55 protein-coding genes and 1 tRNA gene (2 of these 56 cut by a window edge) are annotated in these 55,599 nt (G+C 71.6%); 23 read left to right on the plus strand and 33 right to left on the minus strand.

The window, feature by feature from the left end:
* The 5 genes from prcA to AB4Z14_RS00810 all read right to left on the minus strand — a co-directional run.
* Positions 1-469, minus strand: partial view of a proteasome subunit alpha gene (gene prcA / locus AB4Z14_RS00790; protein ID WP_442273490.1) — the 5' portion only. The gene continues 344 nt to the left of window position 1, outside the view; 469 of the gene's 813 nt are visible here — the first part of the coding sequence; the start codon lies at positions 467-469; its stop codon lies beyond the left edge, outside the window.
* Complete coding sequence (gene prcB, locus AB4Z14_RS00795; protein ID WP_442273491.1) at positions 466-1,299, minus strand: proteasome subunit beta; 834 nt, start codon at positions 1,297-1,299, stop codon at positions 466-468. The genes prcA and prcB overlap by 4 nt, the downstream gene beginning before the upstream one ends.
* Positions 1,296-1,502, minus strand: coding sequence for a ubiquitin-like protein Pup (locus tag AB4Z14_RS00800; RefSeq protein WP_056756869.1), 207 nt, complete (start codon positions 1,500-1,502; stop codon positions 1,296-1,298). The genes prcB and AB4Z14_RS00800 overlap by 4 nt, the downstream gene beginning before the upstream one ends.
* A gap of 609 nt (positions 1,503-2,111) precedes the next feature.
* Complete coding sequence (gene dop / locus AB4Z14_RS00805; protein ID WP_442273492.1) at positions 2,112-3,632, minus strand: depupylase/deamidase Dop; 1,521 nt, start codon at positions 3,630-3,632, stop codon at positions 2,112-2,114.
* Between the two features lie 78 nt (positions 3,633-3,710).
* Positions 3,711-6,293, minus strand: a complete 2,583-nt coding sequence (locus tag AB4Z14_RS00810; RefSeq protein ID WP_442273493.1) for a lysylphosphatidylglycerol synthase domain-containing protein — start codon at positions 6,291-6,293, stop codon at positions 3,711-3,713.
* A 105-nt stretch (positions 6,294-6,398) separates the two neighbouring features.
* On the opposite strand from AB4Z14_RS00810, the gene AB4Z14_RS00815 reads away from it, so the two are divergent.
* Genes AB4Z14_RS00815 through AB4Z14_RS00825 form a run of 3 tightly spaced genes read left to right on the plus strand, consistent with a single transcriptional unit; the run spans position 6,399 to position 8,822 of the window.
* Positions 6,399-7,397, plus strand: a complete 999-nt coding sequence (locus AB4Z14_RS00815) for an alpha/beta hydrolase (RefSeq protein WP_442273494.1) — start codon at positions 6,399-6,401, stop codon at positions 7,395-7,397.
* A gap of 40 nt (positions 7,398-7,437) precedes the next feature.
* Complete coding sequence (locus tag AB4Z14_RS00820) at positions 7,438-8,427, plus strand: ribose-phosphate diphosphokinase (protein ID WP_442273495.1); 990 nt, start codon at positions 7,438-7,440, stop codon at positions 8,425-8,427.
* Positions 8,424-8,822 carry a DUF3054 domain-containing protein gene (locus AB4Z14_RS00825; protein WP_442273496.1) on the plus strand — a complete coding sequence of 133 codons (399 nt, stop codon included), beginning with the start codon at positions 8,424-8,426 and terminating at the stop codon, positions 8,820-8,822. Before AB4Z14_RS00820 ends, AB4Z14_RS00825 begins: the two co-directional genes overlap by 4 nt.
* A 74-nt stretch (positions 8,823-8,896) precedes the next feature.
* Here AB4Z14_RS00825 and arc read toward each other — a convergent pair whose 3' ends face one another.
* The 4 genes from arc to AB4Z14_RS00845 form a co-directional block, all read right to left on the minus strand.
* Complete coding sequence (gene arc / locus AB4Z14_RS00830) at positions 8,897-10,660, minus strand: proteasome ATPase (RefSeq protein ID WP_442273497.1); 1,764 nt, start codon at positions 10,658-10,660, stop codon at positions 8,897-8,899.
* A 56-nt stretch (positions 10,661-10,716) separates the two neighbouring features.
* Positions 10,717-11,889, minus strand: a complete 1,173-nt coding sequence (locus tag AB4Z14_RS00835; protein ID WP_442273498.1) for a tRNA (adenine-N1)-methyltransferase — start codon at positions 11,887-11,889, stop codon at positions 10,717-10,719.
* Between the two features lie 11 nt (positions 11,890-11,900).
* Positions 11,901-12,386, minus strand: coding sequence for a single-stranded DNA-binding protein (locus AB4Z14_RS00840; RefSeq protein WP_442273499.1), 486 nt, complete (start codon positions 12,384-12,386; stop codon positions 11,901-11,903).
* Positions 12,387-12,625: 239 nt separating this feature from the next.
* Complete coding sequence (locus AB4Z14_RS00845; RefSeq protein WP_442273500.1) at positions 12,626-13,771, minus strand: site-2 protease family protein; 1,146 nt, start codon at positions 13,769-13,771, stop codon at positions 12,626-12,628.
* A gap of 105 nt (positions 13,772-13,876) precedes the next feature.
* Between AB4Z14_RS00845 and AB4Z14_RS00850 the strand changes: the two genes are divergently transcribed.
* Positions 13,877-14,716, plus strand: coding sequence for a RecB family exonuclease (locus AB4Z14_RS00850; RefSeq protein WP_056776992.1), 840 nt, complete (start codon positions 13,877-13,879; stop codon positions 14,714-14,716).
* 82 nt (positions 14,717-14,798) lie between these two features.
* Here the strand turns inward: AB4Z14_RS00850 and AB4Z14_RS00855 are convergent, their stop codons facing one another.
* Together AB4Z14_RS00855 and AB4Z14_RS00860 are read right to left on the minus strand one after the other, a co-directional pair.
* A complete protein-coding gene (locus AB4Z14_RS00855; RefSeq protein ID WP_442273501.1) occupies positions 14,799-16,181 on the minus strand; it encodes an aspartate aminotransferase family protein in 1,383 nt (460 codons plus the stop codon).
* A 17-nt stretch (positions 16,182-16,198) separates the two neighbouring features.
* The gene (locus AB4Z14_RS00860) at positions 16,199-17,701 is read right to left on the minus strand and encodes a CoA-acylating methylmalonate-semialdehyde dehydrogenase (protein WP_442273502.1); all 1,503 of its coding nucleotides are present in this window, start codon (positions 17,699-17,701) and stop codon (positions 16,199-16,201) included.
* Between the two features lie 60 nt (positions 17,702-17,761).
* Here AB4Z14_RS00860 and AB4Z14_RS00865 point away from each other — a divergent pair, with 60 nt between their 5' ends.
* From AB4Z14_RS00865 to AB4Z14_RS00875, 3 genes are all read left to right on the plus strand, one after another.
* A complete protein-coding gene (locus AB4Z14_RS00865; protein WP_442273503.1) occupies positions 17,762-19,114 on the plus strand; it encodes an aminotransferase-like domain-containing protein in 1,353 nt (450 codons plus the stop codon).
* Positions 19,115-19,247: 133 nt separating this feature from the next.
* Positions 19,248-19,571, plus strand: a complete 324-nt coding sequence (locus tag AB4Z14_RS00870) for a YciI family protein (RefSeq protein WP_442273504.1) — start codon at positions 19,248-19,250, stop codon at positions 19,569-19,571.
* A complete protein-coding gene (locus AB4Z14_RS00875) occupies positions 19,568-20,800 on the plus strand; it encodes an RNA polymerase sigma factor (RefSeq protein WP_442273505.1) in 1,233 nt (410 codons plus the stop codon). Before AB4Z14_RS00870 ends, AB4Z14_RS00875 begins: the two co-directional genes overlap by 4 nt.
* Here the strand turns inward: AB4Z14_RS00875 and AB4Z14_RS00880 are convergent.
* A complete protein-coding gene (locus AB4Z14_RS00880) occupies positions 20,797-21,264 on the minus strand; it encodes a DUF1905 domain-containing protein (protein WP_442273506.1) in 468 nt (155 codons plus the stop codon). The two genes, AB4Z14_RS00875 and AB4Z14_RS00880, sit on opposite strands and share 4 nt — an antisense overlap.
* Before the next feature lie 4 nt (positions 21,265-21,268).
* Positions 21,269-21,646 carry a DUF5997 family protein gene (locus tag AB4Z14_RS00885; RefSeq protein ID WP_442273507.1) on the minus strand — a complete coding sequence of 126 codons (378 nt, stop codon included), beginning with the start codon at positions 21,644-21,646 and terminating at the stop codon, positions 21,269-21,271.
* 176 nt (positions 21,647-21,822) lie between these two features.
* On the opposite strand from AB4Z14_RS00885, the gene AB4Z14_RS00890 reads away from it, so the two are divergent.
* Both AB4Z14_RS00890 and AB4Z14_RS00895 read left to right on the plus strand, forming a co-directional pair.
* Positions 21,823-22,626 (plus strand): LysR substrate-binding domain-containing protein, encoded by an 804-nt coding sequence (locus tag AB4Z14_RS00890; RefSeq protein ID WP_442273508.1) that lies wholly within the window; start codon positions 21,823-21,825, stop codon positions 22,624-22,626.
* A 96-nt stretch (positions 22,627-22,722) separates the two neighbouring features.
* Complete coding sequence (locus AB4Z14_RS00895; RefSeq protein ID WP_442273509.1) at positions 22,723-22,971, plus strand: hypothetical protein; 249 nt, start codon at positions 22,723-22,725, stop codon at positions 22,969-22,971.
* Here AB4Z14_RS00895 and AB4Z14_RS00900 read toward each other — a convergent pair.
* Positions 22,934-23,641 (minus strand): HAD family hydrolase, encoded by a 708-nt coding sequence (locus AB4Z14_RS00900; protein ID WP_442273510.1) that lies wholly within the window; start codon positions 23,639-23,641, stop codon positions 22,934-22,936. The genes AB4Z14_RS00895 and AB4Z14_RS00900 overlap by 38 nt on opposite strands.
* Positions 23,642-23,645: 4 nt before the next feature.
* The gene (gene metH / locus AB4Z14_RS00905; RefSeq protein WP_442273511.1) at positions 23,646-27,428 is read right to left on the minus strand and encodes a methionine synthase; all 3,783 of its coding nucleotides are present in this window, start codon (positions 27,426-27,428) and stop codon (positions 23,646-23,648) included.
* Between the two features lie 237 nt (positions 27,429-27,665).
* Between metH and AB4Z14_RS00910 the strand changes: the two genes are divergently transcribed.
* Entirely contained in the window at positions 27,666-28,520 is an 855-nt protein-coding gene (locus tag AB4Z14_RS00910; RefSeq protein WP_056777770.1) for a PAC2 family protein, read from the plus strand.
* Between the two features lie 42 nt (positions 28,521-28,562).
* Here the strand turns inward: AB4Z14_RS00910 and mshC are convergent, their stop codons facing one another.
* The 4 genes from mshC to AB4Z14_RS00930 all read right to left on the minus strand — a co-directional run bounded on the left by mshC (position 28,563) and on the right by AB4Z14_RS00930 (position 31,985).
* Positions 28,563-29,819, minus strand: a complete 1,257-nt coding sequence (gene mshC, locus AB4Z14_RS00915) for a cysteine--1-D-myo-inosityl 2-amino-2-deoxy-alpha-D-glucopyranoside ligase (protein ID WP_442273512.1) — start codon at positions 29,817-29,819, stop codon at positions 28,563-28,565.
* An 85-nt stretch (positions 29,820-29,904) separates the two neighbouring features.
* Complete coding sequence (locus AB4Z14_RS00920) at positions 29,905-30,714, minus strand: SCO1664 family protein (protein WP_442273513.1); 810 nt, start codon at positions 30,712-30,714, stop codon at positions 29,905-29,907.
* Entirely contained in the window at positions 30,698-31,243 is a 546-nt protein-coding gene (locus AB4Z14_RS00925) for a DUF3090 domain-containing protein (RefSeq protein WP_442273514.1), read from the minus strand. Before AB4Z14_RS00925 ends, AB4Z14_RS00920 begins: the two co-directional genes overlap by 17 nt.
* 10 nt (positions 31,244-31,253) lie before the next feature.
* Complete coding sequence (locus AB4Z14_RS00930; RefSeq protein ID WP_442273515.1) at positions 31,254-31,985, minus strand: MSMEG_4193 family putative phosphomutase; 732 nt, start codon at positions 31,983-31,985, stop codon at positions 31,254-31,256.
* A gap of 91 nt (positions 31,986-32,076) precedes the next feature.
* Here AB4Z14_RS00930 and corA point away from each other — a divergent pair, with 91 nt between their 5' ends.
* Positions 32,077-33,078, plus strand: coding sequence for a magnesium/cobalt transporter CorA (corA, locus tag AB4Z14_RS00935; protein WP_442273516.1), 1,002 nt, complete (start codon positions 32,077-32,079; stop codon positions 33,076-33,078).
* 59 nt (positions 33,079-33,137) lie between these two features.
* Here the strand turns inward: corA and AB4Z14_RS00940 are convergent, their stop codons facing one another.
* Entirely contained in the window at positions 33,138-33,998 is an 861-nt protein-coding gene (locus AB4Z14_RS00940) for an undecaprenyl-diphosphate phosphatase (protein ID WP_442273517.1), read from the minus strand.
* Positions 33,999-34,138: 140 nt separating this feature from the next.
* Positions 34,139-35,236, minus strand: coding sequence for an LLM class F420-dependent oxidoreductase (locus AB4Z14_RS00945; protein WP_442273518.1), 1,098 nt, complete (start codon positions 35,234-35,236; stop codon positions 34,139-34,141).
* Between the two features lie 75 nt (positions 35,237-35,311).
* Between AB4Z14_RS00945 and AB4Z14_RS00950 the strand changes: the two genes are divergently transcribed.
* Complete coding sequence (locus AB4Z14_RS00950; RefSeq protein WP_442273519.1) at positions 35,312-36,247, plus strand: aldo/keto reductase; 936 nt, start codon at positions 35,312-35,314, stop codon at positions 36,245-36,247.
* A gap of 60 nt (positions 36,248-36,307) precedes the next feature.
* Here AB4Z14_RS00950 and AB4Z14_RS00955 read toward each other — a convergent pair whose 3' ends face one another.
* Together AB4Z14_RS00955 and AB4Z14_RS00960 are read right to left on the minus strand one after the other, a co-directional pair.
* Positions 36,308-36,706: a hypothetical protein gene (locus AB4Z14_RS00955; protein ID WP_442273520.1), complete on the minus strand. Its 399-nt coding sequence runs from the start codon at positions 36,704-36,706 to the stop codon at positions 36,308-36,310.
* Between the two features lie 164 nt (positions 36,707-36,870).
* On the minus strand, positions 36,871-37,665 hold the full coding sequence (locus tag AB4Z14_RS00960; RefSeq protein WP_442273521.1) for an LppX_LprAFG lipoprotein: 795 nt from the start codon (positions 37,663-37,665) through the stop codon (positions 36,871-36,873).
* A 180-nt stretch (positions 37,666-37,845) separates the two neighbouring features.
* Here AB4Z14_RS00960 and AB4Z14_RS00965 point away from each other — a divergent pair, with 180 nt between their 5' ends.
* Positions 37,846-38,031, plus strand: a complete 186-nt coding sequence (locus AB4Z14_RS00965) for a DUF5703 family protein (protein ID WP_034770947.1) — start codon at positions 37,846-37,848, stop codon at positions 38,029-38,031.
* Positions 38,032-38,051: 20 nt separating this feature from the next.
* Here AB4Z14_RS00965 and AB4Z14_RS00970 read toward each other — a convergent pair whose 3' ends face one another.
* Positions 38,052-39,410, minus strand: a complete 1,359-nt coding sequence (locus AB4Z14_RS00970) for a M20/M25/M40 family metallo-hydrolase (RefSeq protein ID WP_442273522.1) — start codon at positions 39,408-39,410, stop codon at positions 38,052-38,054.
* Between the two features lie 121 nt (positions 39,411-39,531).
* On the opposite strand from AB4Z14_RS00970, the gene AB4Z14_RS00975 reads away from it, so the two are divergent.
* The 7 genes from AB4Z14_RS00975 to AB4Z14_RS01005 all read left to right on the plus strand — a co-directional run bounded on the left by AB4Z14_RS00975 (position 39,532) and on the right by AB4Z14_RS01005 (position 44,337).
* Positions 39,532-39,618 (plus strand) — tRNA-Leu (locus tag AB4Z14_RS00975).
* A gap of 121 nt (positions 39,619-39,739) precedes the next feature.
* Positions 39,740-40,285, plus strand: a complete 546-nt coding sequence (locus AB4Z14_RS00980; protein WP_442273523.1) for a MarR family winged helix-turn-helix transcriptional regulator — start codon at positions 39,740-39,742, stop codon at positions 40,283-40,285.
* On the plus strand, positions 40,282-41,091 hold the full coding sequence (locus tag AB4Z14_RS00985) for an ABC transporter ATP-binding protein (protein WP_056776929.1): 810 nt from the start codon (positions 40,282-40,284) through the stop codon (positions 41,089-41,091). Before AB4Z14_RS00980 ends, AB4Z14_RS00985 begins: the two co-directional genes overlap by 4 nt.
* Entirely contained in the window at positions 41,051-41,872 is an 822-nt protein-coding gene (locus tag AB4Z14_RS00990; protein WP_442273524.1) for an ABC transporter permease, read from the plus strand. The genes AB4Z14_RS00985 and AB4Z14_RS00990 overlap by 41 nt, the downstream gene beginning before the upstream one ends.
* Positions 41,873-41,919: 47 nt before the next feature.
* On the plus strand, positions 41,920-43,188 hold the full coding sequence (locus tag AB4Z14_RS00995) for an MFS transporter (RefSeq protein ID WP_442273525.1): 1,269 nt from the start codon (positions 41,920-41,922) through the stop codon (positions 43,186-43,188).
* 4 nt (positions 43,189-43,192) lie between these two features.
* Positions 43,193-43,963 carry a HipA family kinase gene (locus AB4Z14_RS01000; RefSeq protein WP_442273526.1) on the plus strand — a complete coding sequence of 257 codons (771 nt, stop codon included), beginning with the start codon at positions 43,193-43,195 and terminating at the stop codon, positions 43,961-43,963.
* Positions 43,960-44,337 (plus strand): DUF3037 domain-containing protein, encoded by a 378-nt coding sequence (locus AB4Z14_RS01005; RefSeq protein WP_020144179.1) that lies wholly within the window; start codon positions 43,960-43,962, stop codon positions 44,335-44,337. Before AB4Z14_RS01000 ends, AB4Z14_RS01005 begins: the two co-directional genes overlap by 4 nt.
* A 27-nt stretch (positions 44,338-44,364) precedes the next feature.
* Here the strand turns inward: AB4Z14_RS01005 and AB4Z14_RS01010 are convergent, their stop codons facing one another.
* The 5 genes from AB4Z14_RS01010 to AB4Z14_RS01030 all read right to left on the minus strand — a co-directional run bounded on the left by AB4Z14_RS01010 (position 44,365) and on the right by AB4Z14_RS01030 (position 48,771).
* Positions 44,365-45,183 (minus strand): TrmH family RNA methyltransferase, encoded by an 819-nt coding sequence (locus AB4Z14_RS01010; RefSeq protein WP_442273527.1) that lies wholly within the window; start codon positions 45,181-45,183, stop codon positions 44,365-44,367.
* 87 nt (positions 45,184-45,270) lie between these two features.
* The gene (locus tag AB4Z14_RS01015) at positions 45,271-46,041 is read right to left on the minus strand and encodes a sulfite exporter TauE/SafE family protein (protein ID WP_442273528.1); all 771 of its coding nucleotides are present in this window, start codon (positions 46,039-46,041) and stop codon (positions 45,271-45,273) included.
* Between the two features lie 58 nt (positions 46,042-46,099).
* Complete coding sequence (locus tag AB4Z14_RS01020) at positions 46,100-47,281, minus strand: SPFH domain-containing protein (RefSeq protein WP_442273529.1); 1,182 nt, start codon at positions 47,279-47,281, stop codon at positions 46,100-46,102.
* Between the two features lie 124 nt (positions 47,282-47,405).
* Positions 47,406-47,834: an NfeD family protein gene (locus tag AB4Z14_RS01025; protein WP_056776910.1), complete on the minus strand. Its 429-nt coding sequence runs from the start codon at positions 47,832-47,834 to the stop codon at positions 47,406-47,408.
* A 151-nt stretch (positions 47,835-47,985) separates the two neighbouring features.
* Positions 47,986-48,771 (minus strand): ABC transporter ATP-binding protein, encoded by a 786-nt coding sequence (locus tag AB4Z14_RS01030; RefSeq protein ID WP_442273530.1) that lies wholly within the window; start codon positions 48,769-48,771, stop codon positions 47,986-47,988.
* 60 nt (positions 48,772-48,831) lie between these two features.
* On the opposite strand from AB4Z14_RS01030, the gene AB4Z14_RS01035 reads away from it, so the two are divergent.
* Positions 48,832-49,596 (plus strand): hypothetical protein, encoded by a 765-nt coding sequence (locus tag AB4Z14_RS01035; RefSeq protein ID WP_442273531.1) that lies wholly within the window; start codon positions 48,832-48,834, stop codon positions 49,594-49,596.
* A gap of 24 nt (positions 49,597-49,620) precedes the next feature.
* On the opposite strand, the gene AB4Z14_RS01040 is transcribed toward AB4Z14_RS01035, so the two are convergent.
* Complete coding sequence (locus AB4Z14_RS01040) at positions 49,621-50,037, minus strand: pilus assembly protein CpaE (RefSeq protein WP_442273532.1); 417 nt, start codon at positions 50,035-50,037, stop codon at positions 49,621-49,623.
* Positions 50,038-50,092: 55 nt separating this feature from the next.
* Here AB4Z14_RS01040 and AB4Z14_RS01045 point away from each other — a divergent pair, with 55 nt between their 5' ends.
* Positions 50,093-50,827, plus strand: a complete 735-nt coding sequence (locus AB4Z14_RS01045) for a PIG-L deacetylase family protein (protein WP_442273533.1) — start codon at positions 50,093-50,095, stop codon at positions 50,825-50,827.
* A gap of 22 nt (positions 50,828-50,849) precedes the next feature.
* Here AB4Z14_RS01045 and AB4Z14_RS01050 read toward each other — a convergent pair whose 3' ends face one another.
* From AB4Z14_RS01050 to glgA, 3 genes are all read right to left on the minus strand, one after another.
* Entirely contained in the window at positions 50,850-52,571 is a 1,722-nt protein-coding gene (locus tag AB4Z14_RS01050) for an alpha/beta hydrolase (protein WP_442273534.1), read from the minus strand.
* 112 nt (positions 52,572-52,683) lie between these two features.
* Positions 52,684-53,259: a 1-acyl-sn-glycerol-3-phosphate acyltransferase gene (locus tag AB4Z14_RS01055; protein ID WP_442273535.1), complete on the minus strand. Its 576-nt coding sequence runs from the start codon at positions 53,257-53,259 to the stop codon at positions 52,684-52,686.
* Between the two features lie 62 nt (positions 53,260-53,321).
* The gene (glgA, locus tag AB4Z14_RS01060) at positions 53,322-54,524 is read right to left on the minus strand and encodes a glycogen synthase (protein WP_442273536.1); all 1,203 of its coding nucleotides are present in this window, start codon (positions 54,522-54,524) and stop codon (positions 53,322-53,324) included.
* Between the two features lie 102 nt (positions 54,525-54,626).
* On the opposite strand from glgA, the gene glgC reads away from it, so the two are divergent.
* A protein-coding gene (glgC, locus tag AB4Z14_RS01065; protein WP_442273537.1) for a glucose-1-phosphate adenylyltransferase crosses the window boundary here: on the plus strand, positions 54,627-55,599 show its 5' portion. Its footprint extends 287 nt past the window's final position; the window shows 973 of its 1,260 coding nt (coding positions 1-973); it begins with the start codon at positions 54,627-54,629; the stop codon falls past the right edge of the window.

A 55,599-nucleotide genomic window follows, 5' to 3' on the forward strand; every position in this document is an offset into this window, starting at 1 on the left:
CGCCACCCATCGCCACGAAGCCCTGCTCGTCGGCGACCGACCCGTCGTAGGTGAGCCGGAAGATCTGGTCGGTGTCGCTGTCGACCCCGACCTCGGCCACGACGATCTCGATCTCGAACGGCTTGGACTCCTGGGTGAACACCGCCCCGAGCGTCTGGGCGTACGTGTTCGCGAGGGCCCGAGCCGTGACGTCGGTGCGGTCGTAGGAGTAGCCGCGCAGGTCGGCATACCGGATGCCGGCGACCCGCAGGCTCTCGAACTCGTTGTAGCGACCGACCGCGGCGAAGGCGATGCGGTCGTAGATCTCCGACACCTTGTGCAGGGCTCGCGAGGGGTTCTCGGCGACGAACGCGATGCCGCGGTCGTAGCCGACGACGATGACCGAGCGTCCACGCGCGATCCCCTTGCGCGCGAAGTCGGCCCGGTCCTTCATGACCTGCTCGGGCGGGACGTAGAACGGCATGCTCATCGGGCGCCTCCCGGGTTGTCACGACGGGCGGCCACGACGCGCTGCACGTGTCCCTCGAGGACGTCGGACGCGACGAACCGAGCGCCGGAGTGGTCCACCACGGCGACGGTCGGCCAGATCTGGCGGCCGAGGTCAGGGCCACCGGTGGCGGAGTCGTCGTCGGCGGCGTCGTAGAGCGACTCGATGGCGACCGACACCGCCTGCTGCTCCTCGAGACCCGGCCGCCACAGCTTCTTCAGGGCGCCGCGGGCGAAGACGGACCCCGAGCCGGTCGAGTGGTGACCACCCTCGATGTAGCAGCCACCCGTGACGTCGTAGGAGTAGATCCGCCCGGTGGCCGACTCGAGGTCGAAGCCGGCATACGTCGGGACCACGGTGAGGCCCTGCATGGCGAGGGAGAGGTTGCCCCGGATCATCGAGGCGAGGCGGTTGGCCTTGCCCTCGAGCGACATGATGGCGCCCTCGATCTTCTCGTAGTGCTCGAGCTCGACCTGGTAGAGCCGGACGAGCTCGATCGCGATCCCGGCCGTGCCCGCGATCCCGACGACGCTGTAGTCGTCGGCGGCGAAGACCTTCTCCATGTCCCGGTTGGCGATGACGTTGCCCATCGTGGCGCGGCGGTCGCCCGCCATGACGACTCCCCCGTCGAAGAGCAGCGAGACGATGGTCGTGCCGTGCGGCGCCTCGATGCTCGCACCTGAGGGCAGGCGCCGACCCGAAGGCAGCAGCTCAGGACGGTAGGCGGAGACGAACTCGCTGAAGGACGAGGATCCCGCGCTGAGGAAGGCGTCGTCGAGCCGGCGAGGCCGCCCCGTGGACCACTGGGTCACTGGCCGCCCTTCTGCACGAAACCGCGGACGAACTCCTCGGCGTTCGACTCGAGGACACCGTCGATCTCGTCGAGGACGCTGTCGATGTCGTCGGACAGGCCCTCCTTGACGGCAGCGCCGGCGGGCGCGGTCGGCGGTGCCTCCGGTGTCTCCGGCGGCTCCTCGTCACGACGCTGCGGCTTGACGTGCTCCTGACCCGGCATGGCTACCTCCCAGACGTGAACGACCTCGTCCCCCGACCCTAACCCGTGTGCGCCCCGCGGTCCGAGCACCCACCGCCGACGGTGGACACGCCTCTCCCCCGGCGCTGCTCACGACGGCGCCCGGGAACCGACGGCCGCCGGCGGGTGGCGCCGACCGACACGGTCGGCCGCGGCTCGGCGAGATGGCTCCAGGACACCCCGGGTGGGGCCCGGACGAGCTCGGACTCGCACCGTGCCTTGCGGGGCTGGGACTGCGGGCGGTCGTGCTGCTCGGCCGCGACGCCGCGCACACGGCCGCTCCACCACGCGTTGCTCGAGGCGGCCGCCGAGCCCGCTCCGGGGCTCCGGGGCTCCGGACGTGCGCACGGGCTCCGGAGCAGGTATGCCGCCCACGGCACCCGGGCGGTCACGCGGGGGCTACGTGCGCGCCGCGGTGGCCGGACGGCATCCGCACGCATGACGGCGCAGTCGTGCTCGTCGGGACCGACCCGGTCCGGCTGGGCCCTCTCGGGCTCACGCTGTGGGACGATGCTGCCGGTATCGAGGACCGCGCCGTGGAGGCACTCGTGCACGCTGGGGTGCTCAGGCCCGAGTAGGCCGTGGCGTTGCCTACTCGGGCGTGGCCAGGCCGCGGAGCAGCTCGCCCACGTCGGCGCTCTGCTCGAGCAGCGTGCCGACCTGCGCCCGGGTGCCGCGCTCCGGCTCGAGGATGGGGACCCGCTGCAGACTGGCCCGACCCGGCACGTCGAAGACGACCGAGTCCCAGCTGGCCGAGAAGACCTGGCCGGTGAAGCGGCGGACGCACTCTCCGCGGAACCACGCGCGGGTGTCGTCCGGTGGCGTCGTCTGGGCCGCCTTGACCTCCTCGGGCGTCACGAGGTCACGGAGCAGCCCGCGGTCACGCAGCCGGTGCACGAGCCCCTTCTCGGGGCGCACGTCAGCCCACTGGATGTCGATGGCCGCGAGCCGGTGGTCGTCCCAGGCGAGGCCGTCACGGGCCCGGTAGCCCTCGAGGAGCTGCAGCTTGGCGACCCAGTCGAGCAGGGGCGCACACGACATGACGTCGCGCCCGAGACCGGTGAGGACCTCCTCCCACAGGCCCATGACCTCTGCGGTCGCCTCGGCCTCGGGGTCGTCGCCGCCCCGGTCCAGCCAGACGCGGGCGGCCTCGAGGTACATCCACTGGAGGTCGAGCGCCGTGACGCTGCGTCCGTCGACGAGCTCGACGGTGGCGGTGAGCGTCGGGTCGTGCGAGACGGTCTGCAGGGCGGCGACCGGTCGGCGGACCGACCAGTCCGCGGTGAGGTGGCCGTCCTCGATCATCCCGAGCACGAGCGACGTCGTGCCGGTCTTGAGCAGGGTCGCGACGTCGAGGTGGTTCGCGTCGCCGATGATGACGTGGAGGCGCCGGTAGCGGTCGGCCACGGCGTGGGGCTCGTCGCGGGTGTTGATGATCGGGCGCTTGAGGGTCGTCTCGAGGCCGACCTCGGTCTCGAAGAAGTCGGCGCGCTGGGAGATCTGGTAGCCCGCTCCCCTGCTGTCGACGCCGATCCCGACCCGGCCGGCACCGCAGACCACCTGACGCGTCACGAAGAACGGGATGAGGTGCCGCACGATGTCGGGGAACGCGGTGCGCCGTGGCATGAGGTAGTTCTCGTGCGTGCCGTAGGACTGGCCCTTGCCGTCGGCGTTGTTCTTGTAGAGGTTGACCGGCGGCTGCCCTGGACGCGCGGCGAGCAGGCGCACCGACTCGAGCGCGATCGCGTCGCCCGCCCGGTCCCAGGTCACGGCGTCGCGCGGCAGGGTGACCTCTGGAGAGCTGTACTCGGGGTGGGCGTGGTCGACGTAGTAGCGGGCGCCGTTGGTCAGCACGACGTTGGCGAGCGTCGGGTCCTCGATGTCGGTCAGCTGGCTCGGGTCGGCGGTCTGCCGGTCGAGCTGCCAGCCGCGCGCGTCGCGCAGCGGGTCCTCGAAGGCGTAGTCCCAGCTCGACTGGTTGGACCGGATCCCCTGCGCGGCGGCGTAGACGCTGATGACCTGGCCCGACAGAAACATCGGGTTGGCCATCGGGTCGCCGGGCACGGAGATGCCGTACTCGGTCTCGAGCCCCATGATCCGCCGCACCGTCATGGCCCGACGATAACCGTCCCGACCGCGCGCGCCGCGTCCGGTCTCGTCCGGACCGAGGGCGTATGCCGTCCGACCCGGCTAGATGGCCCCGACCTTCTGCAGCCGGTTGAGCGAGAACCACCCGAACGGGATCGGCAGCCAGTAGGTCGCGAGCCGGTAGAGCAGGACGGACGAGACGGCGGTGCCGCTGTCGACGCCGATGGAGATGAGCCCGAACGACATCGCGGCCTCGATGCCGCCGAGGCCACCGGGCGTCGGGACGGCCGAGCCGACGATGGCGCCGGCGAAGTAGACGACAGCGATGGATGCGACGGGCGCATCGGCACCGAAGGCCCTCGTGGCGCACACGAGCGCGGCGACGAACGACATGTCGAGCAGGAGCGCCCCGGCGAGCAGCTGGGTGAGCTTGGCCGGGTGCTGGAGGACGGCGAGGACCTGCGGGACGGCCGACTTGACCTGCGGGAGCACGCGGTCGGTGAGCAGGGCCCGGACCTTCGGCAGCGCGAGCAGCCCGAGGGCGAGGATGACGACGACGAGGATCGCCGCGACGAGCACCGGGGACGGGCTGAACGAGACCGCCGGGCCGGTGCCGGCCAGGACACCGGAGATGACGAGCAGGACGAAGTACGAGCAGAACTGGGCCACCTGCGCGACGCCGACGCTGGCACCGGCGATCGTCGGGGACAGGCCGGAGGTCTGCAGGTAGCGGGTGTTGAGCGCGATGTTGCCGACGGCGGCCGGGGCGACGAGGCCGCTGAACGCCACGGCGAGCTGCGTCATGTAGGTCCGGATGAAGCTGAGGTGGATCTGGACGGCGCCGGCGAGCGCGATGGAGGCACCGGCGAAGGTGGCGGCCGCGAAGAGCAGCAGCAGGGCGGCCCAGCGCCAGTCGGCCGTGCTGACGACCTGGCCGATGTCGACCTGGGCCAGCTGCGTCAGGAGCAGGTAGCCGGCGATGCCCCCACCGAGCAGCGTGACGACGCCGCGCGCCGAGATGCGACGCAGCTGGACGGGCTCGACGGCCTCTGCCTTGGGGCGCAGGGCGACCAGCCGCTCGCGCAGCTCCCCCATGACCGACTTGGACTCCTTGAGCGCCACGCGCGCGTCGGGACTCAGCGCGACCGGCTGGAGCACGGGAACGGCCCGTAGGACGGCGTCCTCGCCGAGGGCTGCGACGGCCGAGTCCACGGTCCGCTCGGGGCCGACGGCCAGGGCCACGGTCGTGAGCAGCTGGGCGAGGTCGATGCGCAGGCTGATGTCGTCGGCCGCGACGTCCCCGCTGCCGAGCCGGGACAGGGCGACCCGCCCGTGGTCGTCGACGAGGATCGTCGACGGTCCGAGCTGCCGGTGCACGAGGCGACGTCGGTGCAAGGTGGCGGCCAGCCGCCAGATCGCGGCGAGCCGGGCGTCGTCGAGGTCCCCGTCGACCTCGGTGAGCGGGGTGCCCTGCGGCTCGTCGTAGGCGATGACGGCCGAGAAGGGACCGACCTCGGACACGGCGACGGGCCGTGGGGCGCGGATGCCGGCGTCGTGCAGGGCCAGACCCATCAGGGTCCGGTGCTCGATCTCGGAGCGCAGCGTCAGCGCGGGGGGTCGGGTGAAGCCGCTCCGCAGCCGCAGCACGCGCAGCAGGCGCCGACCCGAGGCGAGCCCGAAGGTGTCGCGGTCGATGACGTGGACGTCGAGCGTCCCGTCGTGGGTGGTCCCGATGTAACGGCGGTCACCGGCGTCGTTGGCGTCGATGAGCTCGAGGCGGGTCAGGGGCACACCGCCCGCGACGAGCACCGCGGCGACCTCCACCCCCGGTGGACGGGTGGAGTTCACGCCGAACACCAGGCGGAAGGTGAGGCCGACGATCCAGCCGAGCAGGAGCGAGCTGACGAGGGCCGCGAGGGTCATGGCCCCCGAGAGCAGGGTCGTGACGAGCGTCGCGATGACGACCACCGTCGCGATCGGCGAGATCCACTTGCGGCCGGAGATGTCGGCGACGGTGAGCAGCGCGACCATCGAGACGATGACGATGTCGAGCGGACCGGTGCGGCCCGTCGCGGTGGGTCGGGTCAGCACGTCGGTGACGAAACCGCCGTTGCCCGAGTGGACGAGCACGGCGAGGACGATGACGAGGACACCGCCGACGACGGCGGCACCGAGCGCCTGGATGAGCTGCATGGGGCGACGGCGCACGAGCAGGTCCGCGCCCACGCCGATCGGCAGGAGCAGGACGCCGATGCCGCTCATCCAGCCGAGCAGCGTGAGCAAGAGCCGGGGAAGCCCGCTCGTCGCGTCGGTGAGGTCCTGCTCGACCGCACCGCGCGTGCCCGAGGCGACATCGGCCGCGACGAGACCGAGCACGAGCAGGACGACGGCAGCGGCCAGGCGGACGCCGTCGACGGGACGGCGCACCCGTTCGGGGATGGGTGGCTCGATGACCTCGACGCCGGGCAGGCCGTCGTCTCCGGTCGTGGCTCCGGCCTCGGCTGCCGCCTCGACGACCGGCTCCGCCGCCGTCGCGTCTGCGCGCTCCTCACGCTCCCCGGCCTGCTCCTGCACGTGCTCCGCCGTCCGGCGCATGGTCTCCCCCGTGGTGTCGTCCGATGCCTCGGTGGGTCGGGAGACGGCCCCGTCCGTGGGGGGCTGCGTCCTCTCCGAGTCGCCGGGCATGGGCCAATCCTGCCCGAGGCGCGGCCCGAATGGCCGCAGCGTCGCCGTGCGGGCGTGCGTGCGCCCGGTGCGCCGACCATCAGGAAGCGGTGCGAGACTGACGCCGTGACGGTCACCGACTCGTGGGACATGCCCCTGCGCACCAAGCTGCTCGCTCGCGTGCTGAGCCGCACCCGCGACGGTTCCCGGATGCTCTCCGGTGACGAGATCGCCCGCAGCAGAGCGTGGTTCGCCCCTGCGCGGCTGCCCTTCACGTGGGTCACGGGTCCGGTACCGGCGGGGGTCGAGATCGCGGAGACGAGCTTCGCCGCCCGGGACGGCCACCCCGTCGCCGTACGCACCTACCGTCCGAAGGACGCCGCGGGTGAGGCCCTTCCCGCGATGCTGTGGTTCCACGGAGGTGGCTGGGTGCTCGGCAACACGCGGGGATACGACCCGATCTGCGCCTGGATCGCCGACCGCGCCCGGGTGGCCGTGCTCAACGTCGACTACCGCCTCGCCCCGGAGCACCGGGCACCCCAGGCCGCCCACGACTGCATCGACGCCGCCCGCTGGGCCGCGTCCGACGCCGCCGGTGACGGCGTCCGGCACACCGGTCTCGGTCTCGCGGGCGACTCGGCCGGCGGTAACCTCGCGGCCGTGGCCGCCCAGGTGCTCCGCTCCGAGGGTGGTGCCGACGTCGCCTACGAGGCCCTTGTCTACCCGGCCGTCGACGCGACGATGAGCTCGCCGTCCGTGGCCCAGCACTCGGCCGCACCGATCCTCACCCGCAGCGACATGGACGCGTTCCTCGCGCACTACCTCGGCGACGGCGACGATGCCCTCGACCCGCTCGACCCCCTCGTCTCCCCGCTGCACGCCCACGACCTCACCGGACTGCCCGCCACGCTCGTCCAGACGGCCGACCTCGACCCGCTCCGCGACGAGGGGACGGCCTACGCCGAGGCCCTCCGCGCAGCTGGCGTCGAGGTGCAGCACACCAACTACCCTCGCGTCCCGCACGGCTTCATGAGCTTTCCCGGGGCCACCCGGGTCGGCGGCGCCGCTCGCGCGGAGCTCGCCCAGTGGGTCGCCCGGCACGCGCGACCGGGAACGGTCGGATAGTCTGCGAACGCACGCGAGTCTCGTGAGGGATGGTCTCGAAGTGAACGATGTCGTCGTGTTCAGCGGCTCGGCGCACCCCACCCTGGCCGACCGGATCTGCTCCCATCTCGGGGTGACCCGGTCCCCCGTCGACATCAAACGGTTCAGCAACGACTGCCTGCAGGCACAGCTGCTCGCCAACTGCCGCCAGCGCGACGTCTACATCGTCCAGCCGCTCGTGCCGCCGACGCAGGAGCACCTCATGGAGCTGCTCCTCATGATCGACGCGGCGCGTGGCGCCTCGGCGGCTCAGATCACCGCGGTCATGCCGCACTACGCCTACGCCCGCTCGGACAAGAAGGACGCCTCGCGCATCTCCCTCGGCGGACGGCTCGTGGCCGACATGATCTCGACGGCCGGCTGCCACCGGGTCCTGACCATGGCCCTCCACGCTCCCCAGGTGCACGGCTTCTTCTCGACGCCCGTCGATCACCTGACCGCGATCGGGGTCCTCGCGGACCACTTCCGTGACAACGACCTCGACAACTCGATCGTCGTCAGCCCCGACCTCGGCAACGCCAAGGTCGCGACCCAGTTCGCCCGCCTGCTCGGGCTGCCCGTCGCGGCCGGCTCGAAGCAGCGGGTGGCCGACGACCGCGTCGTCATCGACTCGATCGTCGGCGACGTCTCGGGTCGCCGGGCGATCATCCTCGACGACGAGATCGCGACGGGCGGCTCGATGCTCGAGCTGATGGACCGCCTCAAGGACGCCGGCGCGACCGAGGCCGCGATCGTCTGCACCCACGGCCTCTTCGCCGGCAAGGCCGTCGAGCGGCTGCGTGACCACCCCTTCGTCACCGAGGTCGTCACGACCGACACCGTCCCGGCGCCCGACGGCTGGCCCGAGCTCAAGGTGCGGTCGGTGTCGGCCCTCTTCGCCGAGGCCATCAGCCGCATCCACCACGGACGCTCGGTCAGCTCGCTCTTCGAGGGCGTCGACCCCACCCACGCGCCGCCGCAGGCCAAGCTCCCCTTCGACACGCCCTCATGAGCCGACCCGTCTGGTGGCGCCGCCCTGCGGTCGCTCTGCTCCTCGACGTCGCGCTCGTCCTCGTCTTCGCGGCGGTCGGTCGGGCGAGCCACGACGAGTCGAGCCCGGTGCTCGGTGTCCTGTCGACAGCCTGGCCCTTCCTCGTCGGGACCGGCCTCGGCTGGCTCGTCGTGCGGGTGGTGCGCCGGTCATGGCCGCTCGACGTCGCCCCCGGCGTGACCGTGTGGTTCGCGACCGTCCTCGTCGGCATGCTGCTGCGGCACGCGGTCGGGTCGGGCACGGCCGTCAGCTTCGTCGTGGTCGCCTCGGTCGTGCTGGCGCTCTTCCTGCTCGGCTGGCGTGCCCTCGGGGCGTATGCCGTCCGCCGCGCCCGCTCGTCGCTGCGCCGCGCCTGACCCCACCCGTCCCAGACCGTCGAGAGGCCACGTGTGGCCGGGACGCGTCCCGGCCACACGGCATACGACTCGGGTCAGAGGTACTGGCCGGTGTTGGCCGTCGCGATGGACCGGCCCGGCTCGGTGCCGTCCTTGCCCTTGAGCAGCGTGCGGATGTAGACGATGCGCTCGCCCTTCTTGCCGCTGATCCGCGCCCAGTCGTCGGGGTTGGTCGTGTTGGGCAGGTCCTCGTTCTCCTTGAACTCGTCGACGCAGCTGTTGAGCAGGTGCTCGACGCGGATGCCCTTCTGGCCGGTCGTCAGGAAGTCCTTGATCGCGAGCTTCTTGGCCCGGTCGACGATGTTCTGGATCATCGCGCCCGAGTTGAAGTCCTTGAAGTAGAGGATCTCCTTGTCGCCGCCCTGGTAGGTCACCTCGAGGAAGCGGTTCTCCTCCATCTCGGAGTACATCCGCTCGACGGCGGCCGTGATCATCGCCTCGACGGTCGCGTCGCGGTCACCGCCGTTGACGGCGAGGTCGTGCTCGTGGAGCGGCAGCGACTCGGTGAGGTACTTGCTGAAGATGTCGCGCGCGCTCTCGGCGTCGGGGCGCTCGATCTTGATCTTGGCGTCGAGACGGCCCGGTCGCAGGATGGCGGGGTCGATCATGTCCTCGCGGTTGGAGGCGCCGATGACGATGACGTTGTCGAGGCGCTCGACGCCGTCGATCTCGGCGAGCAGCTGCGGCACGATCGTCGTCTCGACGTCGCTGGAGACGCCCGATCCGCGGGTGCGGAAGAGCGAGTCCATCTCGTCGAAGAAGACGACGACGGGCGTGCCGTCGGAGGCCTTCTCACGGGCCCGCTGGAAGATGAGCCGGATGTGCCGCTCGGTCTCGCCGACGTACTTGTTGAGCAGCTCGGGGCCCTTGATGTTGAGGAAGTAGCTCTTCTCGGTCTGCTTGCCCGTGCGAGCGGCGACCTGACGGGCGAGGGACGCGGCGACCGCCTTGGCGATGAGCGTCTTGCCACAGCCGGGAGGACCGTAGAGCAGCACGCCCTTCGGCGGCTTGAGCGCGTGCTCCTTGTAGAGCTCGGGGTGCAGGAAGGGCAGCTCGACGGCGTCCCGGATCGCCTCGATCTGGCCGGCGAGGCCACCGATGTCCTCGTACTCGACGTCGGGCACCTCCTCGAGGACGAGCTCCTCGACCTCGAGCTTGGGCACGACCTCGTGGACGAAGTTGGACCTCGGGTCGAGGGTGAGGGAGTCGCCGACGCGGAAGTGCTCGCCGAGCAGGGGCGTGGCGATGCGGCACACGCGCTCCTCGTCGCCGTGCGTCACGACGACGACGCGGTCGTCGTCGAGACGCTCCTTGACCGTGACGACCTCGCCCACGCGCTCGTAGCCGTGGACGGAGACGACGTTGAGGGCCTCGTTGAGCATGACCTCACGACCGAGACCGAGCTCCACCTGGTCGACCGACGGGCTGATCGCGACGCGCATCTTCCGGCCACCGGTGATGATGTCGATCGAGCCGTCCTCGGGCGGGTCGACGACGAGGCCGTAGGTGCTCGGCGGCTGCGCGAGACGGTCGACCTCCTTCTTCAGCGTGACGATCTGCTCGCGCGCGTCCTTGAGCGTGCGCACGAGGCGCTCGTTCTGGGACGACAGCGTCGACAGGCTCGTCTGGACGTGGGCCAGCCGCGCCTCGAGCTCACGGGTGCGCTGGGGCGAGTGTCGCGCCACCTGGCGCAGCGACTCGACCTCGGCGCGCAGGGCTGCGAGCTCGCGGTCCCCCGCTCCGGGGACTCCGGCGCCGGCGGCACCTTCGGGGTCTGGGTTGCGGACGTCATCAGACATCTCGGCCTCCTCAATCCGTCACTCGCACATAGTGACGATTCGACCCTAACCCCGTGTCAGCCGATGTCGTCGGACGTTTCAGCCAGTGATCGGCGGACGCGTCGGATCGTCTTGTCGCTCTTGACGCGTTCGCCGAGCGCCTCGGGTGTCCACGCGTCCGCAGGAATGTCCGTCGAGGCCGTCGAGCCGGCGACGGGCGTGGGGGCACCCGCTGGGGCGTCTCGGTCGTCGACGGACGTCGTGCCGGCGTCACCCGCGTCGCCGTAGGCGCCCTTGGCCGGACGACGCTTGCGCTCGGGCGGGACGACGCCGGGAGCGAGGCGACGGGTCGTGATGAGGAAGCCGGTGTGTCCGTGCATCCGGTGCTGGGGACGCACGGCGAGCCCCTCGAGGTGCCACCCGCGCACGAGCGACTCCCAGGCCGACGGCTCGGTGAAGCCGCCGTGGGCGCGGATGCCCTCGGCCACGCGGCTCAGCTGGGTCGTCGTGGCGACGTAGCAGATGAGCACGCCGCCGGGGATGAGCGCGTCGGAGACGGCGTCGAGGCACTCCCAGGGCGCGAGCATGTCGAGCACGACCCGGTCGACGGTCCCGGCCTCGGCGACGAACGGGAGCGACTCGACGAGGTCACCGACCGTGACGGTCCAGGCCGGGTGGTCACCGCCGAAGAACGCGCGGCCGTTGCCGCGGGCGATCTCCGCGAAGTCCTCGCGACGCTCGAACGACAGCAGGCGGCCGCGCTCACCGATGGCGCGCAGCAGCGACATCGACAGCGCACCGCTGCCGACGCCGGCCTCGACGACCGTCGCCCCCGGGAAGATGTCGGCCATCTGCACGATCTGGCCCGAGTCCTTCGGGTAGACGACTGCCGCGCCGCGCGGCATCGACATGACGTAGTCGCTGAGCAGCGGCCGCAGGGCGAGGTACTCGACCCCGGCGGTGTTCGTCACGACGGAGCCGTCGTGGGAGCCGATGAGGTCGTCGTGGCGCAGGAAGCCGCGGTGCGTGTGGAACTCGCGCCCGGGCTCGAGCGTGATCGTGTGCAGGCGACCCTTCGGGTCGGTCAGCTGGATGCGCTCCCCCACCTCGAAGACGCCGCGGCGGTCGTGCGCGCCGGGGACGTGGGACCGCTCCGGACCCGCGCTCGCGTCGGGCTCGGCGTCGGGCTCGGCGTCGGGCGTGGCGTGCTCGGCGTCGGGCTGCTCGGCGTCGGTCGTGGGAGCGCTCATGGGAGCACAGTCTAGGTGCCGGCGCGACCTGCTCCGGACACCCTGCGGAGGGCCGTCGCCTCCACCTCGTAGCGGCTCTGGCGACCTGCCGCGCCGCCGAAGAACCGCCGACGGAGCGCGCCCTCGACCTCGACGACGTCGCCCCCGCGCAGGCGGAGCGCGCTCCGACGGGTCGCCGCCGTCCAGCACACGACGTCGATGGTGTCGACCGTCGCCCGCCTGGGCTCGTCGGCGGTCGCGCGGCGGCGCCCGGACGGCGGCTCGCGAGGCACGACGACGCGCAGCGTCGCGATGCGGTCACCGCTCGGCAGCTCGCGCTCCTCCGCCTCGGCGCCGAGCCGCCCGCTCAGGACGACCTCGTTGCGCCCCGGCACCGACGCGGCGTCCGGCGTCGCCTCGTCGGCGGTCCCCTCGGGCGCCCGTCGACGTGGGCTCCTCGCGGACCGGGACGCGACCGCGCCAGTGCCCGTCGTCGTCTCGCTCCGGCTCGTCCTCATGGTGCCTCCCTCCGGCCCGCTCGTCGGGCCCTGCGCCAACGGTGACGCGTCCGTGCCGGGCTCGCTGCCGAGCGCGGCACCCCTGTGGACGACCGGCCGAGCCGACGAGGGGGTGTGGACAGCGAACGGCATCGAGGTGCTCGCCGGGAAGACGAGCATCACGGGACATGCCTCGGGAACCGCGCCCGACGGCATACGCCGTCGGCACCGGCGTGCAGCGGCGACTTCGTGGACGCGCGTCAGCGACGACCGCGACGGGCCAGCTCGGCGCCGACGACCGCGTTGATGCGCTCCGCGCTCGCCAGGCCGCGGATGTCGCGGGTGGCCTCGTCGACGACGACGGCGAGCGAGAGCTCGCGCTCGCTCATGACCCGGATGAGGTCGGTGAGCACGGCCTCCGGCGGCAGGGCGACGACCCACGACGCGGGCTGGGCCAGCGTGACCGACGCGATCGCCGTCCGGGCCCGGCTGTCGACAGGCACGCCGGCCGCGGAGTCGGCGTCGACGACACCGAGCGGCCACCCCGTCGGGTCCGCAGCAGCCACCCACGCCCCCGAGGCCACCGCGGTCTCGACCTCGGCCACGGTCGCCGTGCCCGCGACGAGGGACAGCGGCTCGAGCACGTCGGTCGCGCGGCCGGCGGTCGCCTCGTGGATGTGACCGGCCCGGATCGCCCCCGTCGCGCCCTGCCAGAGGAAGAAGGCGATGGCGAACGGCCAGACGAGGTCGAAGATCTCGGGTGCCCGGCCCTCGGCGAGGGGACGTAGGGCGAACCACGCGACGGTCAGCACCGCGACGACGCGTCCGAGCCACCCCGCCGTGACGAGGCCGCGCCCCTTGCTGCCCGTGGCGCGCCACACGAGGGCGCTGACGATCTGGCCGCCGTCGAGGGGCAGGCCCGGGAGGAGGTTGAAGACGCCGACGAGGACGTTGGCGAAGGCGACGATGCCGAGGAGGGTCAGCGCGGTCTCGTTCGTCGTCAGGGCCCGCAGGCCCCAGACGACCCCGGCGAGCGCGAGGTTGGACAGCGGCCCGACGACGGCGACGATGGCCGTCGTGCTCGGCGAGGTGCGGGTCGCGTCGTAGACGGTGTGACCGCCCCAGACGTCAGCGACGATCCGGCTGACCGGGTGTCCCCGCCACCGGGCCGCGAAGGCGTGGGCAGCCTCGTGCACGAGCACCGAGACGAGCAGCAGCACGGCGTAGGCCGCGGCGAGCAGGTAGCCGTAGGACGCACCGCGGTCGGACCTCGACAGGTTGGGCCCGAAGACGACGACGATGAGCACGGCGATGACCGGCCAGGACCGACCGAGGTAGACCGGGGTCCCCGCGAGGCTGCCGATCCGCCACCCGTGGGAGGTGTCCGGGCGGGCGGGAGTGCTCATGGGCTCGACCCTATGCCCTGCCTGACCCGCCTCCCTGTGCCGGTCCCGTGCGTGGGCTGTGGGTGCCGGCCGTGCGGTGTCGGCCCCGCGGCATACAGTCGCCCCATGGTTGCAGCGCTGTCCCCGAGTCGGGCCTCCGACTTCATGTCGTGCCCGATGCTCTATCGCTTCCGGGTCATCGACAAGCTCCCGTCGGCGCCGACGCAGGCGACCGCCCGGGGCACGCTCGTCCACGCCGTCCTCGAGCGGCTCTTCGACCTCCCCGCGACCGAGCGCACCATCGACGCCGCGGTGGGGCTCGTCCCCCAGGAGTGGGAGCGCCTCGCCGAGGAGGAGCCGGCGATGCTTGACCTGCTCGCCGAGCACGGCGGTCGCACCGACGAGTGGTTCGCCGGCGCGGCGACCCTGCTCCAGACGTGGTTCGGTCTCGAGGACCCGACGCGGCTCGAGCCGGCCGAGCGCGAGCTCTACGTCGAGACCGAGGTCGACGGGCTCGTCCTGCGCGGCTACGTCGACCGGCTCGACGTGGCCCCGGGCGGAGCGATGCGCGTCGTCGACTACAAGACGGGCCGCTCGCCTTCCGAGCACTTCGAGGCCAAGGCCCTCTTCCAGATGAAGTTCTACGCGCTCGTGCTCTGGCGCCAGCGCGGCGTCATCCCCAAGCGCCTCCAGCTCGTCTACCTCGGCAACGGCGAGATCGTCGCCTACGAGCCCGACGAGCAGGACCTGCTCGGGACCGAGCGCAAGGTCAAGGCGCTCTGGCAGGCCATCGAGCGAGCCGCGTCGACGGGTGACTGGCGTCCCAGCCCGAGCCGGCTGTGCGACTGGTGCGACCACCGCGCGCTGTGCCCGGCATGGGGTGGCACTCCCCCGCCGCTGCCCGTCGACGCCGCCCAGCGCGCCGTCGACCCCTCCGTCACCGGACTCGTCGAGCTCGACGCCTGACCCCACTCGACGACCGAGCACGTATGCCGCCGGGCGGGCCCGGCTGCATACGTGCGCCTTGGCTTCGGCCAGAGGCCAGCCTTCAGACGGTGAACTCGTCGGCGACGTCGAGAGCCTCGTCGAGCACCGCCAGCCCCTCTTCGACCTCTGCCGGGGTCGTCGTGCACGGGGGCACGACGTGGGTGCGGTTGAAGTGGGTGAACGGCCAGAGCCCGCGCTCCTTGCAGGCCACGGCGAAGGCCGCCATCGGCACGGCCGCCTCACCCGAGGCGTTGTAGGGCACGAGCGGCTCACGCGTCTCGCGGTCGCGCACGAGCTCCACGGCCCAGAAGACGCCCAGGCCGCGGACGTCGCCGACACTGGGGTGCTTCGCCGCGATCTCGCGCAGGCGCGGGCCGATGACGTCGGTGCCGAGGCTCCGGGCGTTCTCGATGATGCCTTCCTCGCGGAACGCGTTGATCGAGGCGACGGCCGAGGCGCAGGCGAGCGGGTGGCCCGAGTAGGTCAGTCCGCCCGGGAAGGCCCGCTGGTCGAAGGTCGCCCGGATCTCGTCCGAGATGACGACGCCGCCGAGCGGGACGTAGCCGGAGTTGACGCCCTTGGCGAAGGTGATGAGGTCGGGGCGGATGCCCCAGCGGTCGACGGCGAACCACTCGCCACATCGCCCGAAGCCGGCCATGACCTCGTCGGCGATGAGGATGATCCCGTGCTCGTCGCAGAGGTCACGGACGCCCTGGAGGTAGCCGTCCGGCGGGACGAGGATGCCGTTGGTGCCCACCACGGTCTCGAGGATGATCGCGGCGATCGTGTGCCCACCCTCGACCATGATCGTGTCGCGCAGGTGCGACAACGCACGGTCGCGCTCCTGCTCCTCGGACTCGGAGTGGAAGGCCGAACGATAGGTGTAGGGGCCCCAGAAGTGGACGATCCCCGACAGGCCGGGCTCCGAGGGCCAGCGCCGCGGGTCGCCGGTCAGGGTGATCGAGCCGCCGGTGGCGCCGTGGTAGCTGCGGTACGTCGCGAGCACCTTGTGCCGGCCCGTGTGCAGCCGGGCCATCCGGATCGCGTTCTCGTTGGCCTCGGCCCCACCGTTGGTGAAGAAGACCGCGGACAGCCCGTCGGGCGCGACCTCGGTGATGAGCCGGGCGGCCTCGCTGCGGGCGTCGTTGGCGAAGGACGGCGCGATCGTCGCGAGACGGGCCGCCTGCTCCTGGATCGCGGCGACGACCTTCGGGTGGTTGTAGCCGATGTTGACGTTGACGAGCTGGCTGCTGAAGTCGAGGTAGCGCTTGTCGTCGTAGTCCCAGAAGTAGGAGCCCTGGGCCCGGGCGATGGGCAGCGGGTCGATGAGTCCCTGGGCTGACCACGAGTGGAAGACGTGGTCGCGGTCGAGGGTGCGCACCTGCTGCTCCGTCATCCCGTCGAGGAGGTCGGCGATGACGCTGCGCTGGTCGAGGTCGGTCATGGGTGGGTCCTTCTCTCTCAGCGGGTGCGCGGGAAGCCGAGGTCGACGGACGAGGTGGCCGGGTCGGGCCACCGCTGCGTCACGACCTTGCCGCGCGTGTAGAAGTTGATGCCCTCGGGTCCGTACATGTGGGTGTCGCCGAAGAGCGAGTCCTTCCAGCCGCCGAAGGAGTAGTAGGCGACCGGGACGGGAATCGGCACGTTGATCCCGACCATGCCGACCTCGACCTCGTTCTGGAAGCGGCGGGCGGCGCCACCGTCGCGGGTGAAGATCGCGGTGCCGTTGGCGTACGGGTTGCGGTTGATGAGCGCCAGACCCTCGTCGTAGGTGGCGACGCGCACGACCGACAGGACCGGCCCGAAGATCTCGTCACGGTAGACGGTCATGTCCGGCGTCACGTCGTCGAGCAGGGTCATGCCGAGGAAGAAGCCGTCCTCGGGGACGTCCTGCTCGCGTCCGTCGACGACGACCGTTGCGCCGGCCTCGGCGCCGGCCGCCACGTAGCCGGCCACCTTGTCGCGGTGCTCGCGGGTGATGAGCGGACCCATGTCGGTGCCCTCCGCCGCGCCCGGCCCGACGGTGAGCTTCGGCAGGCGGCTGGAGATCGCGGAGACGAGGTCGTCGCCGACGTCACCGACGGCGACCGCGACGGACAGGGCCATGCACCGCTCACCCGCGGCGCCGTACGCGGCGGAGACGATGGCGTCGGCCGCCATGTCGATGTCGGCGTCGGGCAGCACGAGCGCGTGGTTCTTCGCGCCGCCGAGAGCCTGGACCCGCTTGCCGTTGGCGGTGCCGCGCTCGTAGATGTACTTCGCGATGGGGGTCGAGCCGACGAAGCTGACCGCCGCGATGTCGTCGTGGTCGAGGAGCGCGTCGACCGCCTCCTTGTCGCCGTGCACGACCGTGAAGACGCCGTCGGGCAGGCCGGCATCCTTCCAGAGCTCGGCGAGGAAGAGCGCGGCCGAGGGGTCCTTCTCGCTGGGCTTGAGCACGAAGCTGTTGCCGCAGGCGATGGCGTTGGCGCACATCCAGAGCGGCACCATGACGGGGAAGTTGAAGGGCGTGACGCCGGCGACGACGCCGAGTGGCTGGCGGATGCTGTAGACGTCGATACCGCTCGCGGCCTGTTCCGAGAAGCCGCCCTTGAGCAGCTGCGGCACACCGGTGGCGAACTCGACGTTCTCGAGGCCGCGGGCGATCTCGCCCACCGCGTCGGAGAGCACCTTGCCGTGCTCGGCGGTGACGATCGCGGCCAGCTCGTCGGTGCGCGTGTGCAGCAGCTCGCGGAAGGCGAAGAGGACGGCGGCCCTCCGCGACAGGGAGCTGGTGCGCCAGTCGCGTCCGGCGGCGACCGCGGTCTTGACGGCGTCGTCCACCTCGGAGGTGGAGGCGAGCGGCACCTCGCCGGTCTGGCGGCCGGTCGCCGGGTCGTGCACCGGGGCGGTGCGCCCGGAGGTGCCGGGCACGCGAGCGCCGGAGATCCAGTGGTCGATGGACGTCACGGTGGGGGTCGTCATGCACCTCACGGTACGTGCCACTTCGACCCCATACAAAGCATCGATTGCTATGTTACGAACATGCGCGCCGTCATCTCCTCCATCGAGGAGCGCCTCGACGCCCCCACCGCCAAGGGCCTCGCCCAGGCCGTGTCCCGGGCGATCCGCGACGCCACCCTCGTGCCGGGCGACCAGCTGCCCCCGATCCGCCGGGTCGCCGAGGAGCTGATGATGTCGCCGACGACCGTGAGCGCGGCCTGGCAGCTGCTCGCCCGGTCGGGGACCATCCGGTCGGACGGCCGCCGGGGCACGACCGTGGCGCCCACGGCCCGAGGCGGCGAGCGCTACACCCGGGCGCTGCGGCACGAGTCGCCGGTGAGCCTCGACCTGTCGACCGGCATCCCCGACAGCACCCTGCTGCCCCCGCTCGTGCCGGTGCTGTCCGCACTGACCGACCCGACGACGCCGAGCAGCTACCTCGACGACCCCGTGCTCGACGACCTGCGGCAGGAGCTCGTGCGCGACTGGCCGTATGCCGCCGACGACCTCCTCGTCGTCGACGGCGCGATGGACGCGCTGGACCTGCTCACCCGGGCGCTGCTGCGCCCGGGTGACCTCGTGCTCGTCGAGGACCCGGGGTTCCCTCCCCTGCTCGACCTGCTCGAGGACCGGGGGGTCGCGGTCGTCGGCGTCCCGCTCGACGAGACGGGCCTCGACCTGGACGCCGTCGAGTCCCTGCTGCCGCGCCGACCCGCGGCGGTCGTCATCCAGCCTCGAGGACAGAACCCGACCGGCGTGTCCATGTCGCCGACCCGGGCGCGACGACTCGCTGCGCTGTTCGAGGGTCGTGACTGCATCGTCATCGAGGACGACTCGAGCGGCCCGATCTCGACGTCGGCCGCGACCAGCCTCGGTCGGTGGATCCCCCACCAGGTGCTTCACATCCGCAGCTTCAGCAAGTCGCACGGTCCGGACCTGCGGATCGCCGCGCTGAGCGGCCCGGACGCGCTGCTCGCCCCGGTGCGGCACGCGCGGGCCATCGGGCAGGGCTGGACGAGCCGGCTGCTCCAGCGGGTCCTCGCCGGCCTGCTCCGCGACGAGGCCTGCGCGCGCGGGATCGCATCGGCCGGTGCCGAGTACGCCCGTCGTCGGGAGCTCGTCGTCGGTCGCCTCGCCGAGCACGGCATCGAGGTGCCCGGCACCGACGGGCTCAACATCTGGGTGCCGGTGCGCGACGAGGCCGCCGCAGTGCTCCGGCTCGCGAGCCAAGGCATCGCGGTCACCCCGGGGTCACCGTTCTCGGTCGAGCACGTCGCCGGACCCGAAGGCCACGTGCGCGTGACGACCGGGCTCGTCCGTGAGAACCACGCCGAGGTCGCCGACCTCATCGCCGAGGCGGCGAGAGCCGGGGCCTGGACAGCCCAGCACCGCTGAGCTCGGCACGGAGTCCCTGCCACCCAGCAAGAATCAGTTCCCGGCCGCGCTGTCCGATCCGGACCGAGGTGTTCGTAGCAGAGGTGAGAGCCCGCCCGCGAAGGGCGGCCCGAGGCACAGGAGATGATCCGACATGCAGTACCTCGTATCCGTGATCGACGACGGCACCGGCCCCGAGACCGCCACCGAGGAGGCCGCCGTCGACGCCTTCAACGACCGGCTCCGGTCCGAGGGGTACTGGGTCTTCGCCGGGGGCCTCGGCTCCCCGGACCCCGCCACGGTCGTCGACAACCGAGGGAGCGAGGCGGTCTTCACCGACGGGCCCTTCGTCGAGTCGAAGGAGTACCTCGTCGGCTTCTGGATCCTCGAGGCGCCGGACCTCGACGTGGTGCTCAGGCTCGCCGCCGAGGGCTCCAGGGCGTGCAACCGCAAGATCGAGGTGCGTCCGTTCCTGTGAGCCCACCCGACGTCCGCGATGAGCTCACCCGGGCCCACCACGACGAGTGGGCCCGGGTCGTCGCCTCCCTGACCCGGCGGTTCGGTGATCTTGGCCTCGCCGAGGACGCTGCGGCCGAGGCGTTCGCCACCGCCGTCGAGCGGTGGCCGTCCGAGGGCACACCCCCGAACCCCGGCGCGTGGCTGACGACGACCGCCAACCGCAAGGCGATCGACCGGGTCCGGCGCGAGAGCAAGCGTGACCACAAGCACCGGGAGGCAGCCATGGTGCACGACCACCACGAGACCGAGCCGCTCGGCGTCCTCGACGACGACCGGCTCCGACTCGTCTTCACGTGCTGTCACCCCGCCCTCGCGATGGAGGCGCGGGTCGCCCTGACGCTGCGAATGGTCGGTGGCCTGACCGTGCCCGAGATCTCGAGGGCCTTCTTCGTGCAGGAGTCCGCGATGGCTCGGCGCCTCACGCGGGCCAAGGCCAAGATCGCGGCCGCGCGCATCCCGTACCGCGTGCCGACCGCGGAGGACCTGCCGGCTCGGGTGTCCGGCGTGCTCGCCGTGCTCTTCCTCGTCTTCAACGAGGGCTACCTCACCTCCGGCGCGGACACCGATCCGATCCGCCAGGACCTCACCGGCGAGGCGATCCGGCTCACCCGGATGCTCCGCGACCTCCTGCCCGACGACGGCGAGGTGGCCGGCCTCCTCGCCCTGATGCTGCTCACCGACGCCCGCCGGAGTGCCCGGGTCTCACCGGGCGGTGAGCTGGTCCCCCTCGACGAGCAGGACCGCAACGTCTGGGACCGGGCCCTGGTCGCCGAAGGCCACCGTCTCGTGCGTGAGCGGCTCGATGCGGGGGCGGCTCCGGGTCGCTACCAGATCATGGCCGCCATCAACGCCGTGCACACCTCGGCTCGCACCATGCGCGACACCGACTGGTCACAGGTCGTCGCCCTCTACGACCAGCTCCACCATCTGGAACCCTCGCCGGTGGTCGCCCTGAACCGGGCGGTCGCCCTCGCCGAGCTCGACGGACCGCAGGTGGCGCTGGCCGTCGTCGAGCCTCTCGGGGAACCCTTGTCCGGCTATCACGCCTACCATGCGGTCCGGGCCGACCTGCTGCGCCGGGTGGGTCGCGGCGAGGAGGCGCGGGCGGCCTACACTCGGGCGATCGAGCTCGCGGGCAACACGGCCGAGTCGGCCCACTTGACGCGTCGCCGCGACGAGCTGGACTAGGGCCGGCCACCGTCCCGGAGGGTCTCGACCACCTGCGACAGTCGCCGCTCGCGGGTCTCGTCGGTCCTGGCCGAGGACACGGTGAGGGCATGGGCCTTCCGCTTGCTGGCGGACAGAGCCGTCCAGGCGGCCGTGAGAGCGGGGTCGGGGTCGAGGACCGCCCGGAGCGCCTGGGGCACCTCGACCTCGCGCGGCGCGTCGTCGACCTCGAGCCGGACCTCGACCTCGTCACCGGCGCCACGCCCGGTCGCGGCCCGCGTCTCGGCGTTGAAGGACACGAGGAAGCGACCGCCCATGGAAGCGACCGAGGTCCGGTACGTGTACCCGCCGTCCACGGTCACGGATACGGGCACCCGCTTGCCGCGAGCGAAGGCCGCCATGACCTCGTCAGGGACCACGATGCCCACGTTGTTGCCGCCCGTGGCCTCGAGGGTGGTGCGGAACGTCCGGACCGTCTCGCTCATGCGATCAGGGCCGTCCGGTGTCGCGTGCCTTGAGGCGCGCGTCCTCGGCGCGGACCTGCGCGAAGATCTCGCGCTCGGCCACGAGCCAGGCGGGCATCTCGTCGATGACGGCCTTGATCTCGTCGGTCGTCAGGTGCTCTCCGACCCCGCCGCGGGTCAGGCCCGAGTTGGAGATGCCGAGTCGCCGTGCCGTCTCCTGGCGCGTGTGGGGTCCGTTGCGGCGCAGCGTCGCGAGCCACTCCGGCGGCTCGGCCTGCAACGCGTTGAGCTCGGTGCGGCTGACGACACCCTCCTGGAAGTCCGCGGGGGTCTCGGACAGCAGGACGCCGAGCTTCTTCGCGGCCGTCTGGGGTTTCATGGTCTGCGGCTTCGGCGTGGGCATGGGTCCAGCCTAGGGCGTCGCCCGACCACGTCTGCCCGCGCTCGCCCGGCCTGTCCCCGGCCCGTGGCCCGCCACGGGTGTCGCCCGGCGTTCCGGCGGTGTCCCCTCCGCACGGCGGCGACATGTCCACGTGGACTAGCCTCGGGAGCGACCTGCCCCGACCGCGAAGGCACACCATGACGGATCCGTTCCGCGTCGAGTTCGTGCCCGGCGTGACGCCGGACAAGTGGCTGCGCGTGTGGGGCCAGCGACTGCCGGACTCTCCCCTCGAGGCGGCACCCGTCGAGGACGCCGATGCCCTGGCCCACCTGCGCGACGGGACATCGTCCATGGTGCTCCTGAGGCTGCCGGTCGACCGCGACGGTCTGCACGTCATCCCTCTCTACGAGGAGGTGCCGGTCGTCGTCGTGGCCAAGGAGCACGTCATCGCCGCGTTCGACGAGGTCGACGTCGCCGACCTCGGCGAGGAGGTCCTCATGCAGGACCCCGCGCTCGTGCCCGAGTGGACGGCCGTCGCGGCGCCAGAGATCCGAGCCCGGGCCACAGCCATGCCACCCATGACGACGAAGCAGGCGGTGTCCGTGGTGGCCACCGGCTCCGGGATCGTCGTCGTGCCGATGTCGGTCGCCCGCCTGCACCACCGCAAGGACGTCGTCCACCGCCCCGTGACCGGGGTCGCACCCTCACGGGTCGCCCTTGCCTGGAGGATCGACGACGACGACCCGCGCATCGAGGACTTCATCGGCATCGTCCGCGGCCGCACGGAGCGCAGCACCCGTGGCGGCCCGTCCGACGCGGCCTCGCCGTCCGGCTCGGACGGGCCGACCGAGCAGCGTGGCCACGCCAAGCCCGCCAAGACCTCGAAGACCGCCAAGAGCTCGGCCACGTCCCGCGCCCACGGCGCTTCCCGGCGCGCCCAGCAGACCGGGCGCAAGGGCGCGGCGCGCGGAGGTGGCCCGAAGCGCAAGGGGCGCCGGTGAGCGCCGGCCCCGCCGGCGGACCCACGGAGCGCGACGGGCTCCCTTGGCGCTGGGGCGAGTTCGGCGCATCAGCCCTCCCGGCCCACCTGGTACGCCATGCCCGCGCCGACCGGCATACGCCTCTTCGGGCGGCTGCCGCTCGTCTACCAGACGGTCCCGCTCCCGGGCGGTCCGGAGGGCAGGACGACCCTGCGCGGCGACATCGCACTCCCCCGGGCCGAGTCGGCCCTCGCGTGGGCGCGGTCGACCGCGCTCGCCTGGGGCGACCTCGTGATGATGCGGCGTCAGCTGCGGACGCTGGCGCGCCTCAGCGAGGAGAGCGCCGGCGCGACACGATCGTCGTGAGGTCGGCCGCACCGACCCCGGCGAGCGTGTCGAGGTGGACGGCGCCGTCGATCGAGGGCACGGGTACGACGTGCGGGATGGCGATCGTCGGCACCCCGGCGGCGGTCGCGGACCGCACCCCGGCAGGCGAGTCCTCGATGGCGATGCAGTCCGCCGGGTCGGCCCCGACGAGGCGGGCCGCCGCGAGGTAGGGCTCCGGGTGCGGCTTGCCGTGGCTGACCTCGTCGCCGGTCACGAGGTGGTCGAAGGCGCCCTCCGGCAGGCGCCTCACGACCGTGTCGGCGAGCGAGCGCCACGACATCGTCACGAGCAGGGACGGCACCCCGAGGGCGCCGAGCTCGAGCAGCAGCTCACGCGCTCCGGGACGCCACGGGACGCGCCGCTCGACTTGGGCGATGACCCGCTCGAGCAGGGCATCGATGATCTCGGGCACCGTCAGCGAGATCCCCGACTGGTCGATGATCAGCTGTGCCGAGACCTCGAGTGCGTTGCCGACGAGCTGGTGGGCGAAGTCGTCGTTCCAGACACCCCCGTGGCCCGCGACGAGCTCGTGCTCCGCCTGGATCCAGTAGGGCTCGGTGTCGACGAGGGTGCCGTCCATGTCCCACAGGACGGCCGCCGGCAGGGCCGGCACCGTGCGGTCGGGGTCGGCGGTGTGCGAGAGGGTCACCGGGTCAGTCCTCCGGGTCGTAGGCGAGGTTGGCGGACAGCCAGCGCTCGGCCTCGGCCAGCGTCCAGCCCTTGCGGTCGGCATAGTCCTGCACCTGGTCGCGGCCGAGCCGGCCCACGACGAAGTACTGCGACTGCGGGTATGAGAAGTACCAGCCAGAGACCGAGGCGCCGGGCGCCATGGCCATGCTCTCCGTCAGGGTCATGCCCGTGTTGGCCTCGACGTCGAGCAGGCGCCAGAGCGTCTCCTTCTCGGTGTGCTCGGGGCAGGCGGGATAACCGGGCGCCGGGCGGATGCCGGCGTACTGCTCCTTGATGAGCGCGACGTTGTCGAGGTGCTCGTCGGGCGCGTAGCCCCAGAACTCCTTGCGGACCCGCTCGTGCATGCGCTCGGCGAACGCCTCGGCGAGGCGGTCCGCGAGCGACTCGAGCAGGATCGCGTTGTAGTCGTCGAGGTCGGCCCGGAACGCCGCCACCCGCTCGGCGCCGCCGAGACCGGCCGTGACCGCGAAGCCACCGATCCAGTCCTGCGTCCCCTTCGGGGCGACGTAGTCGGCGAGCGAGCGATTGGGCACACCGGCGCGGTGGTCGCCCTGCTGGCGCAGGTGGTGCAGCACGGCGAGGGGTTCGGTGCGGGCGTCGTCGAGGTAGACCTCGACGTCGTCGCCCACGGAGTTGGCAGGGAAGAAGCCGATGACGCCGTTGGCGGTCAGCCACCGCTCCTCGATGAGCTGGTCGAGCATGGCCTGCGCGTCGTCGTAGAGCTTGCGCGCTGCCTGGCCGCTGGCCGGGTTGTTGAGGATGTCGGGGAAGCTGCCCTTCATCTCCCACGCGTTGAAGAACGGCTGCCAGTCGATGTAGCGACGCAGCTCACCGAGGGGGTAGCTGCGGAACACCTTGACGTGCTGCGAGATCCGGTGCGAGCGGGTGATCGAGGAGACGTCGTGGTCCTGCTGGAGCAGCAGGTGCGGGTGCGGCGGACGGTAACCGGACCAGTCGACCGGCGTGCGTCGCGCCCGGGCGTCCTCGAGCGCGAGCAGCGGCCGGTCCGCCTTGCCCGCGTGACGGGCCCGCAGCGAGTCGTAGTCCTCCTTGACCTTGGCCATGAGGGCGGGCCGCAGCTCGTCGCTGAGCAGGGCCGCGGCGGTCGGCACCGAGCGAGAGGCGTCCTTGACCCAGACGACCGGACCGTCGTACTTCTGGTCGACCTTGACCGCTGTGTGCGCGCGCGAGGTCGTCGCGCCACCGATGAGGAGCGGGATGGTCAGGCCCTGGCGCTGCATCTCGGCGGCGAAGCCGACCATCTCGTCGAGCGAGGGCGTGATGAGCCCCGAGAGCCCGATGATGTCGGCGTCGTGCTCGCGCGCCGCGTCGAGGATCTTCTGCGCCGGGACCATGACGCCCAGGTCGATGACCTCGTAGTTGTTGCACTGGAGCACGACCCCGACGATGTTCTTGCCGATGTCGTGGACGTCGCCCTTGACCGTGGCCATGACGATCGTGCCGTTGGTGTCCTTCTGCGTCGCCAGGGAGGGGTCGTCGATCTTCTCCTGCTCGATGAACGGGATGAGGTAGGCGACGGCCTTCTTCATGACACGCGCGCTCTTGACGACCTGCGGGAGGAACATCTTGCCGGCGCCGAAGAGGTCTCCGACGACGTTCATGCCGTCCATGAGCGGACCCTCGATCACCTCGATGGGCCGGCCGCCGCGCTCGGCGATCTCGGCGCGGAGCAGCTCGGTGTCCGCCTCGACGTGCGCGTCGATGCCCTTGACGAGCGCGTGCGTGATGCGCTCGCCCAGCGGCAGGGCGCGCCACTCCTCCTCGCTGACCTCCGCCGCCTGACCGACCTTGTTGTACTCCTCCGCGATCTCGAGCAACCGCTCCGCGGCGTCGGGGCGCCGGTTGAGCACGACGTCCTCGATGCGGTCACGCAGCTCCGCGTCGACCTCGTCGTAGACCGCCAGGGCGCCCGCGTTGACGATGCCCATGTCGAGGCCTGCGGCGATCGCGTGGTAGAGGAAGACGGCGTGGATCGCCTCACGCACGGGGTTGTTGCCGCGGAAGCTGAACGACACGTTGGAGATGCCACCGGACACCTTGGCCCCGGGGAGGTTCTCCTTGATCCAGCGCGTCGCCTCGATGAAGTCCAGGCCGTAGGAGGCGTGCTCCTCGATGCCGGTCGCGACGGCGAAGACGTTGGGGTCGAAGATGATGTCCTCGGCCGGGAAGCCGACCTCCTCGGTGAGCAGGCGGTAGGCGCGCGAGCAGATCTGCTGACGGCGCTCGAGCGAGTCGGCCTGGCCGTCCTCGTCGAAGGCCATGACGACCGCGGCGGCGCCGTACTTGCGGACGAGCCGGGCCTGCCGGAGGAACGGCTCCTCGCCTTCCTTGAGGGAGATCGAGTTGACGATCGCCTTGCCCTGCACGCACTTGAGCCCGGCCTCGATGACCTCCCACTTCGAGGAGTCGACCATGACGGGCACGCGGCTGATGTCGGGCTCGCTCGCGACGAGCTTGAGGAAGCGGTCCATGGCCGCGACCCCGTCGATCATCCCCTCGTCCATGTTGACGTCGATGACCTGGGCGCCGTTCTCGACCTGCTGCGCGGCCACGGACAGGGCGGTGTCGTAGTCGCCGTCCTTGATGAGCGTGCGGAAGCGAGCCGAGCCGGTGATGTTGGTGCGCTCTCCGACGTTGACGAAGAGGCTGTCGTCGGTGATGGTGAACGGCTCGAGCCCGGACAGCCGCATCGCGGGAGCGTTGGTCGCGAGCTCGCGGACGGGCTTGCCGACGACGGCCCGCGCGATGGCCGCGATGTGGTCGGGGGTCGTCCCGCAGCAGCCGCCGACGAGGTTGACGAGCCCCGCCTCGGCGAACTCGCCGACGATGCCCGCGGTCTCGTCGGGCGCCTCGTCGTACTCGCCGAAGGCGTTGGGCAGACCGGCGTTGGGGTAGCACGAGACGAACGAGTCGGCCAGACGGGCCATCTCGGCGATGTACGGGCGCATCTCCTTGGCACCGAGGGCGCAGTTGAGCCCGACGGCCAGCGGTGACACGTGCCGGATCGAGTCCCAGAACGCCTCGGTCACCTGGCCGGACAGGGTGCGCCCGGACGCGTCGGTGATGGTGCCGGAGACGACGACCGGCCAGCGGCGACCCTGCTCCTCGAAGAGCGTCTCGACGGCGAAGATCGCTGCCTTGGCGTTGAGCGTGTCGAAGATCGTCTCGATGAAGATGAGGTCGCTGCCGCCGTCGACGAGCCCGCGGGCCGCCTCGAGGTAGGCCGCGACGAGCTGGTCGTAGGAGACGTTGCGCGCGCCGGGGTCGTTGACGTCGGGTGAGATCGAGGCCGTACGCGTCGTCGGCCCGAGCGCCCCGGCGACGTAGCGCGGCCGGTCGGGCTCGCGCTCCGTCATCGCGTCGGCTTCGCGGCGGGCCAGCGCGGCGGCCTCGAAGTTCAGCTCGTAGGCGAGCTCCTCCATGCCGTAGTCGGACAGCGAGATCGCGTTGGCGTTGAAGGTGTTCGTCTCGATGATGTCGGCACCGGCCTCGAGGTACTCGCGGTGGATCCCGGCGATGATCTCTGGCGCAGTCAGCGTCAGGAGGTCGTTGTTGCCCTGGACGTCGCTCGGCCAGTCCGCGAAGCGCTCCCCGCGGTAGCCGGCCTCGTCGGGCCGGTCGCGCTGGATGGCCGTGCCCATGGCGCCGTCGAGGATCATGATGCGCTGACCGAGGGTGGCGGTCAGGCTCTCGGTGGCGTCGGGTCGCTGCTGCGACTGGGACAACGTGGCTCCTCTCGGCGGCACGGGTTTCGTGCCGAGTGACGGGACCGGCCCGATTCTACGGACCTGCCGTGTCCGGCGCGTCGCCGCCCGCACTGCGGGCACGCGACGCGTGCACACGGCATACCCCGTCCGGCTCACGCGTGGGGCGCGCCCGCCGGCGGGACTCCGGCGCATCGGTGGCGGCAGGTCCTAGGCTGGAGGTGTGGACGCGAGCGCGCCCACGGTGAAGGAGACATGGTGCTGGAGTTCGAGGATGTGCCGGAGCTGACCGATCCGGTGCTCATCGCGGCCTTCGAGGGCTGGAACGACGCCGGCGAGGCCGCCACGAGCGCGGTCCGCCACCTCGCGGAGGTCTGGGACGCGGAGGTCGTCGCGGCCTTCGATCCCGAGGACTACTACGACTTCCAGGTCAACCGCCCCCGCGTGTCGCTCGAGGAGGGTCGGCGCATGCTGGCCTGGCCCACGACGCGCATCCTCGTCGCGACCGAAACCGGCTTCGACCGCGACGTCGTGCTCGTGCAGGGCATCGAGCCGTCGATGCGCTGGCGGGCCTTCTCGATCGAGCTGCTCGAGCTCGCCGACCAGCTCGGCGTCACGACGATCGTCACCGTCGGCGCCCTGCTCGCCGACGTGCCGCACACGCGACCGATCCCGGTCACGGCCACGGCCGAGGACGAGGCGGCGATCCACCGCTTCGACGTCGAGGCCTCACGCTACGAGGGCCCCACCGGCATCGTCGGCGTGCTGACCCACGCTGCCTCCGACGCGGGCATCCCGACGGTCTCCGCGTGGGCCGCGGTGCCGCACTACGCCGGTGGCGCCCCGTCGCCCAAGGCGAGCCTCAGCCTGCTGCGCCGCATCGAGTCGCTCCTCGGCATCACCGTGCCGCACGGCGAGCTCGAGGAGAACGCCCGGGCGTGGGAGCGCGGCGTCGACGAGCTCGCGCAGTCCGACGAGGAGGTCGCCGAGTACGTCCAGTCCCTCGAGGAGGCGCAGGACACCGCCGAGCTGCCCGAGGCGAGCGGCGACGCGATCGCGCGCGAGTTCGAGCGCTACCTCCGCGGGCGCGACGACGACCAGACCGGCCGCTGACCGGCCGCTGACCGGCCCGCCCGGGGTGTGGCGGGGTCCGGGCTAGATCCGGATGCCGAGCAGGGCGTCCAGCGCCCGGCCGAGCACACCGGGAGCACCCGGGTCGTCGCCCCCGCGGGTCAGCGACTGGCTGGCCCAGCGGTCGACGGCCTCGAGGGCCCGGGGGCTGTCGAGGTCGTCGGCGAGGGCCGCCCGGATGTCGTCGACCGTCTGGTCGGCGACGGGTCCGCCGTTGCCCGACAGCGCCTCGCGCCACGTGGCGAGCCGCTGCTGCGCCTCGACGAGCTGGCCGTCGGTCCACATCCAGTCGTGCGCGTGGTGGCGGGCGAGCAGCGCCAGCCGGATCGCCATCGGGTCGACCCCGTCGCGACGCAGCTGTGAGACGAGGACGAGGTTGCCCTTGCTCTTGCTCATCTTCTCGCCGTCGAGGCCCACCATTCCCTGGTGCACGAAGGACCCGGCGAACGACTCGGAGCCGCTGAGCGCACGACCGTGCGCCGAGCTCATCTCGTGGTGCGGGAAGACGAGGTCGGTGCCGCCACCCTGGACGTCGACGGGGATGCCGAGGTGGTCGAGCGCGATGCAGGCGCACTCGATGTGCCACCCGGGACGACCCGAGCCGAGGCTGCCGCCGTCCCACTCGGGCTCGCCCTCGCGGTGCGCGCGCCACAGCAGGGCATCGAGGCGGTTGCGCTTGCCTTGACGGTCGGGGTCGCCGCCGCGCTCGGCGAAGACCTCCATCATGCCGGCCTCGTCGAGGTGGCTGACCGAGCCGAACCGAGGGTCCCGGGCCACGTCGAAGTAGTGGTCCTGCGCACCCTCGCGGGAGGCATCCGGCGCCGGCACGGCATACGCCCAGCCGTCGGCGACGAGCTTCTCGATCGGGCCGACGAAGGTGGGGATGCTCTCGACGGCGCCGAGGTACTCGTCGGGCGGGATGACGGCCAGGGCGGTCATGTCCTCGCGGAAGAGCGCGATCTCCCGGGTCGCGAGGTCTCGCCAGTCGACGCCGTCGCGCTCGGCCCGCTCGAGCAGCGGGTCGTCGATGTCGGTGATGTTCTGGACGTAGCGCACCGCGTGCCCGCTGTCGCGCAGGACCCGACCGAGCAGGTCGAAGGTGACGTACGTCGCCGCGTGACCCATGTGGGTGGCGTCGTAGGGCGTGATGCCGCAGACGTAGAGGGTGACGAGGTCACCGCGGGCGGCGGGCACGAGCTCTCCGGATGCCGTGTCGCGGACTCGCACCTCGGGTGCACTGCCGGGAACCTTGGGGACGAACGGCATCGGCCAACTTCTCACGCGCAGACTCTATCCCGGCGCGAATGACCCGTCGGGGCCGGTCGGACGCGGCGCGGTCGACCACGCACACGGCGACGCCCGCACCTCACAGCGGCGGCCACGGGACCGAGGGCCAGTCGGGGCTGGGAGAGGGGTGCACGCCGCGGTCGAGAAGCCGCTGGACGCGCTGGGCCAGCGCGTCCACGTCGCCCTCCGGGAGCAACGTGAGGAGCCGCTGCCGCGGCTCGTCCTCGGCGAGCGCGTCCCGCAGGCGCTTCAGGCGCAAGAGGTCGTCCTCGACGATCGGCTCGCCGGCCCAACCCCACAGCACCGTGCGCAGCTTCGGGGTCGGCGAGAACGTCACGCCGTGGTCGATGGCCCAGAGGCGTCCCTCCCGGTCCCGGAGGCAGTGCGAGCCCTTGCGGTCGGAGTTGTTGAGGGCGGCGTCGAGCACGGCGAGGGACCGCACGTCGTCGGCGCCCGAGTGCACGACGGTCACGGCCGAGCCGCCGGGTGTCTCGCCGTCGAAGACCGCGTGCCAGCCGTCGGGTGTGCGCCCCTCGGGCACCAGGTCCACGACGACGTCGTCGTCGACGGGGTCGAACGGGTCACCGATCCACAGCTGCACCGACCCGGGACCGAGCGGGCCGTCGCGCAGCACGGTCGAGGGCACGACGTGCCAGCCGCCGAGCTCCGAGACCACCTGCGCCGCCACCTCCCGGCCGGCCAGCGTGCCGTCGGGGAAGTCCCACAGCGGTCGCTCGCCCCGGACCGGCTTGTAGATGACGTGACCGCCGGGGACGCTCGCGATGCGGGCGACGACAGCGAGGTTCGAGGACTCGGTGATGCGCCCGAGGACCTCGAGCTCGCCGGTCAGGTCGACCGACGGCGGGGTGCCGTCAGCGCTTGTAGCCATTGGCCCGCGGGCAGATGTGGCCCGTGGGATCGAGTGGGCTGCCGCAGAAGGGGCACGGCGGGCGGCCGGCAGCGACGAGCGCGTTGCTGCGCCGTGCGAAGGCGCGGGCCTCGGCCGGCGTCAGGGCGACCCGGATCGAGTTGCGCCCGAGCGGACCCACCTCGTCGTCGGCGTCCTCGTCGACCTCGTCGGGGTCGTGGTCGTGGCACTCGATGACGACCTTCTGCGCCTCCTCGTCCCAGGCGAGGGAGAGGGTCTGCACGTGCCAGTCCTCGTCGAACGGCGTCTGCAGCGGGTCGGTGTCCTCGGGCGCCCCACCGGGCTCGCCCGGCTCGACGGCAGCGACGGGCGCGAGCTGGTCGAGCACGTCGTTGACGCGGTCGGCGAGGATCGAGACCTGCTGCTTCTCGACGCCCACGGTGACGACGAGAGGGCCGGTGCTCGCCTGGAGGTAGAAGGCCCGCTGGCCGGCCGGCCCGACCGTCCCGGCGACGAACCGGTCAGCGGGATCGAAGTCCTGGACCGTCATGCGCTCGACCCTATCCGACACTTCCGGGTGTCCCGGCGCCCCCGCCCACGACGGCGTCGCCCTCCTCGGCGGCAGGCTTCTCGGGCGGTCGCAGCCCCGTCAGGTCGCCCCCGACGTCGTTGAGCCGCAGCACGAACGGCTTGCGGGTCGTGTAGCGCACGGCGCTCACCGAGGCCGGGTCGACGTTGATCCGCTGGAAGTCGTCGAGGTGGGCGCCGGTGGCGTGCGACAGGATCGACTTGATGACGTCACCGTGCGACACCGCGACCCAGACCGCGTCCTTGCCGTGCGTCTCGAGGATGCGTGCATCGATCTCCCGCACCGCGCGCAGCGCCCGGTCCTGCATCTCCACCATGGACTCGGCGGGGTATGCCGCCGAGTCGGGGAAGCGCGCCTCGCTCGGTCGGTCCTGCACGACCTTCCAGAGCTCCTCCTTGGCGAGCTCCGCGATGGGTCGCCCGGTCCACGCGCCGTAGCGGCACTCCCCCAGTCCCTCGTGGATGCTGCGGGCCACGTGGTCCGGGAGCGGGGCGGCCAGCAGGTCGGCGGTCTGCACGCACCGGTCGAGCGGTGAGCTCACGACCTCGACGACGGGCAGCACTGCTGCGGCGAGCCGCTGGCCGAGGGAGGCGGCTTGCGCCTCCCCGGTCTCGTCGAGGAAGACCCCGGGCATCCAGCCGGCGAGCGTGCCGGCGGTGTTGGAGGTGGAGCGCCCGTGGCGCACGAAGATGACGGTGGGCACGGTCGCCACCCTAGCCCGCCCCTGCACCCTCGCCCGGCGGCATACGCCAGCCTGCGAGACGTCGGCGAGCGGACGTGGTGAAGTAGGAGATGTGATCGTGGACAAGGCCATCTACCGCAACGGGCGGCGGCAGGGTTGCGGCGACCTCAGCGATGAGCTCGACGTCTTGCGCCTCACCCAGGACGGCTTCCTCTGGATCGGTCTCAAGGACCCGACCGACCAGGAGTTCGACCTCGTCAACGAGGAGCTGCACCTGCACCCGCTCGCCGTCGAGGACGCGGTCAACGGCCACCAGCGGGCCAAGATCGAGAAGTACGAGTCGTCGGTGTTCGTCGTCCTCAAGACGCTGCGCTACATCGAGCCGACGAGCGACATCGAGACCGGTGAGGTCATGCTCTTCATCGGTGATCGCTTCGTCGTGACGGTCCGTCACGGTGAGGGCAACCCCTTGGCCGGCGTGCGCCAGCGCCTCGAGACCGAGCCCGAGCGCCTCGTCCACGGCGCCATGACCGTGCTCCACGCCGTCATGGACTCCGTCGTCGACAACTACCTCGTCGTCGACCGGGAGGTGCGCCGGGACCTCGAGCAGATCGAGGAGCAGGTGTTCGCCTCCCACCTCGGCGGTGACGCCAACACGATCTACCGCCTCAAGCGTGAGGTGCTCGAGTTCCGCCGGGCCAGCCAGCCGTTGGCCGACACCCTGACGCAGTTCATGGAACGCGCGCGGGGCCGCGGCCTCACGGAGGAGATGCTGCCCTTCTTCCGTGACGTGGCGGACCACCTGCGCCTCGTCAACGACCACGTCGAGTCCTACGACCGCCTCCTGACCGACGTGCTCTCGGCCCACCTCGCGAGCGTCTCGGTCAAGCAGAACGAGGACATGCGCCGGATCTCCGCGTGGGTCGCGATCGCAGCCGTGCCCACGATGATCGCCGGCATCTACGGCATGAACTTCGAGCACATGCCCGAGCTGACCGCGAGCGTCCATCTGGGGCACGGAGAGTTCCAGTACGGCTACTTCCTCGTGCTCGGGGTCATGGCGGCCGCGTGCATCGGCCTCTACCGCGCGTTCAAGCGCTCGGGCTGGCTCTAGCGACGCGAACGGCCGGCTCCCCCGCGGGGAAGCCGGCCGTTCGTGGTCTGCGAGGGACGTCAGGTCGCGGTGATGACACCGCCCGCGAGGACGCCGGCGAGCACCACGGCGAGCGCGATGCGGTACCAGACGAAGGGCAGCAGGGTGTTGCTCGCGACGAAGCGCAGCAGCCAGGCGATCGTCGCGTAGGCCACGACGAAGGCGACGACGACCCCGACGACCACGGGGTCGACCCCCAGCGCCGAGAGGCCGTCCTTCTCCTCCACGGCCTGGAAGAGGCCCGCGGCCGTCAGTGCCGGGATCGCGAGGAAGAAGCTGAGTCGGGTGGCCGTGACGCGGTCGATGCCGCGGGCGATACCCGCGGAGATCGTCGCGCCCGAGCGAGAGACGCCGGGGATGAGCGACAAGCACTGGACGAGTCCGATGACGACTCCGTCGACGGGACGCACCGAGTGCTCACCCCGGATCTCGCCGCGGGCCTCGTGGCCGGCGTAGATCCGCTCCGCGACGACCATGGCGATGCTCCACAGGAGCAGCGCGACGGCCACGACCCAGAGGCTGCGCAGGGCGCCCGAGATGAGGTCGCGCGCAAGGAACCCGACGATGCCGACCGGGATCGAGCCGATGACGACGGCCCACGCGAGGCCGTAGTCGGGATCCTTGCGCGCACCCGTGGACGTGAGGCCCCGGAACCAGGCGACCGCGAAGCGGACGATGTCGCGGAAGAAGTAGAGGAGGGTCGCCGCGATCGCGCCGAGCTGGATGACGGCGGTGTAGGCCGTCACGGCGGGGTCGTTCACCTCGAGCCCGAGGAGCTTCTCGGTGATGGTCAGGTGGGCGGTCGAGGAGATCGGAAGGTACTCGGTGAGGCCTTCGACGACGCCGAGGATGATGGCGTCGAGGTAGCTGAGGTCAGCCATGGGTCAGGGTGGGCCTTCTGCGCAGGAGGGACGGGACGGGTCGCCACCCGAAAGGGTGCGACGGCCGCTGGGCACAATGTCGCACCCTATCGACAACGCCGGCTAGGAGGCCTCGAGGAGGGCGGCGCGGAGACGAATCCCTAGGGAACGTCCGGGGCCGCCTCGTCCGACGCCCCGGATGGTTCGAGCCCCGCGATCCCGGCGACCACCTGCAGCGTGGCGAGGGCCTGGTCACGGGTCATGCCCCCGCCGACGGCGACGGCGAGCGTCGTGACTCCGGCCTCCTCGTAGCGACCGAGTCGTCGGGCGATCCGCTGCGGCGAGCCGAGCAGCGCCGTCTCGTCGATGAACTCGAGCGGCACGGCAGCGGCGGCCTCGCGGTGGCGGCCGGCGAGGTAGAGGTCCTGGATGCGCGCCGCGTCCTCCTCGAAGCCCATCCGGCACGCGAGCTGGTTGTAGAAGTTCTGCTCGCGCGAGCCCATGCCGCCGATGTAGAGCGCGCAGTAGTCGCGCACGTGGTCCGCCGCCTCCGCGACGTCGTCGACGAGGACGACAGGCGTCGTCGCGACGACGTCGAAGCCCGTCATCGGTGCGTCGGCTGGGCCTCGCACACCCCGTCGCCGTCCCGTCTCGAGGGTGGCGAGCAGGTCGGCGGCGTGCTCGGGGCTGAAGAAGATCGCGAGCCAGCCGTCGGCGATCTCGCCGGTCAGCTCGAGGTTCTTGGGACCGACCGCCGCGAGGTAGATCGGGAGGTCGGGGCGCACGGGCCGCGCGGAGAGCTTGAGCGGCTTGCCCGGTCCGCCCGGGAGCGGGAGCGGGTAGTGCGGGCCGGCGTGGGTCACCGTGTCGCGGCGGAGCGCGGCGCGCACGATCTCGACGTAGTCGCGCGTGCGGCCGAGCGGGCTGCGGAACGGTACGCCGTGCCAGCCCTCGCTCACCTGCGGACCGGACACCCCGAGCCCGAGCCGGAACCGGCCGCCGGACATCGTGTCGATCGTCGCCGCCGTCATGGCCGTCATCGCCGGGGTCCGTCCCGGGATCTGCATGACGGCCGAGCCGAGGTCGACGTGCTCGGTCAGCGCCCCGATCCACGCGAGCATGGTCGGGCTGTCCGAGCCGTACGCCTCGGCCACCCACACGCTGTCGTAGCCGAGCCGGTCGGCGGCCTGCGCCACCGCCACCTGGTCTTGCCCCGTCGTGCCGCGTCCCCAGTAGCCGAGATTCACACCGATCCTCATGGATCGCAGGCTATCGGCGCGGTCGCCGACGTGGCGGCCGCTCGGGGTGCGGCGTCGCCCACTACCGTTCGAGGCATGCGCAGGCGTCTCGGCTCGTCCGGTCTCACGGTCACCCCTCTCGCCCTCGGGACGATGCTCTGGGGCAACGCCGTCGACCGCCACGAGGCCGGCGACCACCTGCGTGCGTTCGTCGAGGCGGGCGGCAACCTCGTCGACACGGCCTACGGCTACGGCGGCGGAGACGCCGAGACCATCCTCGGGGGCCTGCTGGACGGCACGGTCCCTCGCGACGACCTCGTCATCTGCACCAAGGCGGGCATCTCCCGGGCGGGTGGCGAGCGACGGGTCGACGTGTCGCGGCGCGGGCTCATGGCCCAGCTCGACACGTCACTGCGCCGCCTCGGCACCGACCACGTCGACCTCTGGCTCGCGCACACGTGGTCCGACGACGTGCCGCTGGCCGAGACGCTCTCCGCGCTCGAGTGGGCGGCCGCGTCGGGCCGAGCCCGCTACGTCGGCGTCTCCAACTACTCCGGCTGGCAGTCCGCGCGCGCCTTCAGCCTGCTCGAGTCGGCCCGAATCCCTCTGGTGGCCAACGAGATCGAGTACTCCTTGGTATGCCGTACGCCCGAGCACGAGGTCGTGCCGGCCGCGACGTCGCTCGGCTTCGGGCTGCTCCCGTGGTCACCGCTGGGACGCGGCGTGCTGACCGGGAAGTACCGCAACGGCATACCGTCGGGATCGCGCGCGGCGTCGAGCGACTTCCCGGGATTCGCCGAGCGCTTCCTCGACGAGCAGACCACGCGCGTCGCCGACGCGGTGGCGATGGCCGCCCGAGGCCTCGGGGCCAAGCCCGGGGAGGTTGCCCTGGCGTGGCTGCGCGACCGGCCCGGCGTGGCGGCGCCCATCGTCGGCGCCCGCACGGCAGCTCAGCTGCGCTCCGCGATCGCAAGTCTCGAGCTTGCCCTGCCGTCGGAGATCGTCGCCGCCCTGGAGGACGTCTCGGCCTGACGCCGGGACCCTGCTCGCGACCAGGCGCGGTGACCGCTCCCGCCGGAGCGTCGCGACGGATCAGGCTCGCGTGTCGGAGCTCTCGGTCACGCCGCCTTCGGCGTGGCCCTCGTCGTCGTCGTCATCGTCCTCGTAGTCGTCGTCATCGTCGTCGTCATCGTCGTCGTCATCGTCGTCGTCATCGTCGTAGTCGTCCGAGTCGAGCCCGGCGTAGACGCGGCCCTCGGTCCCGTCCTCGTCCTCGTGCCCGTCGAAGTCGTCGCCGTAGATCGCGAGGGGCGTCGCGACCTCGGTCGCCTCGTAGAGCGCCTCGTCGTAGTCGTCGAAGGCCTCGGCGAGGTCCTGCGCCGCCGCCATCACCATGGGGTGGTCGGGGTCTCGGGTCGCGTTCGCGGCCTCGAGGTGGCGTTCGAGGGCGACGATCAGCTGCTCGAGGGCGGAGCGGGGGTCGACGGTCATGCCTCGACCGTAGTCGACCCGCACGACCGAACGCACCGAATCCGGGCCCGGAAACGCCCGGAAACACAGCGGTCCCGCAGCGAGCCGTGCTCGCTGCGGGACCGTTCACGCGTGGTTGGCGGGCCGTTCACCCGTCGCCGGCAGGGTGGACTGTCATGCCTGCATCACATGGGCGCCTTGACGGTGTCGGCGGCCGGCGGGGCGGTGATGTCGACCGGCTCGCCGTACTTGCTCATCGTCATCTCGGCCTTGACGCCGGAGAGGTCGAAGGTGACCTTGCGCAGCTGGTTCTTCTCGTCGAGCCACGCGGTGTACGTGATGGTGGCCGGCATCTTCGTCTTCTCGGCCGCGGGCAGCTGGGCCTGCATCGCCGCGGTGTCGAGCGTCAGGTCGTACTTCCACGTCTTCTCGCCGTCGACGGTGTCCTCACCGACGTACTTGACGTCCTGCACGGCCGCGCCGAACTGGTCGTACATCTTGGTCGGGTCGGCCTGGTCGAGCGACTGCGAGAGCTGCTTGCCGAGCGTCGAGCTGCTGTCGATGACGGCCCACTTGCCTGCGGCGAGGCCCGGGAAGCCCTTCATGTAGACCTTCTTGTCGACGAGGACCATGTCGAGCTTCATCGAGGGGCCCATGTCCATCGTCATCTTCATCGCCGGGTTGCTCGCGTCGACCTTCGTGTCACCGGTGATGGCGATCTTCTGGCCGGCGGCGTCCATCGCCATCGTGACGTGGGCGGTCGTGGCGTTCTTGCCCGCGGCCTTCATGGCGGCGACGAACGACGCCTTGTCCTTGTACGGCTGACCGGCGGCCGGCGCATCGCTCGTCGCGGCGGCCGAGCTGGCCTGGGTCTGCCCCGTCTGGGGTGCTGGGGTCTCGCTCTTGCCACAGGCCGCGACTCCGAGGACGGCCGGAAGGACGATGGCTGCTGCCGCGATGCGGCGGGTGTTCCATTTCATGTGTGTTGACCTCCTGGGCCCTTGACGCCGGGCTGTGCCAGGCGGTTCCCCTGCTCGCCGCGCGGACCACGCAGGTCCGGTTCGCGGCCGGATGACCCAGCGACGGTACCGCGGTCGCGTGACCGCCACGCCGCGCATACGGTCTCGGAGGGGTCACGGTTGGTGTCAGAATGGACGGCGATGACGGAGTACGAGTACCGGGTCCTCACGTTCGACCGCCACACGTCGAAGGCCCAGGCCAGACAGGCGGTGCGTGAGCACGCCGAGTACGGCCGTTGGGAGCTGTCGCGCACGGTCATCTACGAAGGTGGCGTGCGTCGGATGTGGCTGCGCCGCCGGATCATGCGCGTCGAGCGCACGGCCTGACCGACGGGGCCGCGCGACCCTCAGCAGGAGCGCAGGAAGTCCCCGAGCACCCGCGCCCCGAAGCGGAGCGACGCCGTGGGCACGCGCTCGTCGATGCCGTGGAACATCGGCGCGAAGTCGAGGTCTGCCGGCAGCCGCAGCGGCGCGAAGCCGTAGCCGCTGATCCCGAGGCGACCCAGCGCCTTGTTGTCGGTGCCGCCCGAGAGGCAGTAGGGCAGCACGACGGCCTCGGGGTCCTCACGCAGCAGCGCCTGCTTCATCGACTCGACGAGGTCACCGGAGAACGGTGCCTCGATGGCGACGTCACGGTGCACGACCTCGACCTCGACGTGCTCGCCGGCCAGCTCGCGGATCGTGGCCATGAGGGCGTCCTCGTGGCCGGGCAGGAAGCGGCAGTCGACGGCGGCCGTCGCCATCTGCGGGATGACGTTGTGCTTGTATCCGGACTCGAGCATCGTGACGTTGGCGGTGTCGCGCAGCGTGCCCCGCACGAAGCCCTGGGCCCCGCCGAGGGTGGCGAGCAGCGGCTCGAGGTCGTCGTCGGTCGACGAGAGCCCGGTCAGGCTGCCGAGCGTGTCGAGCAGCTCACGGACCGAGGCGATGTACTCACGCGGCCACTCGTGGGCGGCGATCCGGCCGATGGCGGCGGCGAGGCGGACGATGGCGTTCTCGTCGTTGGGTACCGACCCGTGCCCGGCACGTCCGTGTGCGCGCAGCCGCAGCCAGGCGATGCCCTTCTCCGCGGTCTGGAGGAGGTACGCGCGCTGCTGGCCCCCCGGCGTCGGCACGGTGACGCTGTAGCCGCCGACCTCGCTGATCGCCTCGGTCACGCCCTCGAACCAGCGCGGGTGGTGGTCCACGAGCCAGTGGCTGCCGTAGGTGCCACCGGCCTCCTCGTCGGCGAAGAAGACGAACGTCGTGTCGCGGGCGGGCTTCGTGCCGGTGCGGGCGAAGTGACGGATGTTCGCGAGGATCATCGCGTCCATGTCCTTCATGTCGACCGCTCCGCGACCCCAGATGCAGCCGTCGCGCTCCTCCGCGGCGAAGGGGTCGACCTGCCAGTCCGCGGCGTTCGCCGGCACCACGTCGAGGTGGCCGTGGACCGCGAGCCCGGGGCGCGAGGAGTCCTCGCCCTCGAGGCGGACGACGACCGTCGCACGGCCCGGCTCGCTCTCGAGCAGGGTGCCCTCGAGGCCGACCTCGTCGAGCTGCGCCATGACGTACTCGGCCGCCTTGCGCTCCCCCGGACCCGACCCGTCACCGTAGTTGGAGGAGTCGATCCGGATGAGCTCGGCGCAGATCCGCGCGACCTCCTCCTCGGGCGTCACGGCAGTCTGTGCCGAGGTCGTCACGGTGCGGTCGGCGTCGTCGTGGCTCATGCCGATCAGCGTATGCCGCCGCCTCCCGACGCCAGCAGCCGCCCGTTTGGTCTTTTGGTCAGGCCCCGTGTAACGTTTCGCCTCGCCGCAAGGGATTCCCACGAGCCCCTTGCAACACCTTGTCGGGGTGGCGGAATGGCAGACGCGCTAGCTTGAGGTGCTAGTGCCCTTAACGGGCGTGGGGGTTCAAGTCCCCCCCTCGACACCACGAGACCCCCGGGTTCCTGCAGGCCAGGATCCGGGGGTCTTCTGCTGCCCGGGCGGCTGCGTCCGGAGGTCCACCTCCGGTTTCTCTGGTCACCCCTCTGCGACAGACGTAATCTTCGATCGTGAGCGACGAGAAGGTGGCTGGGCTGGCGGACGACCTCTACGACGTCATCGGGCTGCTGCGACGCCGGTCGCGGCGTCTCGTCGGCGCTCCGCTGCCCGAGCTCGCCCTGTCCGGCGCCCAGCTCGAGCTGCTCCGCGTCGTGCGGCGCAACCCCGGGATCACCGTGGCCGAGTCGGCCCGGGTCCTCGGTCTCGCCGCCAACACCGTCTCGACCCTCGTCGGCCAGCTGCTCGCCCTCGGGGTGCTCGTGCGTGAGCGCGACACGAGCGACCGGCGTGTGGCGCGGCTCGACCTCACGCCCTCGGCCCGCGCGGGCCTGGAGCAGTGGCGCGACCGTCGCGCGCAGTCCACCGCAGTTGCGCTCGCGGGGCTCCCGGCCGCCGACCGCGCCCGCCTGGCTGCGGCGCTGCCGACCATCGCCCGCATCGCCGCGAACCTGCCGGAGGCGCACGACGTCGCCGCGCCGCACACCTCCGAGCCGGCCGTCATCGTGGCCGCGGCCCTCGACCTCTCGGACGGGGCGGCTGCCGGCGACCGACCATGACCTCGGCCATCGACATCCGGGGCCTGGGCTACAGCTTCGGGACGCACCGCGCGGTCGACGACCTCACCCTGGCCGTCGAGCCGGGTGAGTGCTTCGGCCTGCTCGGGCCCAACGGGGCCGGCAAGACGACGACGATCCGGCTGCTCAACACCCTGCTGCCACTGCAGGCCGGACAGGTCGAGATCTTCGGCCGCTCGGTGCGCACCGAGGCGATGGCCGTGCGGCGGCTGCTCGGCTACGTGCCCCAGCAGCTGTCGATCGAGGGCGCTCTCACGGGTCGCGAGAACGTCGAGTGGTTCGCCCGTCTCTTCGACGTCCCCCGGCGCGAGCGCAGGACTCGCGTCGACGAGGTGCTCGACATGGTCGACCTGCGCGGCGACGAGTCACGCCTCGCCTCGACCTACTCCGGCGGCATGGTGAGGCGTCTGGAGCTCGCCCAGGCCCTGGTCAACCGCCCAGCACTGCTCGTCCTGGACGAGCCGACGGTGGGCCTCGACCCCGTCGCCCGCGACAGCGTCTGGCTGCGGGTGGCGCAGATGCAGCGAGACCACGGCATGACCGTGCTGCTCACGACCCACTACATGGAGGAGGCGGACGCGCTGTGCGACCGCGTCGCCCTCATGCACCGCGGGGCCCTGCGCGCCCTCGGCTCCCCCGACGAGCTCAAGGCCGCCGCTGGCGAGGGTGCCAGCCTCGAGGACGTCTTCCGTCACCACACCGGCGAGGCGCTCGACGAGGTCGAGGGCGAGAAGGGAGGGCTGCGCGGTGTCCGAGCAACTCGTCGAACCGCCCGCCGTCTGGGCTGACCCGCGCAGCCGCACCGGGGTGCGGCTCCTCGTGTCGCGCATCGCGACGTTCTGCCTCGTCGAGCTCCAGAAGCTGCGCCACGACCGCAGCGAGCTGATCACCCGGGCGATCCAGCCGATCCTCTGGCTCGTCATCTTCGGCACGACGTTCAGCCAGATCCGGGCCATTCCCACCGGGGGCCTCGACTACCTCGACTTCCTCGCGCCGGGCGTCATCGCCCAGTCGGCCCTCTTCGTCTCGATCTTCTACGGCATCCAGATCATCTGGGAGCGCGACGCCGGTGTGCTCACCAAGCTCCTCGTGACGCCGACGCCGCGAGCAGCGCTCGTGGCCGGCAAGGCGTTCGCCGCCGGGGTCAGGTCCGTCGCCCAGGCCGTCATCGTCGTCGTCGTGGCCGCGCTGATGGGCGTGGCGATGACGTGGAACCCCGTGCGGCTGCTCGGCGTGGTCGTCGTCGTGATGCTCGGCGCCGCGTTCTTCTCGTGCCTGTCGCTCAGCATCGCCGGCGTCGCCCTCAAGCGCGACCGGCTGATGGGGATCGGCCAGGCGATCACGATGCCGCTCTTCTTCGCCTCGAACGCGCTCTACCCGATCGAGATGATGCCGGGCTGGCTCCAGGTCATCAGCCACGTCAACCCGCTGACCTACGAGGTGTCGGCCCTGCGCGGCCTGCTGCTCGGCACGCCGACGAACTACTGGGTCGACTTCGGGGTCCTCGCCGGCAGCGCGATCGCCGGCATCGTCTGCGCCGCGGCCCTCATCGGGCGACTCGCGCGCTGACCGCTCCCGTCGCCGGGCACCGCACGGGTGACCGTACGCTGTGCCGCGTGACCTTCCTGCGCGCCCTGTTCACCCTGCTCCGGGGGCGCGGGTTCCGTCGGCTCTTCGTCAGCCGGGTCACGTCGTCGTTCAGCGACGGCATCTTCCAGGTCGCCCTGGCCAGCCACATCCTCTTCAACCCCGAGAAGGCCGCCGACGCGCGCGGGATCGCCATCGCCTTCGCGATCGTGCTGCTGCCCTACTCGGCGCTGGGGCCGTTCGTCGGAGTGCTCCTCGACCGGTGGCCGCGCAAGCGCGTCATCGTCGTCAGCCAGGTCATCCGGGCCACGGCGATCCTCGGCGTCTCCGTCCTCGTCACCGGAGCCGAGACCGGCCCGGCGTTCTTCGGCCTCGTGCTCCTCGTCTTCTCGGTCAACCGCTTCATCCTCGCCGGGCTCTCCTCGGCCATGCCGCACGTGGTGCCGCGCGAGGACCTCGTGAGCGCGAACTCCGTCGCTCCCACGTGCGGGTCCCTGGCATACCTCCTCGGTGGCGCGGTCGGCACCGGGATCCGGGCCCTCGGCGGCAGCGATGTCGTCGACGTGCTCCTCGCCGCCGCCGGCGTCCTCCTGGCCGCCTGGGCGGCGACCCGGCTGCCGTTCATCGGCCCCGACGACACGAGCGGCGCGCCCTCGGTCGGGCAGATCACCCGGTCCGTCGTGACGGGCCTCGTCGAGGCCGTGCACACCCTGCCGCGCCGCGCACGCCTCCTGCTCGCCCTCGTCTTCATCACCCGGCTCCCGTTCGGCTTCCTCCTGCTGCAGACCCTGCTCCTCTTCCGCGGCCCGTTCGAGTCCGGCCACGGCGCGCAGGGCTTCGGCATCGCCGCCGGCGCGTCCGCCCTGGGATTCGCCTCCGCGGCCTTCGTCACCCCGTGGCTGGCCCCACGCCTGACCGCCGTGCCGTATGCCGCCCGGATGCTCGCGCTGGGCGCGGTCGTGTGCGCCGTGCTGGGACCGTTCCTCACGCCGTGGAGCATCGTCGTCGTCGGCTTCGTCGTCTCCTTCACCTCGCAGTGCGTCAAGATCACCGTCGACTCGCTCCTGCAGGCCCACGTCGACGACCACCTGCTCGGCCGCGCCTTCTCCGCCTATGACGTCGTCTACAACGCCGGCATGGTCGCGGCGGCGGCCCTCGGCGCGCTCGTCCTCCCCGAGAGCGGGCTCGCCTGGTGGCCGCTCGTGGCCTTCGCATGCCTCTACGGGGCGAGCGCGATGCTGCTCGGCCGGCTCTGGACGCGGGCCACGGTGCTCGACCACGAGCGGCCACTAGGCTGACGGCGTGCTTCCCGAGCTGACCGCCACCCGCTACGTGACGCCGCTCAAGGAGGGTGGGTCGCTGCCCGGCATCGTGGAGGCCGACGACGACGGCACCTACGTCCTGAAGTTCCGCGGCGCCGGCCAGGGGCTCAAGGTCTTGGTCGCCGAGGTGCTCGTCGCCGGGATCGCCCGGCTGCTCGAGGTGCCGGTGCCCGACCTCGCCGTGGTGCGCCTCGACCCGCGCATCGCGAAGTACGAGGCCGACGAGGAGGTCCAGGACCTGCTCACCGCCTCGGTCGGGACCAACCTCGGCGTCGACTTCCTGCCGGGTTCGCTCGGCTACGACGGCTCGAGGCCGCCCGACGCCGACCTCGCCGAGCGGATCATCTGGCTCGACGCGCTGACCGCCAACGTCGACCGCACGTGGTCCAACCCCAACCTGCTCGTCTGGCACGGACGCACGTGGGCCATCGACCACGGAGCCGCCCTCTACTTCCACCACTCGTGGCCGAGCAAGGCACCGGCCCCGGAGCGCTTCGCGGCCCAGCCGTTCGACGCGAGCCGCCACGTCCTGCGCGACGTCGCGGGCGACGTGGCCGCGCGCCACGACGAGCTGGCGGCGCTCCTCACGCCCGAGGCCGTCGAGGCCGTCGTCGCCGAGGTGCCCGACGAATGGATCGAGCCCACACCCGACCTCGCCGACGCACCCGCGGTGCGCGCGGCGTACGCCCGGATGCTGCGGGCCCGCCTCGAGGGGCCACTCACCTGGGTGCCCACGGGTGTCGCCGCGTGAACGCGTACCAGTACGTCCTGCTCCGGCTCGTCCCCCGCGTCGACCGGGAGGAGTTCATCAACGTCGGTGTCGTGCTCTACTCGCAGGACGCGGGCTTCCTCGACGCTGCATGGGAGCTCGACGAGCGCCGTGCGGACGCGCTGTCGCCGACGTGCGACCTCGAGGGCGTGCGCTCGATGCTCGAACGTGTCCGGGCCGTGTGCCGCGGCGAGACGGGCCGCGGCCTGCCGACCCTTGACAAGCCGGGCCAGCGGTTCGGCTGGATCATCGCACCGCGCTCGACCGTCGTGCAGCCCGGACCGGTCCACGGGGGCCTGTGCGACGACCCCGCCGTCGAGCTCGAGCGCCTGCTCGACCGGCTCGTCCGGGCCTGACGGACCCGACGGGCTCGACCGGCCCGGTCAGCCCTGGGGGCGCGGGCGCAGCGCCCACATCGCGACGGCGCTGGCCGCGGCGACGTTGAGCGAGTCGACGGCGCCCGCCATGGGGATGCGCAGGGTGAGGTCGGCGTCGGCGACGGTCCGGTGAGACAGGCCGTCGCCCTCCGTGCCGACGACGAGCGCGAGCCGCTCGGGTGGACCGCTCTCGAGGTCGTCGAGCGAGACCGAGTCGTCCGACAGGGCCATGGCCGCGACGGTGAGACCGGCGTCGTGGAGCAGGGCCATGCCCTGCGGCCACGGGTCGATCCGGGTCCACGGCACCTGGAAGACCGTGCCCATGGAGACGCGGATCGAGCGGCGGTAGAGGGGGTCGGCGCACCGGGGCGTGATGAGGACGGCGTCGACCCCGAGCGCCGCGGCCGACCGGAAGATCGCACCGACGTTCGTGTGGTCGACGACGTCCTCGAGGACGATGACGCGGCGCGCGGCGGCGATGAGCGACTCGACGGTCGGCAGGGCGGGGCGCTGCATCGCAGCCAGTGCGCCGCGGTGGAGGTGGAAGCCGGTCAGCTGCTCGATGACGTCGTGCTCGGCGAAGTAGACCGGCACCCCCTTGGCCTCCGCGTCGGCGACGATGTCGGACAGGTCGTCGAGCCAGCGCCTCGCCATGAGGTAGGACCGCGGTCGGTGCCCGGCTCGCAGCGCACGGCGGATCACCTTCTGGCTCTCCGCGATGTAGAGGCCGCGCTCTGGCTCGTGCCGCCTCCGCAGCACGACGTCGGTCAGCGACACGTAGTCGGTCAGCCGCGGGTCGGTGGGGTCGGTGATCTCGATCGGCACGCCCGACAGGCTAGTGCCGGTCGTACCTTCACCCGGCATCGTGGCCCGGGGGCCGGGGCCGGGGCCGGGGTCAGGCTGCGAAAGGCGTCAGGGGAACCAGACGAGCTTGACGACGGCGACGAGGCCGATCGCGATGATGAGGCCCCGCAGGACGTTCGGCGGGATCCGGCGGCCCACCCGTGCCCCGATGATGCCGCCCACGAAGGCGCCGACGCCGATGAGGAGGACGATGAGCCAGTCGATCTGGTCGCGTGCGAAGAGGATGAACACCGCGGCCGCGACGACGTTGACGACGAGGGAGAGGACGTTCTTGTAGCCGTTGAGCCGCTGCAGGGGCTCGAGGCTCAGCGCACTGAGCAGGCCCATGAGCAGGACGCCCTGGGCCGCGCCGAAATAGCCGCCGTAGACGCCCGCAGCGAAGACACCGGCTGCCATCGCCGGCGCGTGCCAGCGCGGCACCGACCCCTCGACCCCCTCCGGGTGGACCCGGGCCTGGATGCGCGGGCCGGCGACCACGAGCACGAGCGCGATGAGGATGAGCACCGGGACGATCGCCCGGAACGCCGCGGCGGGCAGGACGAGCAGCAGCCCCGCCCCCACGACCGAGCCGACGAACGACATCGGCATGAGCCGGCGCAGGGTGCGCGCCTGGCCGTCCAGCTCCCTGCGGTAGCCCCACGCCCCGGTCACGCCCCCGGCGACGAGGCCGATGTTGTTCGAGACGTTGGCGACGAGCGGGTTGACCCCGAAGAAGAGCAGGGTCGGGAACGTGATGAGCGTGCCCGACCCGACGATGGTGTTGATGATGCCGGCCCCGGTCCCGGCCAGCGCGATGGCGACGGCGGACCAGAACGACACCCGGTCACCCTACAGAGGGTGACCGGGTGTCGTCGGGGCGGTGTCGCCAGGGCGTCGGTCAGCGACCGGTCGGGGGCTCCGGCGGCGCGTCGGGCAGGTCGTCCGCGGACGCCGGGGGCGTGACCGGGGGTGTGACCGGGGGCGCCGCAGCGGGCGGCGGGGGCACGTCGGCCCCCGAGTGCAACGGGGGCTGCTGGCGACCCATGGGGGCGGCGTGCTCGGTCGACTCGGCGCTCGCCTGCGCGGCCTGGCCACGGGCCTCGGCCAGTGCCTTGGCCGGGTCCTCGAGCACCGTCTCGGCAAAGGCGTTGTCGTCGGCGTCGCCCGTGTCGACCCACTGCTCCTCGTCGTCGCCGCCCATCGGGCCCTGCTCGCTGCCGCCGAGCGCGTTGCCGATGCCCTTGAGGGCGTCGGTCAGCTCGGACGGGATGATCCACATCTTGTTGGAGTCGCCGCGTGCGAGCTGCGGCAGCACCTGGAGGTACTGGTAGGCGAGCAGCTTCTGGGTGGGCTTGCCGCGATGGATGGCCGCGAACACCTGCTGGATGGCGCGGGCCTGGCCCTGCGCCTCGAGGATGCGGGCCTGCGCCGAGCCCTCGGCTCGCAGGATCTGGCTCTGCTTCTCACCCTCGGCCGTGAGGATGGCCGACTGCTTGAAGCCCTCGGCGGTGAGGATCGCGGCACGACGGTCACGCTCGGCGCGCATCTGCTTCTCCATCGTCTCCTGCACCGAGCGCGGCGGGTCGATGGCCTTGAGCTCGACACGGTTGACGCGGATGCCCCAGTTGCCCGTGGCCTCGTCGAGGACGCCGCGCAGCTGGCCGTTGATCTGGTCGCGGCTCGTCAGGGCCTGCTCGAGGTCGAGGGATCCGATGACGTTGCGCAGCGTGGTGACCGTCAGCTGCTCGATGCCCTGGATGAAGTTGGCGATCTCGTAGACGGCGGCCTTCGCGTCAGTGACCGAGTAGTAGATGACGGTGTCGATGTTGACGACGAGGTTGTCACTGGTGATGACGGGCTGCGGCGGGAAGGTGACGACCTGCTCACGCAGGTCGATGTTCGCGCGGACCTTGTCGACGAACGGGATGAGGAAGTGGATACCTGCCGTCAGCGTCTTGTTGTAGCCGCCGAGTCGCTCGACGATCTGTGCCGTCTGCTGCGGCACGATGCGCACAGTGCGCAGCACGACCACGAACGCCACGACGACGATGAGTATCGGAATGATGAGTACCGGGTCCACGACCTTCTCGACCTTCTCCCTGTGCGGTCCGTGCTCCCCCGGGGGAAGCGCGGTTGGTGCGGGCGGATCGGACGATCCGCTCGTTGGTTCGGTGGCGTCGCCGGGCGCGGGGCCGGAGGCCGGCTCAGCTCCCCACGACGCGGGCGCGGCTCACGATCGCGGTGGCGCCGTCGATGGAGTCGACGACGACCTCCTCGCCGGGCTCGATGTCGTCGCCGAGCGTGCGCGCCGACCACGTCTCGCCGGAGAGCTTGACCCGCCCTCCTGCCGGGTTGACACGGTCGATGGCGACGGCCGAGCGACCGACGTGGGCCGCGGCGCCCATGAGCTGTTGCGGCGTGCTGGCCGAGAGGCGGTTCTTGAGCCACGGACGCACGATCGCGAGGAGGGCCACGGCAACGAGGGCCGCGACGATGGCCTGCACCACGGGGGGCGCCCCGAAGGCCGCGGCGATCGATGCGCCCACGGCACCACCGGCGAGCATGAGGAAGGTGAAGTCGACCGTGACCGCCTCGATGGCGACGAGGACGAGAGCCACTGCCACCCAGACCATCCAAGCCTGTCCCTCGACCACGTGCCCCCACCCTGCCTTCGTCCACCTCGGCGACGGGCCCCGATGTCCCGTGCGTCACTCCTGTGACGTTCTCGATTCTGCCTCAGTTCCCTCTCGGGACCTACGGATCAGGGGGTCGGGACGGTTGCGATCAGGACTCGGCCCGTGCCGACCAGCGCTCGCCGTGCTGCTCGAGCACGAGGGGCAGACCGAACGTCGCGCTGAGGTTCTCGGCCGTCAGCGTCAGCGGGATGGGGCCGGCGGCGACGACCCTGCCGTCGCGGATCATGAGGACGTCGGTGAACGACGGAGGGATCTCCTCGACGTGGTGCGTCACGAGCACCATCGCGGGCGCCTCCGTGTCGGCGGCCAGGTCGGCGAGCCGGCGCACGAGGTCCTCGCGACCGCCGAGGTCGAGACCGGCGGCCGGCTCGTCGAGGAGCATCAGCTCGGGGTCGGTCATCAGCGCCCGGGCGATCTGGACGCGCTTGCGCTCGCCCTCGCTCAGCGTGCCGTAGGCCCGATCGGCGAGGTGCTCGGCGCCGAGCGTCCTGAGCAGCTCCATGGCGCGCACGTAGTCCACGTGGTCGTACGTCTCGCGCCACCGGCCGATGATGCCGTAGGACGCCGTCACGACGACGTTGCCGACGAGCTCGTCGCCGGGGATGCGCTCGGCCATCGACGAGCTCGCGAGGCCGATGCGCGGCCGCAGCTCGAAGACGTCGACGGCGCCGAGCACCTCACCGAGGACGCCGGCGACCCCCGCGGTCGGGTGCAGCCGCGCCGCGGCGATCTGGAGCAGCGTCGTCTTGCCGGCACCGTTGGCGCCCAGCACGACCCAGCGCTCGCCCTCCTCCACCTCCCACGTGACGTCGTCGAGGAGCGTCGAGGCACCGCGACGAACGGTGACTCCGGCGAAGGCGAGGACGTCGCTCATGGCTCGACCCTATGACAAGGCCTCCGGAGCCGCCGCGGCGGCGCACCCTACGATGACGGGGTGTCCGAGCTGCCCGCGTCCGTGCGCCTCGCGCTGTGGGTGACGGCCTCGTGGCGTGGCGATCTCGCGACCACGGAGGCGTTGGCCCGGGCCTTCCCGGACCTCGACCACGTCGCCGGTGACCTGGCCCGGCTCGACGTCTGGCGGGACCTCGGCGAACGCGCCCTGTTCGTGGCGCTCCCCCGTCCCGGCGACCTGAGCCGTATGCCGCGTGGCTCGTCCGCGGCGACCGCGCACGCTGCGGACGCCGGCGAGTGCGTCTTCGTCGCGGGCATCGGCGGGGTCCTCGTGCCGACGCTCTCGGAGTTCGGCCCCGAGGGCGACGTGGGCGTCCGTGCGGACTGGACGGCCTACGAAGCGGACCCGCTCCCCCGGCACCGGATGGAGATGCTGGACCTCCGGGACATCGAGCGCGACCTCATGGGCCGCCTCCGCGACCACACGACGCGCTTCGACGAGGTGGGGGGCCACCCCTGGGGTGACGAGGCGCGCGCCGAGGCGCAGGCCGACCTCGACACGACGCTGTGGGGCATCCCGCCGGCGACGTCCGGACGCGCCCTGCGGATCATGGCCTTGTCGGCCAACCTCTCCCGCGTCGCCCACCGCAACGCCGGCCGGACCTCGCTCGGGTCGAGCGGTCTCGACGCGGTGACCACGGCGAACCGGACGCGGCTGTTGCGCGACCTCGCCGCGGACGCCGACGCAGCACTGGCCGACGCGACCAACGTCGCCGTCATGTCCATCGCCGGCTGGCGCCCCGCCTGAGTGCCGCTCCGGTCGGCCGCGCGGCTACGCCTCGGGGGCGGACGTCTCGAGCCGCGCGAGCACCGCTCGCGCGTAGGCGCGTTCGGCGTCGATGTCGGCATGGCGCTCGACCGCGCCGTCACGCCCGCGGGACGACACGGCATACCCGCCCTCGAGCTGTTCGAGCGAGACGAAGGACTCACCGAGCAGGTCACGCAGCTGGTCCTCCCTCGGGAGCCACACGGCCTTGTCCTGCTCGACGCTGTCGAGGGCCCACTCGGTCGTGCCGTTGAAGCCGATGACGTCGCCGGTCGTGAAGTGGTGGACGTCGACCGTGATCTCGCTGATCACGAAGACGTCGTCCTCCATGCCGCTGACGGCCACGACGAAGCGGTCGCCCGAGCCGGGCTTCCACGTCAGTCCCGCGTCGGAGAGCCGGCGGGCGAGCTCGAGGGTCAGCATGTTCCCCATCGTCACATCCCCCCGGGACTTCGCCAAGCAACCCTAGATTTGGTCCATGACGGAGCACCCGGACCTGCAGCCACTCGACGAGAGCACCTTCGAGACCGTTCTGTGCGTCGTGGCGCATCCCGACGACCTCGAGTACGGCACGGCCGCTGCCGTCGACCGGTGGGTGCGGGCCGGCAAGACCGTGACCTACCTGCTGGCCACCCGCGGCGAGGCGGGGATCGACACCCTGCCGCCCGAGCAGGCGGCCCCGCTGCGCGAGCAGGAGGAACGGGACGGGGCTGCCCAGGTCGGCGTCGACGTCGTGGAGTTCCTCGACGGGTTCACCGACGGGGTCGTCGAGTACGGCCTCGCGCTGCGGCGCGCCATCGCCCGCGAGATGCGGATCCGCAGGCCCGACCTCGTCATCACGTCGACGTACGCCGACCGTTTCCCGGGCGGCTTCGCCAACCAGGCCGACCACCGGGCGGTGGGTCTCGCCGTCGTCGACGCCAAGGCTGACGCGGGCAACCGCTGGATCTTCCCCGACCTCGTCGACGAGGGACACGAGCCGTGGCAGGTCGCCCGGTTGCTCATCGTGGCCGACCCCGAGCCGACGCACTTCGTCGACGTCTCGGAGCACTTCGACGCGGCGGTGGCGTCGCTGTCGGCGCACGATGCCTACCTCGTGGCGCTCGGACCGGACTACCCGAAGCCGGCCGAGCTGCTCGGCATGATCCTCGGCGGCCCCTCGGAGGTCGTCGGGGTGCCGTATGCCGTGACGGGCCGTCTCGTCGGCGGCTGACCGCCGCGGCGGGTCAGAACACCTAGCCCAGCGCTCCGACAGCCGTCCGGATGGCCGCCAGGTCGTCGGCGGTGACGCCCTCCGGACGCATCACGGCATTCCAGGCGTCGACGTACTCCGTCGTGTACTTGTGGCCGTGACCGGCAGGGACCCCCGTCGAGAACGGGAGGTCGGCCGTCACCTGCCAGAAGGTGACGAACGGCATCCAGAACATCCCCTGCAGCACGTCCTTGCCGGCCGCCTCACCGATCCAGTCGGGCTCGTTGAACACGAGGTGGGGGCTCCACCACACGATGGGGTCGGACGGGTGCATGAGGTAGAGGACGCGGGTGCCGTTCCACGGCTGGCCCTCGGGCGGGATCGAGGCGGCTGGATCGGTCGCGAACCGCACCGTGCGACCGTTCTTGTAGACCGGCTGGATCTCGGGGCTGCCCGGGTCGCGGTGGTCGCTGAACTCACGGAACAGCGTGTTGAAGTTCGGCGGCCCGGCGAAGACCGTGCCGGCGGTCCGGTTGCGCAGGTCGTACTCGCCGCTGAAGGCGGTCTCACCGCCGAACGTCCCGAGGCTCTCGCCCGACACGTACAGCTTCGGCCGGGAGTCCTGCGGCAGCCGGGACCAGCGGTCGTAGACGGCGTCGAAGAGTGCCCGTCCCGCCTCGCGGGCCTTGGACTGGTCGACGAGGAAGGAGAGCCAGGACGGCAGGTACGAGTACTGCATCCCCACCGTGGCTGCGTCGCCGCCGGTCAGGTACTCGAACGGGGCGACCAGGGCCGGGTCGACCCAGCCGCTGCCCGTCGTCGTCACGACGAGGAGGTTCGTCCGCTTGAACCCTCCGGCCCGCTCGAGGTCGTCGACGGCCAGGGCCGCCCGTTGCTCCGTGTCGTCGGCCGAGTCCAGGCCGGCGTACGCGCGGATGGGCTCCTGCGCGGGCTGGTGCACGACCTTCTCGATGTCGCTCGCGGTAGGCCCCGTCGCGGCGAACGTCCGTCCTTCCCGTCCGAGCGACTCCCACGGGATCTTCGAGCCGGGCCCGCCCGAGCGGAGCCCCGTCGTCGGCTTGACGACGCCCTCCTGCGTGATCGTGTTGCTCACCGAGAAGGCCTCGTCCATCGCGCCGACGAGCCCGTCGATGAGGACGCCGCTGACGACGAGGTAGGTCATCGTCGTGACGAGGACCCAGCCCGTCGCCCCCGCGGCCCGCCGTCCGAATCTCCGGCTCAGCAGGTCCGCGACCCAGTGGTAGACGCGTCGGATGCCGCGGCCGATGAGGAGGAACAGCGCGAAGAAGAACACCGCGACGAAGGGAGAGAGGACGACGAGGGCGATGTTGTAGTCGGTCACCCCCATGAGGCTCCGGATCTCGTGCTGCCAGTACTGGCCGAGACCGAAGAAGACGACGAGCAGCACGCCGCCGGCGATGAACAGGACGCGCCAGGACGAGGGCTTGGCCTTTCGAGGCTCCCGATCCGCGAAGGCGCGCCACAGCCATGCGCCCAGGACTCCGAGCCCGTAGCCGATGGATGCGGTGATCCCACAGACCAGACCCTGGATGAAGCCGCCACGCGGGAGCAGGGAGGGGGTGAACGACAGGGCCGCGAAGAGGACCGCGCCCCAGCACCCCGGGACGGTGAAGTGGAGCAACCCCCGGAGGCGTCCGGGGCGCCGCTCCAGCCCGTCCGCCTCGTCGACCGACCCGTGGTCGCCGGCGGTCAGCGCATCGTTGCCAGCCACGTCAGTTGCCATCTCAGCTCGTTCCGGTCAGCGGGACGGGGTGCACTCACGTGGAACGCTCCCACACGTGGCGGTCGCGAGCACGCGAAACGCCGTACGCGCGACCGGACCCGAGCCCCCGGGATCAGCGCCGGACGTCGGGTTGCGACTCCTCGCGGAGTCGAGGCTCCGTGCGTCTCTCGGGGTGTATGCCGCGCTTGTCGCGGTAGAACGCACGCACCGTGTCCATGTCGGCGACCACGTCGGCCGTGGCCCTCATGGTGGGGCCGAATCCGGCGGTGCGAGAAGGTCCGTCGATGAAGGCGAGGGCGATGGGCAGACGGGTCGACCGCCCGATCCGCCAGAAGCCGGACTTCCAGTAGCCGCCCTTCGAACGGGTGCCTTCCGCAGCCAGGATCAGCAGGAACGGCTCCCCGCTCCGGGCCTCCCGCACGAGACCCCGCACGACCTCGCCGGGGTTGTCGCGGTCGATCGGGATGCCACCGAGCCGCAGCAGGAGCCACCCGAGCGGGCCACGGAAGAGCTCCTTCTTGATGAGGACCCGTGGTGTGACGCCGCCCCGCCACATGACGAGGAGCATCATCACGAAGTCCCAGTTGGACGTGTGCGGTGCACCGACGACGATGCCGGTGCGAGGCACGTCGCCCACCGCGGTCCACCCGATGAGGCGCAGCACGAGGCCGGCCAGTCGACTCCTCATGGCGTTTCCTCTCGGGCTGTGGCGGTGGTCCGCCTCCACCAACCTACGCGAGGCGCCGTGCGTCAGATGTCCAGGACCGAGCGGTAGACCTCCAGCGTGCGGTCGCCGATGGAGGCCCACGAGAACGAGTCGACCGCCCGCTGCCGGCCGGCGCGACCGAACGCGTGGGCCCGGTCGACGTCGGAGACGGCGTCGGTGAGTGCGGCGGCGAGGTCGGCGACGAACCGGTCGGCGTCGACCGGCGTCCCGGTGCCGTCCTGGACCTGCTCGATCGGCACGAGCCACCCGGTCTCGCCGTCGACGACGACCTCGGGGATGCCGCCGGTGGCGGTGGCGACGACGGCGAGCTCGCACGCCATCGCCTCGAGGTTGACGATGCCGAGCGGCTCGTAGACGGACGGACAGGCGAAGACGGTGCCGTGGGTCAGCAGGGCGACGACCTCGTTGCGCGGCAGCATGTCGGGGATCCAGACGACCCCCTCACGCTGCGACCGCAGCTCGTTCATGAGTCCCTCGACCTCGGCGAGGATCTCCGGCGTGTCGGGGGCACCCGCGCAGAGGACGATCTGGACGTCGGGGGGCAGCAGCGCGCAGGCCCTGAGCAGGTAGGGCAGGCCCTTCTGGCGGGTGATGCGGCCGACGAAGACGACCGACCGCTGGTCGGGGTCGACGCCGTGGCGCCGGACGATCTCGGTGGCCTCCGGGGAATGGTCGGCCGACCACAGCTGCGAGTCGATCCCGTTGTGCACCACGTGAACCCGCGCTGGATCGAGCGAGGGGTAGCTCTTGAGGATGTCCTCGCGCATGCCCGCGCTGACCGCGACGACGGCGGCAGCCGACTCGTACGCGGTGCGCTCGGCCCACGAGGACACGCGGTAGCCGCCGCCCAGCTGCTCCGCCTTCCACGGGCGCATCGGCTCGAGCGAGTGCGCGGTCACGACGTGTGGCATGCCCCCGAGGAGCGACGCGAGGTGGCCGGCCATGTTGGCGTACCAGGTGTGCGAGTGGACGAGGTCGGCTCCAACGCAGTCGCCGGCCATGCTGACGTCGACGCCGAGGGTCTGCATCGCGGCGTTGCCGGTCGCGAGCTCGGGGAGATCGGCGTACGCCGTCGTCCCGTCCTCGTCACGCGCGGCGCCGAAGCAGCGCACCCGGACGTCGATGTCGCCGCGGTCGCGGAGCGCCCGGACGAGCTCTGCCACGTGAACACCCGCGCCTCCGTAGATGGCCGGCGGGTACTCCTTGCTGAGGATGTCGACGCGCACGTTCCGACCCTAGTGCTGCAGTCATCCCGCGGAGCGGAAAGCTCGGCCGATCTTGCGTGCTGAACCTGTCGGCGACCGGACGCCTGCCCTAGGGTGGCGCTCATGGCCCGACGAAGCCCAGCTGCTGGTCCGAAAGTCCTCGCGATCGTGCTCGCTGGCGGTGAGGGCAAGCGGTTGATGCCGTTGACCGCCGACCGGGCCAAACCCGCCGTGCCGTTCGCCGGCATCTACCGCCTCATCGACCTGGCCCTGTCCAACGTCGTCAACTCCGGCTACCTCCAGGTCGTCGTGCTGACGCAGTACAAGTCGCACAGCCTCGACGCTCACGTGACGAAGACGTGGCGCATGTCGACGCTCCTCGGCAACTACGTCACGACCGTCCCGGCGCAGCAGCGCGTCGACAAGAACTGGTACCTCGGCAGCGCCGACGCGATCTACCAGAGCCTCAACCTCATGCACGACGAGCGGCCCGACATCGTCGTCGTCGTCGGCGCCGACCACGTCTATCGCATGGACTTCAGCGCGATGGTCGAGCAGCACATCGAGACGGGTGCGGCCTGCACCGTCGCGGCCATCCGCCAGCCGATCTCTCTCGCCGACCAGTTCGGCGTCATCGAAATCGACGACGCCGACCCGTCCAAGATCGCCGCCTTCCTCGAGAAGCCGAACGACCCCAAGGGCCTGCCGGACAACCCCGACGAGGTCCTTGCCTCGATGGGCAACTACGTCTTCACCGCCGCAGCCCTCGAGGCGGCTGTCATCGCCGACCACGACAACGAGGCGAGCAGCAACGACATGGGCGGCGACATCGTGCCCTACTTCGTCGGCCGCGGAGAGGCCGGCGTCTACGACTTCAAGGACAACGAGGTGCCCGGCGCCACCGACCGCGACCGCGGCTACTGGCGCGACGTGGGGACCATCGAGTCCTACTACGACGCGCACATGGACCTCATCTCGATCCACCCGGTCTTCAACCTCTACAACTACGACTGGCCGATCTACACGAGCCACAGCCCCTACCCGCCGGCGAAGTTCGTCCACGGCAGCGGCGACCGCATCGGCGAGGCCCTCAACT

Source organism: Terrabacter sp. 2TAF16, from assembly GCF_052115065.1.
GTDB lineage: Bacteria > Actinomycetota > Actinomycetes > Actinomycetales > Dermatophilaceae > Terrabacter.

Bases quoted from the DNA above. Each gene is read 5' to 3' on its own strand.
- AB4Z14_RS00800 (WP_056756869.1), bottom strand. From the start codon at position 1,502: ATGCCGGGTCAGGAGCACGTCAAGCCGCAGCGTCGTGACGAGGAGCCG.
- dop (WP_442273492.1), bottom strand. From the start codon at position 3,632: ATGACGGTGCGGCGGATCATGGGGCTCGAGACCGAGTACGGCATCTCC.
- AB4Z14_RS00810 (WP_442273493.1), bottom strand. From the start codon at position 6,293: ATGCCCGGCGACTCGGAGAGGACGCAGCCCCCCACGGACGGGGCCGTC.
- AB4Z14_RS00825 (WP_442273496.1), top strand. From the start codon at position 8,424: ATGAGCCGACCCGTCTGGTGGCGCCGCCCTGCGGTCGCTCTGCTCCTC.
- arc (WP_442273497.1), bottom strand. From the start codon at position 10,660: ATGTCTGATGACGTCCGCAACCCAGACCCCGAAGGTGCCGCCGGCGCC.
- AB4Z14_RS00835 (WP_442273498.1), bottom strand. From the start codon at position 11,889: ATGAGCGCTCCCACGACCGACGCCGAGCAGCCCGACGCCGAGCACGCC.
- AB4Z14_RS00840 (WP_442273499.1), bottom strand. From the start codon at position 12,386: ATGAGGACGAGCCGGAGCGAGACGACGACGGGCACTGGCGCGGTCGCG.
- AB4Z14_RS00845 (WP_442273500.1), bottom strand. From the start codon at position 13,771: ATGAGCACTCCCGCCCGCCCGGACACCTCCCACGGGTGGCGGATCGGC.
- AB4Z14_RS00850 (WP_056776992.1), top strand. From the start codon at position 13,877: ATGGTTGCAGCGCTGTCCCCGAGTCGGGCCTCCGACTTCATGTCGTGC.
- AB4Z14_RS00855 (WP_442273501.1), bottom strand. From the start codon at position 16,181: ATGACCGACCTCGACCAGCGCAGCGTCATCGCCGACCTCCTCGACGGG.
- AB4Z14_RS00860 (WP_442273502.1), bottom strand. From the start codon at position 17,701: ATGACGACCCCCACCGTGACGTCCATCGACCACTGGATCTCCGGCGCT.
- AB4Z14_RS00865 (WP_442273503.1), top strand. From the start codon at position 17,762: ATGCGCGCCGTCATCTCCTCCATCGAGGAGCGCCTCGACGCCCCCACC.
- AB4Z14_RS00870 (WP_442273504.1), top strand. From the start codon at position 19,248: ATGCAGTACCTCGTATCCGTGATCGACGACGGCACCGGCCCCGAGACC.
- AB4Z14_RS00880 (WP_442273506.1), bottom strand. From the start codon at position 21,264: ATGAGCGAGACGGTCCGGACGTTCCGCACCACCCTCGAGGCCACGGGC.
- AB4Z14_RS00885 (WP_442273507.1), bottom strand. From the start codon at position 21,646: ATGCCCACGCCGAAGCCGCAGACCATGAAACCCCAGACGGCCGCGAAG.
- AB4Z14_RS00890 (WP_442273508.1), top strand. From the start codon at position 21,823: ATGACGGATCCGTTCCGCGTCGAGTTCGTGCCCGGCGTGACGCCGGAC.
- AB4Z14_RS00895 (WP_442273509.1), top strand. From the start codon at position 22,723: ATGCCCGCGCCGACCGGCATACGCCTCTTCGGGCGGCTGCCGCTCGTC.
- AB4Z14_RS00920 (WP_442273513.1), bottom strand. From the start codon at position 30,714: ATGGCTACAAGCGCTGACGGCACCCCGCCGTCGGTCGACCTGACCGGC.
- AB4Z14_RS00925 (WP_442273514.1), bottom strand. From the start codon at position 31,243: ATGACGGTCCAGGACTTCGATCCCGCTGACCGGTTCGTCGCCGGGACG.
- AB4Z14_RS00940 (WP_442273517.1), bottom strand. From the start codon at position 33,998: ATGGCTGACCTCAGCTACCTCGACGCCATCATCCTCGGCGTCGTCGAA.
- AB4Z14_RS00945 (WP_442273518.1), bottom strand. From the start codon at position 35,236: ATGAGGATCGGTGTGAATCTCGGCTACTGGGGACGCGGCACGACGGGG.
- AB4Z14_RS00950 (WP_442273519.1), top strand. From the start codon at position 35,312: ATGCGCAGGCGTCTCGGCTCGTCCGGTCTCACGGTCACCCCTCTCGCC.
- AB4Z14_RS00955 (WP_442273520.1), bottom strand. From the start codon at position 36,706: ATGACCGTCGACCCCCGCTCCGCCCTCGAGCAGCTGATCGTCGCCCTC.
- AB4Z14_RS00960 (WP_442273521.1), bottom strand. From the start codon at position 37,665: ATGAAATGGAACACCCGCCGCATCGCGGCAGCAGCCATCGTCCTTCCG.
- AB4Z14_RS00965 (WP_034770947.1), top strand. From the start codon at position 37,846: ATGACGGAGTACGAGTACCGGGTCCTCACGTTCGACCGCCACACGTCG.
- AB4Z14_RS00970 (WP_442273522.1), bottom strand. From the start codon at position 39,410: ATGAGCCACGACGACGCCGACCGCACCGTGACGACCTCGGCACAGACT.
- AB4Z14_RS00985 (WP_056776929.1), top strand. From the start codon at position 40,282: ATGACCTCGGCCATCGACATCCGGGGCCTGGGCTACAGCTTCGGGACG.
- AB4Z14_RS01025 (WP_056776910.1), bottom strand. From the start codon at position 47,834: ATGGTCTGGGTGGCAGTGGCTCTCGTCCTCGTCGCCATCGAGGCGGTC.
- AB4Z14_RS01030 (WP_442273530.1), bottom strand. From the start codon at position 48,771: ATGAGCGACGTCCTCGCCTTCGCCGGAGTCACCGTTCGTCGCGGTGCC.
- AB4Z14_RS01040 (WP_442273532.1), bottom strand. From the start codon at position 50,037: ATGCTGACCCTCGAGCTCGCCCGCCGGCTCTCCGACGCGGGACTGACG.
- AB4Z14_RS01045 (WP_442273533.1), top strand. From the start codon at position 50,093: ATGACGGAGCACCCGGACCTGCAGCCACTCGACGAGAGCACCTTCGAG.
- AB4Z14_RS01050 (WP_442273534.1), bottom strand. From the start codon at position 52,571: ATGGCAACTGACGTGGCTGGCAACGATGCGCTGACCGCCGGCGACCAC.
- AB4Z14_RS01055 (WP_442273535.1), bottom strand. From the start codon at position 53,259: ATGAGGAGTCGACTGGCCGGCCTCGTGCTGCGCCTCATCGGGTGGACC.